General features: G+C 67.3%; 50 protein-coding genes and 2 pseudogenes (2 of these 52 running past the window's edge). 25 read left to right on the top strand and 27 right to left on the bottom strand.

What is annotated here, in order from left to right:
- From CP958_RS09460 to CP958_RS09425, 8 genes are all read right to left on the bottom strand, one after another.
- Positions 1-856 carry the beginning of a flagellar hook-basal body complex protein gene (locus CP958_RS09460; RefSeq protein ID WP_096701697.1) on the bottom strand. Its footprint begins 1652 nt before the window's first position, so only the first 856 of its 2508 coding nucleotides appear in the window; its start codon is at positions 854-856; its stop codon lies beyond the left edge, outside the window.
- Positions 857-878: 22 nt separating this feature from the next.
- Positions 879-1688 (bottom strand): flagellar hook assembly protein FlgD, encoded by an 810-nt coding sequence (locus tag CP958_RS09455; RefSeq protein ID WP_096701696.1) that lies wholly within the window; start codon positions 1686-1688, stop codon positions 879-881.
- An 11-nt stretch (positions 1689-1699) separates the two neighbouring features.
- A complete protein-coding gene (locus CP958_RS09450) occupies positions 1700-3472 on the bottom strand; it encodes a flagellar hook-length control protein FliK (protein WP_096701695.1) in 1773 nt (590 codons plus the stop codon).
- A gap of 193 nt (positions 3473-3665) precedes the next feature.
- The gene (locus tag CP958_RS09445) at positions 3666-3926 is read right to left on the bottom strand and encodes a hypothetical protein (RefSeq protein WP_096701694.1); all 261 of its coding nucleotides are present in this window, start codon (positions 3924-3926) and stop codon (positions 3666-3668) included.
- 4 nt (positions 3927-3930) lie between these two features.
- Entirely contained in the window at positions 3931-4665 is a 735-nt protein-coding gene (locus CP958_RS09440) for a molybdopterin-binding protein (protein ID WP_096701693.1), read from the bottom strand.
- Positions 4666-4692: 27 nt separating this feature from the next.
- On the bottom strand, positions 4693-5676 hold the full coding sequence (locus CP958_RS09435) for a bifunctional GNAT family N-acetyltransferase/(deoxy)nucleoside triphosphate pyrophosphohydrolase (protein ID WP_096701692.1): 984 nt from the start codon (positions 5674-5676) through the stop codon (positions 4693-4695).
- Positions 5677-5694: 18 nt separating this feature from the next.
- Positions 5695-6924: a bifunctional glutamate N-acetyltransferase/amino-acid acetyltransferase ArgJ gene (argJ, locus tag CP958_RS09430; protein WP_096701691.1), complete on the bottom strand. Its 1230-nt coding sequence runs from the start codon at positions 6922-6924 to the stop codon at positions 5695-5697.
- Positions 6925-7001: 77 nt separating this feature from the next.
- On the bottom strand, positions 7002-7874 hold the full coding sequence (locus CP958_RS09425; RefSeq protein WP_242442817.1) for a peptidylprolyl isomerase: 873 nt from the start codon (positions 7872-7874) through the stop codon (positions 7002-7004).
- A 258-nt stretch (positions 7875-8132) separates the two neighbouring features.
- Here CP958_RS09425 and gap point away from each other — a divergent pair, with 258 nt between their 5' ends.
- The 9 genes from gap to CP958_RS09380 all read left to right on the top strand — a co-directional run bounded on the left by gap (position 8133) and on the right by CP958_RS09380 (position 16656).
- The gene (gene gap / locus CP958_RS09420) at positions 8133-9131 is read left to right on the top strand and encodes a type I glyceraldehyde-3-phosphate dehydrogenase (protein WP_096701736.1); all 999 of its coding nucleotides are present in this window, start codon (positions 8133-8135) and stop codon (positions 9129-9131) included.
- 71 nt (positions 9132-9202) lie between these two features.
- A complete protein-coding gene (locus tag CP958_RS09415; protein WP_096701690.1) occupies positions 9203-10450 on the top strand; it encodes a phosphoglycerate kinase in 1248 nt (415 codons plus the stop codon).
- Between the two features lie 100 nt (positions 10451-10550).
- Complete coding sequence (gene cobM, locus CP958_RS09410; RefSeq protein ID WP_096701689.1) at positions 10551-11312, top strand: precorrin-4 C(11)-methyltransferase; 762 nt, start codon at positions 10551-10553, stop codon at positions 11310-11312.
- Positions 11313-11349: 37 nt separating this feature from the next.
- Positions 11350-12129: a uroporphyrinogen-III C-methyltransferase gene (gene cobA / locus CP958_RS09405; RefSeq protein ID WP_096701688.1), complete on the top strand. Its 780-nt coding sequence runs from the start codon at positions 11350-11352 to the stop codon at positions 12127-12129.
- On the top strand, positions 12126-12884 hold the full coding sequence (locus CP958_RS09400; RefSeq protein WP_242442816.1) for a sulfite exporter TauE/SafE family protein: 759 nt from the start codon (positions 12126-12128) through the stop codon (positions 12882-12884). The genes cobA and CP958_RS09400 overlap by 4 nt, the downstream gene beginning before the upstream one ends.
- Before the next feature lie 16 nt (positions 12885-12900).
- Positions 12901-13503 carry an SCO family protein gene (locus tag CP958_RS09395; RefSeq protein ID WP_096701686.1) on the top strand — a complete coding sequence of 201 codons (603 nt, stop codon included), beginning with the start codon at positions 12901-12903 and terminating at the stop codon, positions 13501-13503.
- The gene (locus CP958_RS09390; RefSeq protein WP_096701685.1) at positions 13496-14842 is read left to right on the top strand and encodes a cobyrinate a,c-diamide synthase; all 1347 of its coding nucleotides are present in this window, start codon (positions 13496-13498) and stop codon (positions 14840-14842) included. The genes CP958_RS09395 and CP958_RS09390 overlap by 8 nt, the downstream gene beginning before the upstream one ends.
- 142 nt (positions 14843-14984) lie before the next feature.
- A complete protein-coding gene (gene phaZ, locus CP958_RS09385) occupies positions 14985-16211 on the top strand; it encodes a polyhydroxyalkanoate depolymerase (RefSeq protein WP_096701684.1) in 1227 nt (408 codons plus the stop codon).
- Positions 16174-16656 carry a YcgN family cysteine cluster protein gene (locus CP958_RS09380; protein ID WP_096701683.1) on the top strand — a complete coding sequence of 161 codons (483 nt, stop codon included), beginning with the start codon at positions 16174-16176 and terminating at the stop codon, positions 16654-16656. The genes phaZ and CP958_RS09380 overlap by 38 nt, the downstream gene beginning before the upstream one ends.
- Before the next feature lie 105 nt (positions 16657-16761).
- Here CP958_RS09380 and CP958_RS09375 read toward each other — a convergent pair whose 3' ends face one another.
- On the bottom strand, positions 16762-17727 hold the full coding sequence (locus tag CP958_RS09375) for an IS481 family transposase (protein WP_096701735.1): 966 nt from the start codon (positions 17725-17727) through the stop codon (positions 16762-16764).
- 129 nt (positions 17728-17856) lie between these two features.
- On the opposite strand from CP958_RS09375, the gene CP958_RS09370 reads away from it, so the two are divergent.
- A protein-coding gene (locus CP958_RS09370) for an IS5 family transposase (protein ID WP_096701682.1) occupies positions 17857-18620 on the top strand; the annotation gives its coding sequence in 2 pieces (ribosomal slippage) (positions 17857-18187 and positions 18187-18620; 765 coding nt in all).
- A gap of 32 nt (positions 18621-18652) precedes the next feature.
- On the opposite strand, the gene CP958_RS26320 is transcribed toward CP958_RS09370, so the two are convergent.
- Positions 18653-18865, bottom strand: coding sequence for a hypothetical protein (locus CP958_RS26320; RefSeq protein ID WP_170958914.1), 213 nt, complete (start codon positions 18863-18865; stop codon positions 18653-18655).
- Between CP958_RS26320 and CP958_RS09365 the strand changes: the two are divergent.
- Positions 18766-19533 (top strand): annotated as a pseudogene (locus tag CP958_RS09365) (IS3 family transposase); the annotation flags it as partial. The gene CP958_RS26320 and the pseudogene CP958_RS09365 overlap by 100 nt on opposite strands.
- Positions 19534-19571: 38 nt before the next feature.
- On the opposite strand, the pseudogene CP958_RS09360 reads toward CP958_RS09365, so the two are convergent.
- Positions 19572-20119, bottom strand: a pseudogene (locus tag CP958_RS09360) (transposase); the annotation flags it as partial.
- Positions 20120-20195: 76 nt separating this feature from the next.
- The gene (locus CP958_RS09355; RefSeq protein WP_096701681.1) at positions 20196-20987 is read right to left on the bottom strand and encodes a 16S rRNA (uracil(1498)-N(3))-methyltransferase; all 792 of its coding nucleotides are present in this window, start codon (positions 20985-20987) and stop codon (positions 20196-20198) included.
- Between the two features lie 101 nt (positions 20988-21088).
- On the opposite strand from CP958_RS09355, the gene def reads away from it, so the two are divergent.
- The 3 genes from def to truA are packed head-to-tail and all read left to right on the top strand — an operon-like array spanning position 21089 to position 23258.
- On the top strand, positions 21089-21601 hold the full coding sequence (gene def, locus CP958_RS09350) for a peptide deformylase (RefSeq protein ID WP_096701734.1): 513 nt from the start codon (positions 21089-21091) through the stop codon (positions 21599-21601).
- Positions 21598-22515: a methionyl-tRNA formyltransferase gene (gene fmt / locus CP958_RS09345; protein ID WP_096701680.1), complete on the top strand. Its 918-nt coding sequence runs from the start codon at positions 21598-21600 to the stop codon at positions 22513-22515. The genes def and fmt overlap by 4 nt, the downstream gene beginning before the upstream one ends.
- Positions 22515-23258, top strand: coding sequence for a tRNA pseudouridine(38-40) synthase TruA (truA, locus tag CP958_RS09340; RefSeq protein ID WP_096701679.1), 744 nt, complete (start codon positions 22515-22517; stop codon positions 23256-23258). The genes fmt and truA overlap by 1 nt, the downstream gene beginning before the upstream one ends.
- Here truA and CP958_RS09335 read toward each other — a convergent pair.
- Both CP958_RS09335 and CP958_RS09330 read right to left on the bottom strand, forming a co-directional pair.
- The gene (locus CP958_RS09335; protein ID WP_242442815.1) at positions 23242-24708 is read right to left on the bottom strand and encodes a glycosyltransferase family 39 protein; all 1467 of its coding nucleotides are present in this window, start codon (positions 24706-24708) and stop codon (positions 23242-23244) included. The genes truA and CP958_RS09335 overlap by 17 nt on opposite strands.
- Before the next feature lie 81 nt (positions 24709-24789).
- Complete coding sequence (locus CP958_RS09330; protein ID WP_096701677.1) at positions 24790-28254, bottom strand: pyruvate carboxylase; 3465 nt, start codon at positions 28252-28254, stop codon at positions 24790-24792.
- Positions 28255-28401: 147 nt separating this feature from the next.
- On the opposite strand from CP958_RS09330, the gene CP958_RS09325 reads away from it, so the two are divergent.
- The 4 genes from CP958_RS09325 to CP958_RS09310 all read left to right on the top strand — a co-directional run bounded on the left by CP958_RS09325 (position 28402) and on the right by CP958_RS09310 (position 34442).
- Entirely contained in the window at positions 28402-29178 is a 777-nt protein-coding gene (locus CP958_RS09325) for an FCD domain-containing protein (protein WP_096701676.1), read from the top strand.
- Positions 29179-29195: 17 nt separating this feature from the next.
- Entirely contained in the window at positions 29196-29621 is a 426-nt protein-coding gene (locus CP958_RS09320) for a nucleoside deaminase (RefSeq protein WP_096701733.1), read from the top strand.
- A gap of 85 nt (positions 29622-29706) precedes the next feature.
- A complete protein-coding gene (gene ilvA, locus CP958_RS09315) occupies positions 29707-31221 on the top strand; it encodes a threonine ammonia-lyase, biosynthetic (protein WP_096701675.1) in 1515 nt (504 codons plus the stop codon).
- Between the two features lie 101 nt (positions 31222-31322).
- Positions 31323-34442 (top strand): MASE3 domain-containing protein, encoded by a 3120-nt coding sequence (locus CP958_RS09310; RefSeq protein WP_096701674.1) that lies wholly within the window; start codon positions 31323-31325, stop codon positions 34440-34442.
- Here CP958_RS09310 and CP958_RS09305 read toward each other — a convergent pair.
- Positions 34439-37972, bottom strand: a complete 3534-nt coding sequence (locus CP958_RS09305) for a PAS domain S-box protein (protein WP_170958913.1) — start codon at positions 37970-37972, stop codon at positions 34439-34441. The two genes, CP958_RS09310 and CP958_RS09305, sit on opposite strands and share 4 nt — an antisense overlap.
- A 247-nt stretch (positions 37973-38219) precedes the next feature.
- Here CP958_RS09305 and CP958_RS09300 point away from each other — a divergent pair, with 247 nt between their 5' ends.
- The 5 genes from CP958_RS09300 (at position 38220) to CP958_RS09280 (ending at position 42222) form a co-directional block, all read left to right on the top strand.
- Positions 38220-38861 carry a response regulator transcription factor gene (locus CP958_RS09300; RefSeq protein ID WP_096701672.1) on the top strand — a complete coding sequence of 214 codons (642 nt, stop codon included), beginning with the start codon at positions 38220-38222 and terminating at the stop codon, positions 38859-38861.
- Positions 38862-38998: 137 nt separating this feature from the next.
- Positions 38999-39313 (top strand): hypothetical protein, encoded by a 315-nt coding sequence (locus CP958_RS09295; RefSeq protein ID WP_096701671.1) that lies wholly within the window; start codon positions 38999-39001, stop codon positions 39311-39313.
- An 11-nt stretch (positions 39314-39324) separates the two neighbouring features.
- A complete protein-coding gene (locus tag CP958_RS09290; protein ID WP_170958912.1) occupies positions 39325-39708 on the top strand; it encodes a response regulator in 384 nt (127 codons plus the stop codon).
- 130 nt (positions 39709-39838) lie between these two features.
- Entirely contained in the window at positions 39839-41860 is a 2022-nt protein-coding gene (locus CP958_RS09285) for a HAMP domain-containing methyl-accepting chemotaxis protein (RefSeq protein WP_096701669.1), read from the top strand.
- 32 nt (positions 41861-41892) lie between these two features.
- A complete protein-coding gene (locus tag CP958_RS09280) occupies positions 41893-42222 on the top strand; it encodes a hypothetical protein (RefSeq protein WP_096701668.1) in 330 nt (109 codons plus the stop codon).
- Here CP958_RS09280 and CP958_RS09275 read toward each other — a convergent pair.
- The 11 genes from CP958_RS09275 to CP958_RS09225 all read right to left on the bottom strand — a co-directional run bounded on the left by CP958_RS09275 (position 42198) and on the right by CP958_RS09225 (position 55772).
- Positions 42198-44702, bottom strand: coding sequence for an FIST N-terminal domain-containing protein (locus CP958_RS09275; protein ID WP_170958911.1), 2505 nt, complete (start codon positions 44700-44702; stop codon positions 42198-42200). The two genes, CP958_RS09280 and CP958_RS09275, sit on opposite strands and share 25 nt — an antisense overlap.
- Before the next feature lie 87 nt (positions 44703-44789).
- Positions 44790-45794: a U32 family peptidase gene (locus CP958_RS09270; protein WP_096701666.1), complete on the bottom strand. Its 1005-nt coding sequence runs from the start codon at positions 45792-45794 to the stop codon at positions 44790-44792.
- Positions 45772-46662, bottom strand: a complete 891-nt coding sequence (locus tag CP958_RS09265; protein ID WP_096701665.1) for a hypothetical protein — start codon at positions 46660-46662, stop codon at positions 45772-45774. Before CP958_RS09265 ends, CP958_RS09270 begins: the two co-directional genes overlap by 23 nt.
- On the bottom strand, positions 46652-47329 hold the full coding sequence (locus tag CP958_RS09260; protein WP_096701664.1) for a S8 family serine peptidase: 678 nt from the start codon (positions 47327-47329) through the stop codon (positions 46652-46654). Before CP958_RS09260 ends, CP958_RS09265 begins: the two co-directional genes overlap by 11 nt.
- On the bottom strand, positions 47326-48993 hold the full coding sequence (locus CP958_RS09255) for an ABC transporter ATP-binding protein (protein WP_096701663.1): 1668 nt from the start codon (positions 48991-48993) through the stop codon (positions 47326-47328). Before CP958_RS09255 ends, CP958_RS09260 begins: the two co-directional genes overlap by 4 nt.
- Positions 48990-50087, bottom strand: a complete 1098-nt coding sequence (gene peaD / locus CP958_RS09250; RefSeq protein ID WP_096701662.1) for a quinohemoprotein amine dehydrogenase subunit beta — start codon at positions 50085-50087, stop codon at positions 48990-48992. The genes CP958_RS09255 and peaD overlap by 4 nt, the downstream gene beginning before the upstream one ends.
- Before the next feature lie 14 nt (positions 50088-50101).
- Positions 50102-50422 (bottom strand): quinohemoprotein amine dehydrogenase subunit gamma, encoded by a 321-nt coding sequence (gene qhpC, locus CP958_RS09245; protein WP_096701661.1) that lies wholly within the window; start codon positions 50420-50422, stop codon positions 50102-50104.
- Complete coding sequence (gene peaB / locus CP958_RS09240; protein WP_096701660.1) at positions 50419-51831, bottom strand: quinohemoprotein amine dehydrogenase maturation protein; 1413 nt, start codon at positions 51829-51831, stop codon at positions 50419-50421. Before peaB ends, qhpC begins: the two co-directional genes overlap by 4 nt.
- Positions 51832-51842: 11 nt before the next feature.
- Complete coding sequence (gene peaA, locus CP958_RS09235) at positions 51843-53408, bottom strand: quinohemoprotein amine dehydrogenase subunit alpha (RefSeq protein WP_096701659.1); 1566 nt, start codon at positions 53406-53408, stop codon at positions 51843-51845.
- Positions 53409-53537: 129 nt separating this feature from the next.
- On the bottom strand, positions 53538-54347 hold the full coding sequence (locus tag CP958_RS09230; protein WP_096701658.1) for a DUF4440 domain-containing protein: 810 nt from the start codon (positions 54345-54347) through the stop codon (positions 53538-53540).
- A 12-nt stretch (positions 54348-54359) separates the two neighbouring features.
- Entirely contained in the window at positions 54360-55772 is a 1413-nt protein-coding gene (locus CP958_RS09225; protein WP_170958910.1) for an NAD(P)/FAD-dependent oxidoreductase, read from the bottom strand.
- Between the two features lie 102 nt (positions 55773-55874).
- Here CP958_RS09225 and CP958_RS09220 point away from each other — a divergent pair, with 102 nt between their 5' ends.
- A complete protein-coding gene (locus tag CP958_RS09220) occupies positions 55875-56537 on the top strand; it encodes a TetR/AcrR family transcriptional regulator (protein WP_096701656.1) in 663 nt (220 codons plus the stop codon).
- A gap of 9 nt (positions 56538-56546) precedes the next feature.
- On the opposite strand, the gene CP958_RS09215 is transcribed toward CP958_RS09220, so the two are convergent.
- Positions 56547-57167 carry a response regulator transcription factor gene (locus tag CP958_RS09215; RefSeq protein WP_096701655.1) on the bottom strand — a complete coding sequence of 207 codons (621 nt, stop codon included), beginning with the start codon at positions 57165-57167 and terminating at the stop codon, positions 56547-56549.
- Positions 57168-57490: 323 nt separating this feature from the next.
- Here CP958_RS09215 and CP958_RS09210 point away from each other — a divergent pair, with 323 nt between their 5' ends.
- A protein-coding gene (locus CP958_RS09210) for a DUF1329 domain-containing protein (protein WP_096701654.1) crosses the window boundary here: on the top strand, positions 57491-57671 show its 5' end (the start). 1142 nt of this gene lie beyond the right edge of the window; 181 of the gene's 1323 nt are visible here — the first part of the coding sequence; the start codon lies at positions 57491-57493; the stop codon falls past the right edge of the window.

The raw sequence follows: 57671 nt of genomic DNA, 5'->3' as shown, positions 1-57671 counted from the left end.
CGGCGGCGCCGCCGTAGAGCTTCAGTGCCGCGGTGTTGTTGGCGGCCGCGTCGGTCAGGGTGGTGGAAACCGAGTAGAAGTTGCTCTTGGTTTCCACGTCCCACTGGTTGGAGTTGGTCTTGGTCCAGTTGACGTTGAAATTGTGAGTGTCGCCGAGCGAGTCGTAGATCAGCACGCTGGTCTGGTGGTAGCCCGACGATGAGGTGCTGGCCGGGTCGTAGATGGTGTCGCCCGACGGCAGGTTGGCGCCCATCTTGATCTGAGTGGTCTGATCGGCGGTGCCGCCGATGGTCTTCAGATTGAGGGACTTGGTTTCCTGCGGATTGATGATGTTCTGGTTGACGTAGTGGAACGTGCCGTCCGACTGCTTGTACGCCTTCATATAGGTGTTGCCGTCGATGGTCGTCTCGGTCGGCTTGGCCAGAACGTTGTTGTTGGTCGGCTGCAGCGGCCAGCCCTGGAGGTAGAAGCCCGACACGTTCTGCAGGTAGCCTTCCTTGTCCACCTTGAACGACCCGGCGCGGGTGTAGGCGAACATGCCGTTGCCCGACGTGGCCGGATCGGGGTCGGTGTTGACCACGAACATGCCCTGGCCCGAGAGCGCCATGTCGGTGGATTCGGAGGTGGCCTGCAGCAGGCCCTGGCTGTCGATGGCCGCCCGGGGCTTGGACTGGACGCCGCCCGGCGAGTAGGAGGTCAGGGAGACCTGCTTGGTCACCAGGGTCTGGAAGTTGACCTTGGCTCCCTTGTAGCCGGTGGTGTTCACGTTGGTGATGTTGTCCGAGATGGCTCCCATGGCGCTGGACTGAGAAGCCAGACCGGAGACACCCGAGAACAATGCGCCATACAAGCTCATGATATCCTCCTGATCCTAAATTCTACTGGCCGCTCGAGCCGGTGTTTGTGGTGCTGGCCGATTTCTGCAGCGCCTGAAGCTGCGCCATGGCGGCCTGATATTGGGCGTTGGCGGCGGCCAGTTGGGCGTTGTTGACGCCGGTCGCGCTGTCGTTGACGCTGACCACCTTGTCCATGGTCAGCGTGATGTCGTTGCCCTTGGTTCCGGCACCCATCACCAGGGTGGCGCCGTTGGTGGCGTCGTTGGTCACCTTGGTGATCCGGCCGAAGCTGGTGCTGGTGGTGGTAATGGCCGTACCGTCGGAGGCGGTGGCCACCACCTGGAAGGAATAGCGGCCGTCGTCCAATTGGGTGCCCGACGAGTCCTTGCCGTTCCAGGTGATGTCGTGGCGGCCCGATGCGGTCTCGCCCGAGATGGAATTGACCTGTTTGCCCGACGAGTCCTTGATCACGATCTTCACGTCGCGGGCTTCCTTGGGCAGGGTGTAGGACAGCGAGGCCGAACTGTCTTGCAGCGGCAGGTCGGTGCCCGCCACCTCGACGGTCTGGCCGAGATAGGTGATGCCCTGCGAGGTCTGAGCGGTCTGCTGCAGCTTGATCAGCTTTTCCAGGTTGGAATTGGCGTTGATCTGCTGCTCGACGCTGGAGAACTGCACCAGCTGGTTGGTGAACTGGGTCGAGTCCATGGGCGACAACGGGTCCTGATGCTTCAGCTGAGTGGTCAGCATGGTCAGGAAGGTGTTGAAGTTGCTGCCGAGCGTCGCCTTGCCGGCCGCCGAGCCGGTGGCGGTGGCGGCCGTATTGGCTGTGTTGGTGGTATCGACGGTGCTCATGGAACCTGCTCCTACACCGAGATGTCGACGCCGGAGCGTCCGCCGAGGCTGCGGCCACGGGCGGCCTGCGCCGCGCCGGTACCAGCCAGCTGACCGTCCTCGCCGTTGGCGTTGCCGCGATTGCGGCCGCGGCGAGAGCGGGTGTTGTTGTTGTTGCGATCAGCGTTCTGCTGCTCCTCGCCGCCCTTCAGGCTGAAGGTGGTGGCGGCGCTGTCGGGCTTGAGACCCGCGTCCTCCAGGGCCTTCTCCAGGCCCTTGGCGTCCTTTTGCAGCATGGCCAGGGTCTCGGGCTTGTCGGCGGTGACGGTGGCCGAGACATGGCCGTCGGAGCTGACTTCCAGCTTGATCTCGATCTTGCCCAGTTCGTAGGGCTTCAACTGGATCTTGATGGTGTCCGAGCCGTCCTTGACCTGCTTGTCGATCTGGACGGTCACCTGTTCCATCACCTGGGCCTGCAACGGGGTGCGGGGGGTCCGCGCGGCGGATTGGGCGGCTTGGCCGGCCGACGACTTGTCGGCGGCCTGGGCGGCGCCCACTCCGGCCAGGCCGATGACGTTGCGCTGCTCGGGGGCGGCTTCCTCGGCGGTGGAGGCCTCGGCCTGGGCGGCCAGTATGGCGGCGAAGGGGCGTGCCTCGGCTTCGGCCACCGTATCCGTGCCCGCTTCCTGGGTGGGCGTGACCGCCGCCGGCGCGACGGTTGGGGCGGTGTCCTGGTTCGAGGCGAAGCCCTGGCCGGCCTGCGGGTCCTGGTTGTTGCCCTGGGCGGCTGCCTGGGTGGCGAGGTCGAGCTGGGACAGCGTTTCGACCACCGTGGCGGCGGTCTGGGTCACCGGAGTGGTGTCGGCGGTCTTGGTCTGGACCTTGATGTCGAGATGGACGTTGGAGCCCGACAGCATGGCCGCCAGATCGCGGGCCTGATCGTCGGCAAGGCTGCTGGTCTGGTCGGCGGTGGCGGCCTCGGCGGTGGCCTTGTGCTGGCTGACCTTGGCGATCATCTGGTTGACCAGTTCGGTGGCGGCGTCCAGGGCATCGTCCATCTTGCCGTCCTGAACATCGTTGACCAGACGGCTTTCCAGATCGGTGATGCGCTGGCGGTCCTCGGCGGACAGGCCCGCCATGGGGTCTTCCTGGGTCTTGGTGTCGTCGGTGCCGTTCAGTTGGGCCTTCACGGTCTGGGCCAGGGCCGCCAGATCCAGGTTGGAGGCGTTGCCGGCGGTGTTGTTATCCACCTGCACGACCTGCATGGTCTCGGTGACGGTCACGTCGATGGCGACGATGAGTTCCTCGTCGTCCTGGGCCTTGGCCTCGGCCGGGGCCGCGGCGGCGGTATCGTCCTGGGCGGAGACGTCGTCGTCCGAGGCCTTGGCGTCGGCGGTCTGGACCGTGGCGGTGTCGTCGTCGTTCTTGGCCTGGGCGGGAGCCGCCTGGGTGTCGTCGTTCTTGCGGGCTGCGCTGCTGCCGGCGGCGCGGCCTTTGTCGGCCTTATCGGCTTTGGCGGTGGCGGGGCGAGCGTCCTTGGCGGCCGGCTGGTCATCCTCGCGGGTGTCCTTGCGGGCGTCGACCTTCACTTCCATGTGCAGGCGGGTGATGTGTTCGGACAGGACCTTGTCGCCGGAGACCATGCCGCTCAGATTGCCGGTCTTGCCGGCGAAGCGCTGGGTGGTCTGCTGCAGCAGCGAGAGGAAGGCGTCTTCCGCCGACAGGCTGGTCTGCTGCTTGTCCTGGCTGACCGCAGTCATGTTGGCTTCGGGTACCACACGCTTGTCGATGGATTGCACGGTCATGGTCTTGTCCCCGCAGAATGGGCTCGTGAACGGTTTTTCGCGTCCATTCCTGAGCAAGCGGCGGGCCAAGTGGTGCCACCCGGCTTAGTTGGTTGATTTTATTGAGAGAAATTTTTTACCGTCATGGGGGCATATGCCGTGGGGACGGCGCAGGACGGAAAAAAATGCCGGGTGCGGGGAAAAGCCTGCCGGTTCAGTAGATGTCCCGGTCGCCCTCGTCGTCCTTGGCGAGGCTCATGATTCCCACCCCCATGGCCACCGAGCCGAAGGTGACGAACAGGCCGAGGAACATCAGGAGCAGCACGGGAACGGGATTGGGGGAGTCCATGGCCAGGGTGCGGATATGGCCGAGATCGGTGGCCAGCACCAGGGCACCGAAGGTCCCCCCGGCGGCGAGGCCGTAGCACAGGTGCTGGGCCAGGAATTTCAGCGGCTCGCGTTCCTTGGGCGTCATGGGCTCAGGCCTCGGCCGATGCGGCGCCCAGTTCGGCCGCCAGGACGCGGGTTTCGGCCATGACGCTGTCCAGCCGCCCGGCATCGGTGCCGCGCGCCACGATGGTCACCAGCGAGCGGCCCTCGGTGAACGAGGGGTAGGACCCCACTTCCACCTCGGGGTGGCGGTCCTGGATGCGGGTCAGCCCCTCGGCCAGATCGCCTTCCCGCACGGCCAGGGTGACGGAGCGCGATATCTGGGGCGGGCCTTCGGCCAGGGTGTGGCGAATTCCTTCGAACATGGCCCGCAGGATGGAGGGAACTCCGGCCATGACGAAGACGTTGCCCATGCGAAAGCCCGGGGCTTGGCTGATGGGGTTGTCGACCAACTGGGCGCCGACCGGGATTTCCGCCATCTTCAGCCGGGCGGCGTTGAGCTCGCCGTCGCCGTAGCGGCTTTGCAGGCGGCGGACGGCTTCGGGGTTGCGCTCCAGCGGTACGCCGAACGCCCTGGCGATGGCGGCCGAGGTGATGTCGTCATGGGTGGGGCCGATGCCGCCGCTGGTGAAGACGTAGGTGTGGGAAGCCCTGAGTGCGTCCAGGGCGGCGACGATCGCCGGCTGGTCATCGCGGACGATGCGCACTTCCGCCAGGGTGATGCCGCGTGCCGCCAGCTCCTTGCCCAGATAGGCGACGTTGGCATCCTGGGTGCGACCCGACAGGATTTCATTGCCGATCACCAGGATTGCCGCGTTGGCCATGACCGTCTCCCGTATGAGGGAGGTGTATTATACCCACTCCCGGAGGATGGCGACCAGGGGGATGTCGGCGGGCGGCATGGGCAGGTCGCCCAGGCGGGCGGCGCGCACCCAGCGCAGTTCCTGGCCCTCGCGGGAGGCGGGGTTGCCCTTCCACACCCGCACCAGGTAGAGCGGCATCAGCAGGTGAAAGGTGTCGTAGTCGTGGGAGGCGAAGGCGACGGGAGCCAGGCAGCTTTCCCGCACGTCGATGCCCAGTTCCTCCTCCAGTTCGCGGACCAGGGCGGTTTCCGGGGTTTCACCCTCGTGAATCTTGCCGCCGGGAAACTCCCACAGTCCGGCCATGGTCTTGCCGGCGGGACGGGACGCCATCAGCACGCGGCCATCGCCGTCCACCAGGGCGGCGGCCACCACCAGCAGGGTGGGGCGGAGCGAGCGGGCCATCTGCCAGTCCGCCTTCTTCAGCCTGAAGACCGGGGCGACGACGCTTTCGCCCCGCGCCGGCATGGGGCAGGTGTCGACGCGCAGGAAGGTGAGGCCCACCTTCTCCAGCACCCGCTGGGAGGCGGTGTTGTCGGGATGGAAATGAGCCCACACCCGGTCGAAGCCCAGGGTATCGAACAGATGGCGGATCAGGCGGTGCGCCGCCTCGGTGGCGTAGCCCAGGCCCCAGAAATCCTTGCCGACCCAGTACCCCAGTTCCGGCGAGCCGTCCCGCTCGAGCCCGAAGCCGATCACGCCGACCAGTGCGCCGTCGACGGTGCGCTCCATGGCCAGCGCCACGCCCTTGCCCTCGGCGCGGCGGGTTTCCTGCAAGATGACGAAGGCCTTGGCGTCGTCAAGGCTGTAGGGGTGGGGAATGGCGGCGGTCAGCCGCACCACGTCCCAGTCGCCGAGCAGGGCGACCAGCCCGTCCAGGTCCCTGCCGTCGACCGGCCGCAAGCGCAGCCGGGCGGTGAGCAGCGGATGCCCCGCCCAGACAGTGCCGGGCTCCCGGCAACCCCGTTCCGCCATGACGCGATCTCCGTTCCGTCAGGTCCGATAGGACCCGTTGATGTCGATGTATGCGTGGGTCAGGTCGCAAGTATAGACGGTCGATCTTCCCTTGCCCACGCCCACGTCCACCTCGATGACGATGTCCTGGCCCTTGAAGTGGGCGGTCACCGGCGCCTCGTCGTAGCCGGCGGCGATCTCGCCCTTGTCGGCGACCAGCACGCCGCCCATGCGGATGGAGAGCCGGTCGCGGTTGGCCTTTTCGCCCGCCTTGCCCACCGCCATCACGACGCGGCCCCAATTGGCGTCCTCGCCGGCGATGGCGGTCTTGACCAGCGGCGAGTTGGCGATGGCCATGCCGATGGTGCGCGCCGCCCGCTTGCCGGCGGCGCCGGTCACGTGGATGGTGACGAACTTGGTGGCGCCCTCGCCGTCCTTGACCACCTGCAGCGCCAGATCGAGCAGCAGGTCGAACAGCTTGGCCTTGAAGTCGGCCAGGCGCTTGTCCTTGGCGTCCTTGATCACCGTGTTGCCCGCTTTGCCCGTGGCGAACAGCATCAGGGTGTCGCTGGTCGAGGTGTCGGAATCCACGGTGATGGCGTTGAACGAGCGGTCGACGCCCTTCCCCAGCAGATCCTGCAGCACGCCGGACGGCAGGGCCGCGTCGGTGAAGACGTAGGACAGCATGGTCGCCATGTCCGGCGCGATCATGCCGGCGCCCTTGGCGATGCCGTTGATGATCACCGTGGTGCCGTCGATCACGGCGGTGCGGGTGGCGCCCTTGGGATAGGTGTCGGTGGTCATGATGGCCTGGGCGGCGTCTCGCCAGTTGCCGGGCTGGAGCTTGGCGCGCACGTCGGCCAGGGCCGCCGTGATCTTCTCGTCGGGCAGACGCACGCCGATGGTGCCGGTGGACGCGATGTAGACCTCGGAATCCTTGCAGCCCATCAGGGCGGAGGCGGACTCCACCGTACGGCGCACCGAGGCGACGCCCACCGAGCCGGTGAAGGCGTTGGCGTTGCCGGAATTGACCACCAGGGCTCGGGCCGAGCCCTTGGCCACGGCGGTGCGGCACCATTCCACCGGCGCCGAGGCGGTCAGCGAACGGGTGAAGACGCCGGCGGCCGAGGTGCCCTTGTCCATCTCGACCAGCAGCAGGTCGGTGCGCCCGGCGTAGCGCACGCCGCAGGCGTGGCTGGCCAGCCGGATGCCGGCGATCACGGGCATGTCGGGGAAGCTCTTGGGCGCGAGGGGGGAGATGGCGGTCATGGCGTCGGGTCTCGTCTTGAAGGGAGTTCCTAAGGAGAAAGGCCCGGCCGTTTGTGGCGGCCGGGCCCATCAGGCTTTTACTTCTTGGCCGCTTCCAGCGGCGTGCCGTCGGGCTTGAACCGCTTGATCTTGGCCTTCTCGCGCAGATCGATCACCATCTTTTCCTGGAGTTCATCGGCGATCTGGCGGGCGATGACCGGCTTGGCCTGGTCGAAGGGCGGGATGGAGGCCATCCGCTTGTCCTCGACCTTGATGATGTGATAGCCGAACTGGCTCTTCACCGGGGTCTTGGACACCTCGCCCGGACGCATGGCGAAGGCGGCGGTGGCGAATTCCGGCACCATGGCGCTCTGGACGAAATAGCCGAGATCGCCACCCATGGCGCCCGAGCCCTTGTCGGTGGAACGGCTCTTGGCCAGTTCGCCGAAATCCGAGCCGCGATTCAGGTCGGCGATGATCGAGCGGGCGCCTTCCTCGGTTTCCACCAGGATGTGACGGGCGTGCACTTCTTCCTGGGGGGTGAAATTCTTCACCGCCTGGTCGTAGCGGGCCTTGATGGCTTCTTCGGTGACGGCGCCGCGGACCTTCTTCTGCATCATGGCCTGGGCCATCAGCTGGACCTCGACCCGCTTCAGGGCCGCCTTGACGTCGGGATCGGCGTCCAGCTTCTCGCGCTTGGCCTGTTCGTAGACCAGCTGGTTGTTGATGGCGACCTCGAGCACCGCTTCGTAGGGGGCCTGCGGACCCATCTGGCGGCCGAATTCGGCCAACTGCGACATCTTGATGTCGGAGCCGTTGACGTTGGCCACAACGGTATCGGCGGCAAACGCCGGGCTGGCGGCCAGCCCGGCCGCCAGGGAAAGGGCGAGCATGGGGCGGCGCGCAAACAGCATCTTCATGAGCGATCGTTCCTTCTCGTCGATGGTCTGGGCGCCAGGGGCGGCGTCCACGGCCGAGACATCAGTGCCTGCGGTTGAAGCATAACCGGACGGGCGGCACAAGAGGCCGATTGGTATCACCCAGGAATGCGGCGAAGTCATGGCCGAATTCCGCTCCCTACGAGCACTGGATTCGGAACGCACTCTGTGCAATATGGTTGCCCGACTTCGCAGGCCAGGGCGCGCACCCATCGCGCGCCGGCGCCACCCAATCAGCCCCCGGCCAGGGCGTGCCTGTAAGACGTCGTGTCGGACCAAGTGGAGGATATTATGACTGTTCGCGTTGGCATCAACGGCTTCGGCCGCATCGGTCGCATGGTGTTCCGCGCCGTGGCGAAGGAATTCCCCGAGATCGAGATCGTCGGCATCAACGACCTCCTCGAGCCCGATTACCTCGCTTACATGCTGAAGTACGATTCGGTGCACGGCCGCTTCAACGGTGACGTCACGGTCGAAGGCTCGAACCTGATCGTCAACGGCAAGAAGGTTCGCCTCACCGCCGTCAAGGACCCGGCCGAGCTGAAGTGGGACGAGGTCAAGGCCGACATCGTCATCGAGTCCACCGGCCTGTTCCTGTCGGCCGACGTGGCCGAGAAGCACTTGAAGGCCGGCGCCAAGAAGGTGCTGATGTCCGCTCCCTCCAAGGACGACACCCCCATGTTCGTCTATGGCGTGAACCACGAGAAGTATGCCGGCGAGAAGATCGTCTCGGCCGCGTCGTGCACCACCAACTGCCTGGCTCCCGTCGCCAAGGTGCTGAACGACAACTGGGGCATCAAGCGCGGCCTGATGACCACCGTGCACGCCGCCACCGCCACCCAGAAGACCGTCGACGGTCCGTCGTCCAAGGATTGGCGCGGTGGCCGCGGCATTCTGGAAAACATCATCCCGTCGTCCACCGGTGCCGCCAAGGCGGTGGGCAAGGTGCTGCCCGAGCTGAACAAGAAGCTGACCGGCATGGCCTTCCGCGTTCCCACCTCGGACGTCTCGGTGGTCGACCTGACCGTCGAGCTGAACAAGGACGCGTCGTACGAGGACATCTGCAAGGCCATGAAGGCGGCGTCTGAGGGCGCGCTCAAGGGCGTGCTGGGCTACACCGAGGACAAGGTGGTCGCCACCGACTTCGTCGGCTGCAACATGCCGTCCATCTTCGACGCCGACGCCGGCATCGCGCTGGACAGCACCTTCGTCAAGGTCGTCACCTGGTACGACAACGAGTACGGCTATACCTGCAACATGCTGCGCTTCCTGAAGCACATCGCCAAGTAAGCCGCTTGGTACCGATCCGGGCGGAAGGGTCTCCCTTCCGCCCGAATTCCTTCCAGACATAAGGAGCTTCCATGTTCCGGACCATCGACAAGCTGGACGTCAAGGGCAAGCGGGTGCTGGTGCGCGCCGACCTCAACGTGCCGGCCAAGGACGGCAAGGTCACCGACACCACCCGTATCGACCGCTCGGCCGCCACGCTGATCCAACTGGCGGAAAAGGGTGCCAAGGTCATCGTGCTGACCCATTTCGGCCGCCCCAAGGGGCGCGAGGACAAGTACTCGCAGAAGCTGCTGGTCGAGCCGCTTGCGCGTGCGGTGGGCAAGCCGGTGGCCTGGGCCGACGATTGCATCGGACCGGACGCCGAGAAGCTGATCGCCTCCATGAAGGACGGCGACATCGCCCTGCTGGAAAACGTCCGCTTCCATCCCGAGGAAGAGAAGAACGATCCCGCCTTCGCCAAGGCCCTGGCCGCGCTGGGCGACGCCTATGTCAACGACGCCTTCTCCACCGCGCATCGGGCGCACGCCTCCACCGAGGGCCTGGCGCATCTGCTGCCGGCCGCCGCCGGCCGCCTGATGCAGGCCGAGCTGGAGGCGCTGGGGCGTGCGCTGGAAGCCCCCGAGAAGCCGGTGGCCGCCATCGTCGGCGGCGCCAAGGTTTCGACCAAGCTGGACCTGCTGGGCAATCTGGTTTCCAAGGTGGACTACCTGATCATCGGCGGCGGCATGGCCAACACCTTCCTGTTCGCCCAGGGCAAGGCGGTGGGCAAGTCGCTGTGCGAGAAGGATCTGGCCGACACCGCCCGCGAGATCATCAAGAAGGCCGAGGCCGCCAAGTGCCGCATCGTGCTGCCCACCGACGCGGTGGTGGCCGGCGAGTTCGCCGAGAACGCCGCCAATTCCGTGGTGAGCGTGGATGCCGTCCCCGAGGACAAGATGATCCTCGACGCCGGCCCGGCTTCGGCCGAGACGGTGGTCAAGCTGCTGGAAAGCTGCAAGACCCTGGTGTGGAACGGCCCGCTGGGCGCCTTCGAGATCGCCCCCTTCGACAAGGCCACCAATGCCGTGGCCCAGGCGGCGGCGGCTCTTACCGCCAAGGGCAAGCTGCTGACCGTGGGCGGCGGCGGCGATACCGTCTCGGCCCTGGCCAAGGCGGGGGTGGAGGATAAGTTCTCCTACATCTCCACCGCCGGCGGCGCCTTCCTGGAATGGCTGGAAGGCAAGGAGCTGCCCGGCGTGGCCGCCCTGCACGTCCAGCCCGATCAGGTGCGCGGCACCGGCTGCGGCTGTGGCGCCGGTGGCGTCGGCGGCTGCGGCTGAGATTGAAACCTGCCATTCTTCATCGTCACCCCCGGGCCTGGCCCGGGGGTCCATGGATGGCCGGGTCAAGCCCGGCCATGACGATTTTTAGAGGTACTCCATGACCGTCCATTTCATCGGCGCCGGCCCCGGCGCTCCCGACCTCATCACGGTCCGGGGGCTGAATCTGATCCGCCGCTGCCCGGTGGTGCTGTATGCCGGTTCGCTGGTGCCGCCCGAGATCGTCGCCGAGGCCACGCCCTCGGCCCAGGTGGTCGACACCGCGCCGCTCAATCTGGACGAGATCATCGCCGAGATGGAGGCGGCTCACGCCAAGGGTCACGACGTGGCCCGCGTCCATTCCGGCGATCCCTCCATCTATGGCGCCATCGCCGAGCAGATGCGCCGCCTGGACGCCTTGGGCATTCCCTATGACGTGACCCCCGGCGTTCCCGCCTTCGCGGCGGCGGCGGCCGCGCTCGCCACCGAGTTGACCCTGCCCGACGTCAGCCAGACGGTGATCCTGACCCGGACCTCTGTGCGCTCGTCGGCCATGCCCAACAACGAGGATCTGGCGACGCTGGGTCGCAGCGGCGCGACGCTGGCCATCCATCTGTCGGTGAGCAACCTGGCCCATGTGGTCAAGGAATTGTCGCCGCTCTACGGTGCCGATTGCCCGGTGGTGGTGGCCTTCCGGGTGGGTTGGCCCGACCAGAGCTTCATCCGGGGAACCCTGGCCGACATCCGCGACAAGGTGAAGGCGGCGGGGCTGACCCGCACCGCCCTGATCCTGGTGGGCCGTGTGCTGGGCGGTGCCGAGTTCACCGATTCCCGCCTCTATGCCGAGGACCATACCCACGTCTTGCGTCCCGGCAAGGAGTGAGACTCCCGGGCCGCATGCCCTTATAGTACGGGCCACCATGCTCGATCTGCCTTTCGATCTTCCCGATTTCGCTTCCGGTTCGGTCTGGCTGGCCGGTGCCGGCCCCGGCGATCCCGGCCTGCTGACCCTGCTGGCGCTGCATGCGTTGCGCAGCGCCGACGTGGTCGTCCACGACGCCCTGGTGGATCGGCGCATCCTCGCCCTGATCCCGTCCTCGGCCACGGTCGAATCCATGGGCAAGCGGGGCGGCGAAGCCTCGGCGCGGCAGGCGGACATCACCGCGCGGCTGATCGAACTGGCGCGGGCCGGCAAGAAGGTGTTGCGCCTCAAGGGCGGCGATCCCTTCGTCTTCGGGCGCGGGCCGGAGGAAGCCCTGGCCCTGGTGGCGGCCGGCATTCCCTTCCGCATCGTGCCGGGCATCACGGCGGGGATCGGCGGGCTGGCCTATGCCGGTATCCCGGTGACCGCCAAGGAGACCAATTCGGCGGTGGCCTTCGTCACCGGCCACGGCCCCGACGGCGACATTCCCGATGAATTCGACTGGGATTGCCTGGCGCGCGGCGCTCCCGTCCTGGTGTTCTACATGGGGCTGAAGCATCTGGACCGCCTGACCGCCCGTCTGATGGCGGCGGGCCGCAGGGCGGACGAGGCGGTGGCCGTAATCTGCAATGCCGCCACGCCGCGCCAGAGCGTGCTGGAAACCACCCTGGCCGAGGCGGCGGGGGCGGTGGAGCGGGCCGGGCTGAAGCCACCGGCCCTGCTGGTGGTCGGGCCGGTCGTCGAGTTACGCCGCCGGCTGGATTGGTGGGCGCCGTGATCGAGGTGCTGACCGATCTGGCCCATGCCGGTATCGGCATCTGCCGCGTCGGCATCGACGGCCGCGAGAACCTGATTCTCGGCCTGTTCGTCACCGGGCTGGTGGGCAGCCTGACCCATTGCGTCGGCATGTGCGGCCCCTTCGCGCTGTCCCAGGTGGCCGCAAGGCTGGAGGCCATCCCCCTGGAACGCATGACCGAGATGCGGCGGCTGGCGGGGGCGGCCCTGCTGCCCTATCATCTGGGCCGCGCCACCACCTACGGGGCGCTGGGCGCCGTGGCGGCGGGGTTCGGTGGCATCCTGGGCGGGGCGGGATCGTTCCGCCTGCTGGCCGCCGTGCTGCTGGGCATGGCGGCGCTGCTGCTGCTGGGCATGGCCTTGCCCGGGATCAAGGCGCTGGGCGGAGCCGGCGGCGAAAGTCGCTGGTCGCGCGCGGTGGGGCGTATGGCCGGGCCGTTGTTCGCGCGCCCCTTCGGGCTGCGCGGCTGGATGCTCGGGGTGATGCTGGGGTTTATTCCCTGCGGCCTGCTTTACGCCGCCCTGGCGGCGGCGGCGGCGGGCGGCAATCCGGTGGCCGGTGCCTTCGGCATGCTGGCCTTCTGGGCCGGAACGGTGCCCATGCTGGTGCTGGTGGCGGCGGTGGGGCAGGCGGCGGTATCCCATTGGCGGGCTCCGCTGTTGCGGGCGGCACCCGCCTTGTTGGTTCTGAACGCGGGAATGTTGGGCCTCATGGCCTGGCAATTGCTCGCCTCGTGAATGTGGAGAGGCCTGGATGAAGTTTTCACGCAGCCTGCTGGCCCTGATGGCGGTGATCGTCGTCGCCCTGGTGGTGGTCGGTGTCCGCCTGGTGATCTGGAGCGGCCAGAGTTCCGAGGGCGCCAAGTCCATTCCCGCCATTGGCGGCCCCTTCCAACTGACCGACCATAACGGCAAGCAGGTCAGCGACCGCGATTTCCGCAATCGCTATATGCTGATCTTCTTCGGCTACACCTTCTGCCCCGACGTCTGCCCGACCACCCTGTCGACGGTGACGGCGACCCTGGAGAAGCTGGGACCCAGCTATGCCAGGAAGGTGGTGCCCATCTTCATCACCATCGATCCCGAGCGCGACAGCGTGGCGGTGATGAAGGAATACGTCGGCGCCTTTTCCCCCGATATCGTCGGCCTGACCGGCACGCCGGAGGAAGTGGCCAAGGTGGCCAAGGAGTTCAAGGTCTATGCCGCCAAGGTCAAGGGCGACCGGCCCGAGCACTATACCGTCGACCACTCGGCCATCCTTTACCTGATGGGTCCCGACGGCAAGTTCGTCGCCCACTTCACCCACGGCATTTCCGCCGACGATCTGGCGGCGGGGCTGAAGAAGCACATTGGCTAGGACAAGGGGGGCTGACGCCAAGGGCCTCATCATCGCCGCGCCCGCCTCGGGCAGCGGCAAGACCACCCTGACGCTGGGCCTGCTGCGCTTGCTGGCCCGGCGCGGCGTGGCGGTGGGCTCGGCCAAGGTGGGGCCGGACTACATCGATCCCGCCTTCCATGCGAGCGCCTCGGGGCGGCCCTGCTACAACCTGGATTCCTGGGCCATGCGCCCCATTACCCTGGACGCCCTGGCGGCCAAGGCGGCGGACGGCGCCGACCTGCTGGTCTGCGAAGGGGTGATGGGCCTGTTCGACGGCGCCTTCGTGCCGGCCGGCCAGGCCGACGGCAGCACCGCCGACCTGGCCGCCGCCACCGGATGGCCGGTGGTGCTGGTCGTCGACGGGCGCGGCATGACCGGCTCGGCGGCGGCGGTACTGGCCGGCTTCGCCAATCTCAGGCCCGAGGTGCGCATCCGGGGCGTCATCTTCAACCGGGTGGTGGGGGAAAAACACAAGGCGGCCATCGCCGCCGCCTGTTCCATCGCCTGCCCGGACGTGCGCCTGCTGGGCTTCCTGCCGCCCTCTCCGGGACTGGAAACGCCGTCCCGCCATCTGGGGCTGGTCCAGGCCGCCGAGCGCGCCGACCTCCAGGCCTTCCTCGACGGCGCAGCCGCCCTGGTGGCCGAGCACCTGGATGTCGAGGCCCTGATCGCCCTGGCCGAGCCCTCGCGTCTTGCCGCCAAGGGCTCGGCGTCCGTGATCGCGCCCCTGGGCAACCACATCGCCGTGGCGCGCGATACCGCCTTCGCCTTCGCCTATCCCGCGCTGCTGGAGGGCTGGCGGGGTGCCGGGGCGGAGTTGTCGTTCTTCTCCCCCCTGGCCGACCAGGGGCCGGATCAATCCGCCGATGCCGTCTACCTGCCGGGCGGCTATCCCGAGCTGCATGCCGGCCTCCTGGCGGGCAATGCCGGGTTCCTGGGCGGCCTTCGCCGGGCGGCGGCGCGCGGCGCCGTGCTGTACGGCGAGTGCGGCGGCTACATGGTGCTGGGCCGGGGCATGGAGGATGCCCAGGGTGTCCGCCACGCCATGGCCGGGCTATTGGGGTTGGAAACCTCGTTCGCCAGGCGGAAGCTGCATCTGGGCTACCGCCGTGCGCGGCTTTCCGCCGACGGGGCGTTGGGCCGGGCGGGAGCGACCTTTCGCGGCCATGAATTCCACTATGCGTCCATCCTGGCGGAGGAAGGCCTGCCGCTGTTCGCCATCGCCGACGCTCCGGGGACGCCGCTGGGGTCCGCCGGGCTGACGGAAGGCCGGGTGATGGGCTCGTTCGTCCATCTCATCGATGGCGCCACCCCTTGAACTTGCTGCGACGCAGCATGAAATGAAACCCGGGTCAATGCGTATTCTGCACTATGGTGCCGAATAATTTTGTTGCGGGAATTGTCATCAGCCTGTAACAAAAATCCACGCCACCGTTCCAATCAGCCTGGGGTCGACGGACATGCTCTATCATCTGCACGAAATGCAGCACCACGCTTTCGCCCCCATGCGCATGCTGGCCGAGGCCATGCAGACCATGTACAGCCACCCCTGGGTGCCCATGGCCTATACCAGGTTCGGCCGCACGGTGGCGGCGACGGCGGAACTGGTGGAGCGCACCACGCGGCGTTATCCCAAGCCGCCCTTCAACCTGCCCACCACCACGGTGGACGGCGAGACGGTGAATGTGGTCGAGCAGGTGGTTCATCACACCCCGTTCTGCAACCTGCTGCATTTCAAGCGCAGCGTCGAAGGGCGCAAGGACCCCAAGGTTCTGTTGCTGGCTCCCATGTCCGGGCACTTCGCCACTCTGCTGCGCGGCACGGTCGAGACCATGCTGCACGAGCATGACGTCTACATCACCGACTGGCTTGATGCCCGCGACGTTCCGCTGGCCCGGGGCGACTTCTCCCTGGACGACTACATCGACCTGCTGGTCGAATTCATCGAGTTCCTCGGCCCCGACACCCACATCATGGCGGTGTGCCAGCCGTCGGTGCCCATGCTGGCGGCGGTGTCGCTGATGGCCGCCCAGAATAATCCCAACCAGCCGCGCTCCATGCTGATGATGGGCGGTCCCATCGACACCCGCATCAACCCCACCAAGGTCAACGACGTCGCCACCCACAAGCCCCATTCGTGGTTCGAGCGCACGGTGATCCACTCGGTGCCCATGACCTATGCCGGCCACGGCCGCAAGGTCTATCCCGGTTTCCTGCAACTGCACGGCTTCATGAGCATGAACCTGGAGCGCCACGTGGGCGAGCACGTCAAGCTGTTCCAGAACATGGTCAAGGGCGACGGCGATTCCGCCTCCCAGCACCGTGAGTTCTACGACGAGTACCTGTCGGTGATGGACCTGCCGGCCGACTACTACCTGGAAACCATCCGCAAGGTGTTCCAGGAGCATCACCTGCCGCGCGGCATCATGGTGTCGCGTGGCCGCAAGGTCGATCCCGGCGCCATCCGCCACACCGCCCTGATGACCATCGAGGGCGAGAAGGACGACATCACCGGCGTCGGCCAGACCAAGGCGGCCCACGATCTGTGCGTCAATCTGGCTCCCGAGAAGCAGCGCTACCACTTGCAGCCCAAGGTGGGCCATTATGGCGTCTTCAACGGCCGCCGCTGGCGTGAAGAGGTCTACCCCAATGTCCGCGAATTCATCCGCCAACACGACCAGGGCTGATAAGGACGCGGAAGGTCCGCCGTTCTGGCGGACCACGCCGCTGTCGGCCATGACGCGCGAGCAGTGGGAATCCCTGTGCGACGGCTGCGGCCGCTGCTGCCTGCACAAGCTGGAAGACGCCGACACCGGCGAGATCCACTACACCAACGTGGCCTGTCGGCTGCTCAACCTGCACACCTGCGGGTGCAAGAGCTATGCGAAGCGCTGGGATTCGGTGCCGGACTGCGTCGAACTGAGCCCGGTGGTGCTGCCCACCCTCAAATGGCTGCCGTCCACCTGCGCCTACCGGGTGCTGTCCGAGGGCAAGGTGCTGCAGTGGTGGCATCCGCTGGTCTCGGGCGACCCGGAGACGGTGCACCGGGCCGGCATCTCGGTACGCGGCAAGGTCATCGCCGAGTCCCGCGCCGACCTGCTCGACTATCACGTGGTGACATGGCCGGAATAGCAAGGGCGCCTCTGCCTAAGCGCGCACCTTCGCGGGCTTAGGCCGCCGCCTCGACGGCGGCTGGTCGCACCGTGCGCCGGATTTGGCGCCCGATGCCCTAGGTGTTTAGGTGTTTAGTCCCGGCATTTGATGGATCGGATCGAGCTTGAAGCGTTCAGGCTCGGTTGTCCAGATTTTGCAGATGTATTCGTAGGGGGTGAGGCCCTTGAGGGTTTTGAGGCGCCGCCCGAAATTGTAGGCGCTGACGAAGTTTTCAAGGTGCGCCTCGAACTCCTGAAGGCTGTCGTAGTGGTATCGTTTGACGGTGGCTTCCTTGATGGTGCGGTTCATACGCTCCACCTGCCCGTTGGTCCACGGATGCTTGATCTTGGTCAGCCGGTGGTCGATACCGTGCTCTTGGCAGCGCATGTCGAACATGTGGGTCACGTACCGTGCGGTGGGACCGTCGGCGTAGCGGGGCGAAAAGGTGAACTGGATGCCGTTATCGGTCAACACCGTGTGGATCTTATAGGGGACAGCCTCGATAAGGGCCTCCAGGAAGGCGGAGGCAGAGGTGCGGCCTGTTTTGCGGGCCGACCGTACAAAGGCGAATTTGCTGGTGCGGTCGATGGCGACATAAAGGTAGAGCTTGCCTTCAGCGGTCCGTACCTCGGCAATGTCGATGTGGAAATAGCCGATGGGATAGCTTTTGAACCGCTTCTTGGCGGGCTTGTCGCCCTCCGTTTCCGGCAGACGGCTGATCCCGTGGCGCTGCAAGCAACGATGCAAGGCAGAGCGTGTCAGGTGCGGGATCGTCGCCTGCAAGGCGCACAGGCAATCGTCCAGCGGCAGCAGCGTGTGACGGCGGAAGGCCACGATGATGGCCTCCTCTTCAACGGTCAGAACCGTCGATTTCGCCTCCTTTGGTCCCATCGGCAGATCGCTGACCGATGGGCGCTTCTTCCACTTGGCAACGGTCTTCGGGTTGATCCCGTACCGCTTGGCAAGGGTTCTCAGGCTCTCTTGACTATCCTGTATTGCTCGACGGATTGCCTCTGTCGTTGTGGCACACCCGTGTAGAACCTGGCCCATAGTGCTTCCCTCCATTCTGCCGAATAGAGTGCGCCATCAAATGCCAGGACTAGGCCGTAAACTCATAAACAGGCTTCCCTCTCGTGCCGCGCCGTGATTCAACGATTCCTCCTGGCATGGAGGGCGTTGATGGCGCGGCGACGGTACGAGTTGACGGATCACGAATGGTCGATCATTGAGCCCTTGCTGCCGAACAAGCCCCGAGGCGTGCCCCGTGTTGATGACCATCGGGTCCTGAACGGCATCCTGTGGCGCTTCCGCACGGGTTCGCCTTGGGCCGAGGTTCCCGAGCGCTACGGCCCATCGACCACCTGCTACAACCGGTTCGTCCGTTGGCGCAAGGCGGGCGTCTGGGACCAGCTTCTGGAGGAAATCTCCAAGGCTTACGATGGTGACATCATCATGATCGACTCGACCTGTGTCCGCGTTCACCAGCACGGGGGCACGGGAAAAAAGGGGCTCTCGACAATGGCGGCATGGGACGTTCCCGTGGGGGCCTCACCAGCAAGATCCACGCGCTCGTCGATGCGGAAGGTCGTCCCGTCACCTTGCGTCTGACCGCAGGCCAAGTCCACGACAGCGTCGAGGCAGAGGCATTGCTTGATGGAGCCTTGAGCGATGGCTCCACCCTGCTGGCCGACAAGGGTTATGACAGCAACGCCATCCGAGCCTTGGCCGAGAAGAACAAGACCTGGGCCAACATCCCGGTCAGGTCCAACCGCAAGGACGCCTTCGCCTTTTCCGCCTGGGTCTATCGCCAGCGCAATCTGGTCGAACGCTTCTTCAACAGGATCAAGCAGTTCCGGGGGATCGCCACCCGCTATGACAAAGACCCCCGGAATTTCCTCGCCGCCGTTAAACTCGTCGCCCTGCGCATCTGGTGCGCCGCGTAATGAGTCTACGGCCTAGCAGGCTGTTGAAGAAGTTACTCGCGGGGGGCGGTGAGGACGGCGTCGTCGCCGTTGTCGAAGGACAGTTGGATTTCCAGGGTGCCATCGTCGGCGAGTTCTGCCGATCCCGAGCCGGTGACCTCGTCGCCTTCGTCGGAGTCCGCCCAGCCGGCGGTCCCGGCAAGATACCGAGATTTCCGCCTCGGCCTTGGCGAGCTTTCTATCCAGTGACCGCACCTATGGCGCACGCCGGGTATGGCGCGATGTCTTGGCCGACGGCTTTGCCTGTGGCCTGCATCGGGTCGAGTGGCTGATGCGGCAAAATGCCCTGCGGGCCCGTCCGCGCCGGCGCGGTTTGCCCAAGGATGGCGGCGAGCGCAAGTCCGCGGCCATTGCATGCAATGTGTTGGGTCGGCAATTCAGCGCCGATGCTCCCAATCGCAAATGGGTGGCCGACGTCACCTATATCTGGACGGCAGAGGGCTGGCTGTACGTGGCGGCGGTGATCGACCTGTTCTCGCGCCGCGTCGTGGGCTGGTCCATGAACGCCGCCATGACCTCCCAACTGGTGGTCGATGCTCTGATGATGGCGGTGTGGCGGCGCGGCAGGCCCGACGCAGTGCTTCACCACTCCGATCGCGGCAGCCAGTATACCAGCGACCAGTTCCAGCGCCTGCTGGCCGATCAGGGCATTCAATGCTCCATGAGCCGCGCCGGTAACGTCTGGGACAATGCCGCCATGGAAAGCTTCTTCTCGTCGCTCAAGACCGAACGGACCGCCAGGAAGGTCTACCGCACCCGCGATCACGCCAGGGCCGATGTCTTCGACTACATCGAGCGTTTCTATAACCCCAAACGGCGGCATTCCACCCTGGGATATCTCAGCCCCATGGAGTACGAAATGAAGGTGTCATAAGCTAAACAATCCGTCCACCGAACCGGCAGCAGGCCACCTAGGCGCGAGGATTGGCCGTTGGCCTTGCGGTACAGCTTAGCCTGCGGATCAGTGGTCGAGGCGCGGGCCCGGTTCGAGCGCTTCTCGCCACGAAAATCGCGCTCCGAGTTGCGGCCCGGTCCCGGCGGATCGTTGTCCCCCTCCTTGGGCCTGAGGCTCTTCACCGAGACCCAGGCGTCGACCAGCGTGCCGTCCACCGAGAAATGCTCGTCCGACGGCAGATCGCGGCCCTGCGCCTGCCCCACCACCGCCGCCAGGAACTTGGCCGCCACATCGCCCGCCAACAGCCGCTCGCGGCTTTTTGGTGAACACCGTTACGTCCCACACGGCGGCATCCATCGCCGGGCCGACGAACCTGCGGAACAGCAGGTTGTAGCCCATCTGCTCCATCAACTGGCGCTCGGAGCGGATCGAAGTCCGCAGACAATACCTCCAGAGCCTCGTCGCAGATCGCCCGGATCGGCCGCAGGAAATGATTCCAGAGCACCCCGGCCTCGCAACTCACATACGAGAACAACCCTTCCGTCCGATCATCGCCACCACGCATCGCGCGCCCCCTGAATACCTCAGGGGAATCGAATCACGACCTATCGTCAGAGGGAAGGGTTGTTTCGCAGCCTGTTTTAAGGTGGTTTCATCGAATTGGACGTTTCCGGGGCACGGCTAGGCGGGCTTCGCCAATCGCCCTTCAACGCCTGCACCACCGCCAGGGCGGCGATGGCGGCAGTTTCAGCCCTGAGGATGCGCGGCCCCAGGCCCACGGCGCGGGCGAAGGGCTTGGCGGCGATCAGCCGGCGTTCCTCCGCGTCGAAACCGCCTTCCGGCCCGACCAGCAGGGCGAGGGGGCCGGGCGGCAATCCGTTCAGCACCTCGGCCAGCGGCGGCCCGCCGCCGCCTTCGTCGAGGAACAGCAGCACCCGCTCGGCCGGCCACTCGGCCAGCACCTTGTCCAGGGCGGCGGGCTCGGCCAGTTGGGGCACGGTCAGGCGCTCGCACTGCTCGGCGGCTTCCATCAGATGGGCGCGCAGTCGGTCGGTATTGACCCGCCCGGCATTAGTGCGCCGGGTGAACACCGGCCAGAGGCGCGAGACGCCCAGCTCGGCCGCCTTTTCCACCACCAGATCGGTGCGGTCCTTCTTCAAGGGCGCGGCCAGCAGCCAAAGGTCGGGCTCGGACGCCTGGGGCCGAGTTTGCCGCTCCGGCACCAGGGCCGCCCCGGCCTTGGCCAACGCGGCGATGCGGGCCAGCCACTCGCCGTCGGTTCCGTTGAACAGCAGGACCATTTCACCGATGTCGGCCCGCATCACCGAGGTGAGGTAATGGGTCTGATCGCGGTTCAGCACCACGGCGGTTCCGGCGGCAAGCGGCGCCTCGACGAACAGGCGGAAACGGGGGCGGGGTGCGGTATCGGTCATGGTTTCCTTCTACGCCGGAAGACGCTCGTGGGGAAGCGTGCTTGACCTCGCCCGCGACCGGGCCTATGTCGGACGGGAGAGATATCGTCGAAGGTTTCATCATGGCCTTGCTGCCCATTCTGACCGCGCCCGATCCGGTGCTGAAGTCCAAGTCCAAGCCCGTCGCCGCCGTGGATGATCGCATCCGCGCCCTGCTGGCCGACATGCTGGACACCATGTACCACGCGCCGGGCATCGGGCTGGCCGCTCCCCAGGTCGGCGTGCTGGAGCGGGTGATCGTCATGGATATCGGCCGCAAGGAAGAGGACCGCGACCCCATCAGCATGATCAATCCCGAGATCGTCTGGGCGTCGGACGAGGACAACACCTACGAGGAGGGCTGCCTGTCGGTGCCCGAGCACTACTCCAACGTGGTGCGCCCCAAGGAGATCAAGGTCCGCTATCTCGACGAGAACGGCGCCAAACAGGAAATCCACGCCGATGGCCTGCTGGCCACCGTGGTCCAGCACGAGATGGACCATCTGGACGGCATCTTGTTCATCGACCACCTGTCGTCCTTGAAGCGCAACATGATCCTGCGCAAGCTGCTCAAGGCCCGGAAGGACGCGGAATGAAACTGGTGTTCATGGGGACGCCCGACTTCTCGGTCCCCATCCTGGACTCGCTGGTCGAGGCCGGGCATCAGGTGGTCTGCGTCTACTCCCAGCCGCCGCGGCCCGCCGGGCGCGGCCACAAGGAGCAGCTGACTCCCGTCCATGCGTTCGCCCATCAGCGGGGCATCCCGGTCCGCACCCCGAAAAGCCTGAAATCGCCCGAGGCCCAGGCCGAGTTCGCCGCGCTGGACGCCGACGTGGCGGTGGTCGCCGCCTACGGCCTGATCCTGCCCCAGGCGGTGCTGGACGCGCCGCGCCTCGGCTGCCTCAACGTCCATGCCTCGCTGCTGCCGCGCTGGCGCGGCGCGGCTCCCATCCAGCGGGCCATCCTGGCCGGCGACCCCGAGACGGGCGTCACCATCATGCAGATGGATGCCGGGCTGGATACCGGGGCCATGCTGCTGAAGGAGAGCATCCTGCTGCTGCCCGACGCCACCGCTTCCTGGCTGCACGACATGCTGGCCGCCATGGGGGCGCGCATGATCGTCGAGGCCCTGGGCAAGCTGGAGGACGAAGACCCCCTGCCCGCCACGCCCCAGCCGGCCGAGGGCGTGACCTACGCCCACAAGCTGGCCAAGGAGGAAGGGCTGCTGGACTGGCGCCAGACGGCGGTGGAACTGGACCGCAAGGTGCGCGCGCTCAATCCCTGGCCCGGCGTGTGGTTCGAGATGGCGGGCGAACGCATCAAGGTCATCGAGGCGGCGGTGATGCCCGGTTCCGGCGTGCCGGGAACCGTGCTCGACGATCAGCTCAGTGTGGCCTGCGGCAAGTTCGCCCTGCGGCCGCTCAAGGTCCAGCGGGCCGGCAAGGCGGCCATGACAGCCACGGAAATGCTGCGCGGCCATTCCATTCCCAAGGGCACGGTGCTGGGCTGATGCCCCGCTACCGCCTCCTCGTCGAATACGACGGCTCCCCCTTCATCGGCTGGCAACGCCAGGACAAAGGCCTGTCGGTCCAGGGCGTGCTGGAGACGGCGGCGGAAAAGCTTTGCGGCGGCCCCTGCACCGTCTTCGCGGCGGGACGGACCGATACCGGCGTCCACGCCACCGGTCAGGTGGCCCACGTGGACCTGGCCCGCGATTATCCCGCCGACACGGTGCGCGACGCGCTCAACTACCATATGAAGCCCAGGCCGGTGGCGGTAATCGCCGCCGAAAAGGTGGGCGACGACTTTCACGCCCGCTTCTCGGCCATCGGCCGGGCCTATCTTTACCGCATCGTCAACCGGCGGGCGCCGCTGGCGCTCGACCAGCGCCGAGCCTGGTGGGTGCCGGTGGCGCTCGATGCCGATTCCATGGCCGAGGGCGCCAGGCGCCTGCTCGGCCATCACGACTTCACCACCTTCCGCGCCTCGGAATGCCAGGCGAAAAGCCCCATGAAGACCCTGGACGTGCTGGACGTGACGCGGCTGGGCGAGGAGATTCGCATCGTCGCCGAGGCCCGCTCGTTCCTGCACCATCAGGTGCGCAACATGGTCGGCACCTTGAAGCTGGTGGGCCAAGGCAAGTGGAGCCCCGACGACATGGCCAAGGCGCTGGAGGCCCGCGACCGCACCAAGGGCGGCCCGACCGCGCCGTCGGCCGGGCTTTGCCTCACCGGGGTCAAGTATCCCCTTTAGGGCGGTAGAAGCGGCCCGACAGGCTGACCCGGTCCAGCACGTATTCCTCGCGCAGCACGGTGAACACCTCGTCCTGGAAATCCATCCAGCGGGGCGGCGGCACCAGGGCGCCGGGATTGTCGTCCTCGGCATGCTTGGGCGGATCGATCAGTTCCACCACGGCGATCTCGTGACGGCGCAGCATGCCGGTCAGGGTGTCGGCGGGCAGCCGGCCCATGATCATGGCCTGCAGGGCGTTGATGGGATCATAGAAAGCCGGCTTGCCGGCCCGCAGGCACAACAGATGCGATTGGCACAGCGCCGTGCCCTCGATCCCCTTCAGATAGGCGATGTCATCGTGGAACATGGCCTCGCGGCCGGCCATCTCGCCCAGCATCTCCACCCCGAACCGCCCCAGGGCGGCCGGAGCGTAGAACAGCACGCCGGCATTGACGACCAGCGCCATCACCGGCCGCGCCATGGGGAAGGGAGCCAGGTACAGCACCAGCCCGGCGCCGATGGCCAGGGCGATGTAGGCGTCAAAATAGACGTTGACGTCCACCCCCGCCCCGCCGGAGAACACGGCGCCCAGGGCCAGGGCCACGGCCAGATAGGCCAGGATCAAACCGGCCGGCCGGGTGCGCCGCGCCGCCAGCAGGCCCAGCCCGACCACCGCCAGGGGGGCCTGGAACTGGCTGAGGATTTCGGTGGTGAACAGGAAGGCCCGCGTGATGTCCCAGGTGCGCGACGCCAGCAACTGGGTGAAGAACCCCGGACCGCTCAGCAGCCACAGCAAGCCGCCGCTGACCGCCGCCACGGCGATGCCGGTCGCTACATAAGCCAGCCGGACACGGGCCGGACCGCGCACCAGAACGTCCACCGCCACCAGCAGGGGCAGGCAGATCAGGTTGTGCTTGACCAGCACGCCGGCCGAGAACAGCAGGGCGGCCAGGGCGGCGCGCCGGGCGTCGGCCTCGCCCCTCAGATACACGGCCAGACCGCTCAGCACGAAGGCATGGGCCAGCAATTGCGGATTGTTCTTGCCCACATGATCGGCCAGCAGGCAGCCGAAGAACAGGGCGCAGGTGACGGCGGCGAACCATCCGTCCAGCCGCGACGCCCCCGCCGAGCGGACGACGGAGCGCACCGCCAGGCAGACGACCATCATGGCCGCGAGGGAGACCAGTCGGCCGGCCAGATTGACGTCGCCCACCACCTTGGACAGGGCGCCGACCAGATAGAACGACAGCGGCGGGTAGTTGTTGAAGAAATAGGGTGACCCGGTGTCGTAGAGCGGCAATCCGGCGATGGCGCGCACCTGAAGGAACGCGTTCCAGCCCTCGGTATTGTCGATCTCGAAATCCCAGAAGATGCGGGCCAGCGGATAGGCCAGCAGCACCACCGCCAGCCCCGCCAGGGCGCGAACCGTCAACCGGTAGGACCGCTCCGCGTCCCCGTCCAGATCACTCACCCGCAAATCGCTCCCCCGCTCCCAACGGATTCGCCCTCGGAAGCCGGAGTGCCACATCCGTGGGGACATGGCAAGGTCAAGCTAACCCTCCAGGACCACCAGCAGGTCCTTGGCCTCCACCTGGGTGCCGGGAGTGACCGCCACCGAGGCGATGGTTCCCGCCCGCTCGGCACGCACCGCCGTCTCCATCTTCATGGCCTCGATGGAAACCAGCAGGTCCCCCTTCTCCACCGTCTGCCCGGCATGGATCGCGACGCTGACCACCAGACCCGGCATGGGGGCGCCCACATGGTCGGCATTGCCGGCCTCCGCCTTGGGCCGCGCCACGCGGGCCGGGGCCACCTTGCGGTCGAAGACCTTGACGGTGCGCGGCTGGCCGTTCAACTCGAAGAACACCTTGCGGCTGCCGTCCTCCTCGGGCTCGGCGGTGGCGAGGTAGCGGACGATCAGGCTTTTGCCCTTCTCCAGGTCAATGGCGATCTCCTGGCCGGGCTGCATGCCCCAGAAGAACACTTCGGTGGGCAGGGTCGAAACATCGCCGTACTGCCGCTGATGGGCGGCGAAGTCCGAGAACACCTTGGGATACATCAGGTAGGAGGCCAGTTCCGCCTCGGAGAGCTTGCGGCCGGCCTTCTTCTCCGCCTCGTCCCGCACGGCGACGAGGTCGGCGGGCGGCAGGACGGCGCCGGGACGCACGGTAATGGGCTGGACGCCGCCCAACACCTTCTTTTGCAGCGCGGCGGGGAAGCCGCCCGCCGGCTGGCCCAGGTCGCCCTTGAAGAACGACACCACCGATTCGGGGAAGGCGATTTCCTTGTCGGGGTCCAGAACGTCGTCGGGGGTCAGGTTGCTGGTCACCATCATCAGGGCCATGTCGCCCACCACCTTGCTGGTGGGGGTGACCTTGACCACGTCGCCGAACATGGCATTCACGTCGGCATAGGCCTTGGCCACCCAGTCCCAGTGCTGTTCGACGCCGAGCGAGCGGGCCTGGGCGCGCAGATTGGTGTACTGGCCGCCCGGCATCTCGTGCCCGTAGACCTCGGCCGTCCCCGAGCGGATGTCGGCCTCGAAAGGGGCGTAAAGGGCGCGCACGCCTTCCCAGTAGCGGGACAGGGCGTTGAGCGCCCCCTGGTCGAGGCCGGGGTCGCGCTCGTGCCCGGCCAGTGCCGCGCAGATGGAGCCCAGCGGCGGCTGGCTGGTCAGGCCGCTCATGGAATCCATGGCGGCATCCACCGCATCCACCCCGGCATCCACCGCCGCCAGCACCGAGGCGGCCGACAGGCCCGAGGTGTCGTGGGTGTGGAAGTGGATGGGCAGGCCCACCTCCTGCTTCAGCGCCTTGACCAGGGCGGCGATGGCGCGCGGACGGGCCAGACCGGCCATGTCCTTGATGCCCAGGATGTGGGCGCCGGCCTTTTCCAGGGCCTTGGCCATGCTCACGTAGTATTTGAGGTCGTATTTGGGCCGGGCGGCGTCGAAGATGTCGCCGGTGTAGCAGATGGCCGCCTCGCAGACCTTGCCCGAATCGCGCACCGCGTCGATGGCCACGTGCATGTTGTCGACCCAGTTGAGCGAGTCGAAGACGCGGAACAGGTCGACCCCGTTTTCCGCCGCCTGGGCGACGAAATGCCGGACCACGTTGTCGGGGTAATTGGTGTAGCCCACCGCGTTGGCCGAGCGCAGCAGCATCTGCAGCAGCACATTGGGCATGGCGGCGCGGAAGGCGCGCAGACGCTCCCACGGGTCTTCCTTGAGGAAGCGCATGGCCACGTCGAAGGTGGCGCCGCCCCAGCATTCGGCCGAGAACAGACCGGGCAGCAGGCGGGCATAGGCCGGGGCCGCCGCCAGCAGGTCGTACGAGCGCATGCGGGTGGCGATCAGCGACTGGTGGGCGTCGCGGAAGGTGGTGTCGGTGACCAGAACCCGTTTCTGCTCAAGCATCCACTGGGCCAGTCCCCCGGCCCCCAGCCGGTCCAGCAATTGCCTGGACCCGGAGGGCGGCTCGGTGGCGGAAAAGGGCGGCAGGTCCGGCAGGTGGCCGATGGCCGGGCGCTTCATGCCCGCCACTTCCGGATTGCCGTTGACCATGACGTCGCCCACGAAGGACAGCACCTTGGTGGCGCGGTCGCGGCGGTCCTGACGGGCGAACAGCTCGGGCGTCTCGTCGATGAAACGGGTGGTGTAGGCGCAGCCCACGAACTTGGGATGCTCGATCACCGCTTCCAGGAAGGTCAGGTTGGTGGCGACGCCACGGATGCGGAACTCGCGCAGCGCCCGATCCATGCGGGCGATGGCCTCCTCGGGCGTCGGCGCCCAGGCGGTGACCTTCTCCAGCAGCGAATCGTAATGCCGCGTGATCAGCGCCCCGGAAAAGGCGGTGCCGCCGTCCAGGCGGATACCGAAGCCGTTGGCGCCGCGATAGGCGGTGATGCGGCCGTAATCGGGGATGAAGTTGTTGGCCGGGTCCTCGGTGGTGATGCGGCATTGAATGGCATGGCCGTTGAGCGGGATATCGGCCTGCCTGGGCACGTCGGACCCCGGACCGCCGATGGGCGCCCCGCCGGCGATGCGGATCTGCGCCTTGACGATGTCGATGCCGGTGACCACCTCGGTCACCGTATGCTCCACCTGGACACGCGGGTTGACCTCGATGAAGTAGAAAGACCCCGTCTCCATGTCCATCAGGAACTCGACGGTGCCTGCGTTCTCGTAGGCGGCGGCGCGGGCCAGCCGCACGGCCGTCTCGCACAATTCCAGGCGGCTCCGGCCATCGAGATAAGGGGCGGGGGCGCGTTCCACCACCTTCTGGTTCCGGCGCTGCACCGAGCAGTCGCGCTCGTACAGATGCACCAGATTGCCCTGGGAATCGCCCAGGATCTGCACCTCCACGTGGCGCGCCCGGCGCACCAGCTTTTCCAGGTAGACCTCGTCGTTGCCGAAGGCGGCCTTGGCTTCGCGCCGCGCCACCGCCAGGAGTTCCTCCAGTTCGGTCTCGGCCTCGATCACCCGCATGCCGCGACCGCCGCCGCCCCAGCTGGCCTTCAGCATCAGGGGGTAGCCGACCGCCGCCGCCAGCCGCTTGCTCTCGGCCAGATCGGCGGGCAGCGGCCCCGTGGCCGGCATCACCGGCACCCCGGCCTTTTCCGCCAGGGCGCGCGCCGCCACCTTATTGCCCAGCAGGCGCATGACGTCGGACGAGGGGCCGACGAAGGCCATGCCCGCCGCCCGCACCGCATCGGCGAAATCCGGATTCTCGGACAGGAAGCCGTAGCCGGGATGCACGGCGTCGCAGCCGGCCTCACGACCCACCCGGATCATCTCGTCGATGGACAGATAGGCCTCGATCGGCCCGCTTCCCTTGCCGATCAGATAGCTCTCATCCGCCTTGAAGCGATGCAGGGCGAAGCGATCCTCGGTGGAATACACCGCCACGGTGCCCAGCCCCAGTTCGGTGGCGGCGCGGCAGATGCGGATGGCGATCTCGCCGCGATTGGCGACCAGCAGCTTGCGAAAAGGGGGCTTGCCCGAGGCGGAGGATGTCATGGCTCACCATGTTGATCGTTGATGGGGCGGTGGATAAAACTTTTTACCACTGTTGTAAACAGGAGCTTTGAGCTTACCATCAGACAGAGGCGGCTTTACATGAGCGAAAGGTGCGGGTAGACAAAGCCCGCACAAAGAGGGCAGCACATGACGGAACCGATCAGGCCGGCCAAGCTGGCCGACACCATCGCCGACCACCTGGAGCAGCTTATCCTTGAAGGGAGTTTGCGGCCAGGAGAACGCCTGCTGGCCGAACGCGAGCTGGCCCAGCGCTTCGACGTCTCCCGCCCGTCCCTGCGCGAGGCGCTGGAGAAGCTGGAAAAGCGCGGCCTGCTGAAATCGGGACGCGGCGGCGCCACCTTCGTCGCCCCCATGCTGGGCGAGGGCTTCACCGAGCCGCTGTACACCGCCCTGGCGTCGCGGCCCGAGACCACCTTCGACTATCTGGAATTCCGCCGCTTCGTCGAGGGCTCGGCCGCCTATTTCGCGGCGCTGCGCGGCACCGACGTGGACCGCGACCTGATCCGCGAATGCTTCGAGAAGATGGAAATCGCCCACCAGAAGGACGATTCCAGCGACGAGGCCGAGACCGACGCCGATTTCCATCTGGCGGTCTACGAGGCGTCGCACAATCTGGTGATGCTGCACATCATGCGCTCGCTGTCGGATATGCTGCGCAAGGATGTGTTCTACAACCGCGCCAAGCTCTATCAGCGCCAGGGCGTGCGCGAATTGCTGCTCGAGCAGCACCGCGCCGTCTACCAGACGGTGATGGCCGGCGACCCCGACGCCGCCAAGGCCGCCGCCGAGGCCCATATCGACTTCACCCGCGACGCCCTGATGGAGATCGCCAAGGCCGACGCCCGGCTGGAGGTTTCGTTGCGCCGCATCGCCAAGACCGATCTGGTGGCGGCCAGGCGATAGTGGCCGGCTCCGGCTTCATGGCCCTCGCCCTGGCCGAGGCCGAGGCGGCGAGCGCCCGCGGCGAGGTGCCGGTGGGCGCGGTGATCGTCAGGGACGGCGCCGTCATCGCCACGGCCGGCAACCGGGTGGAGGAACTGGGCGATCCCACGGCCCACGCCGAGATGCTGGCCATCCGTCAGGCGGCGGCGCTCGGCGACAAGCGGCTCGAGGGCTGCGACCTCTACGTCACCCTGGAACCCTGCCCCATGTGCGCGGCGGCCATCTCCCTGGCCCGCATCCGCCGGCTGTATTTCGGCGCCTACGACCCCAAGGGCGGTGGCGTCGAGCACGGCGCCAAGGTCTTCGACCATGCCACCTGCCATCACCGCCCCGAGGTCTATGGCGGGCTGGAGGAAAGCCGCTCGGCGGAGATGCTCAGGGCCTTCTTCGAAAAGCGGCGCTGATAGCGGCGGCGATAGTTCTTTAGCCGCCCAACTGTCCTAGAATGGCGCCCACCGCCCCTCGGGCCGATATCGCGACAGGTGCCATGTGATTGATTATGTTCGCAAGATCCTGAATGCCCGTGTCTATGACGTGGCGCTTCAGACGCCGCTGGACCCCATGGTCCGGCTGGCGCGCCGGCTGGACGGCCCGGTTTTTCTCAAGCGCGAGGATCTGCAGCCGATTTTCTCGTTCAAGATCCGGGGGGCCCATAACCGCATCGCCCAGTTGTCCGACGAGGCGAGGGCCGCCGGCGTGATCTGCGCATCGGCGGGCAACCATGCCCAGGGCGTGGCGCTGTCCGCCAACCGGCTGGGCATCGAGGCCACCATCGTGATGCCGGTAACGACCCCGGCCATCAAGGTCGAGGCCGTGCGGTACTGGGGAGGCAACGCCGTCCTGTACGGCGACACATTCGACGAGGCCCATGCCCATGCCCGGCAGTTGGAGCGGGAACGCGGCCTGATCTTCGTCCACCCCTACGACGATCCCGACGTGATCGCCGGCCAGGGGACCGTCGGCGTCGAGATTCTTCACCAGCACCCCGATCCCATCGAGGCGATCTTCGTGCCGGTGGGCGGCGGCGGCCTGGCGGCCGGCATCGCCTCCTACGTCAAGTTCCTGCGGCCGGAAACCAAGGTGATCGGCGTCGAGCCGACCGATGCCGCCTCGATGAAGGCCGCCCTGGAGGCCGACGAGAGGGTGGTGCTCGATCGGGTCGGCCTGTTCGCCGACGGCGTCGCCGTCCGTCAGGCGGGCGAGGAGACCTTCCGGCTTTGCCGGCAATTGCTCGACGGCGTCATGGTCGCCGACACCGACGCCATCTGCGCCGGGATCAAGGACATCTTCGAGGACGTGCGGGTCCTGGCCGAACCGGCCGGCGCCCTTTCGCTGGCCGGTCTGAAGGCCTATGCCCAGGCCAATCCCCGCCGTTCGGGCTCGCTGATCGCCATCAGCAGCGGCGCCAACATGAATTTCGACCGCCTGCGCCATGTGGCCGAGCGGGCCGAGGTCGGCGAGGCGCGCGAAATCCTGCTGGCGGTCACCATTCCCGAGGTGCCCGGCAGCTACCGGCGCTTCATTCAGGTGCTCGGCAATCGGGCGATCACCGAATTCAACTACCGCTACGCCGGCAGCAGCGACGCCCATGTTTTCGTCGGCCTGAAGCTTGGCGACGCGACGCGCGAGAAGGCGGAACTGGTCGCGCAGCTTGAACGCCTGAGCTACGGCGTGATCGATATCAGCGCCGATGAAACCGCCAAGCTGCATGTCCGCTACATGGTCGGCGGACGCGCCCCCACCCTCGACGACGAAATAATCCTGCGGTGCGAATTTCCGGAACGGCCCGGAGCGCTGCTTGGATTTCTCGACGGCATCGGAACCGACTGGAACATCACCTTGTTCCATTACCGCAATCATGGCGCCGATTACGGGCGCGTCCTGGTGGGTGTCCAGGTTCCCCAGGGCGATCGCGCCAAGTTCGACGCGCGGCTCGTGGCGCTGGGCTACCCGCACGAGGACGAGACGGATAACCCCGCCTACCGGCTGTTCTTGCGCGGATAGGACATCCCCACGGCCCAACCTCGACCGGCACCAACGCTGTTCCTGAAATCGCCGCTTCAAAGTAGAATGCGGTCCTGGGGACGGGACAGCAGGGGTTGACCATGCCGGAAGACGGGGGCGCGAGGCAGCGGTCGCAGACCGATGGCGACACCGCCGAGGGGCGGGTCGCCCTTTGGGTCGCGGCGGGGTTCAGCGTGCTGTTCGCCATCGCCCCCCTGATTCCCTTTCACAATCTGTTCGACGAGCGCGACGTCTTCCTGGCCTTCCATCAGGTCACCGAAGGGTTCTCGACGGTGGTCGCGGTGCTGGTCTTCGCCGTCGGATGGCATACCCATGACCGCGAGCGCCCCCGCAACCTGTCGATCCTGGCCGCCGCCTTCCTCGGCGTCGCGCTGTTCGACATGCTTCACACCCTGTCCTATGACGGGATGCCCGACTTCATCACCCCCAGCGACGTGCAGAAGGGGCTGATCTTCTGGCTGGCGGCGCGGCTGCTGGCCGCCGGAACGATGCTGACCATCGCCATCCTGCCCTGGCGGCCCTTCGCCAGCCGCTGGTCCCGGCCGCTGCTGCTGGGCATGATCCTGGTCATGGTAGGGGTGGTCGCATGGGCGGCCCTCTACCATCTCGACGCCCTGCCCGCCACCTACGTCAGGGGCCAGGGCCTCACCCCCTTCAAGATCGGCATCGAGTGGAGCGTCATCGCCATGCTGGCGGCGGCCATTCCCCTGCTGTGGCGCAACCGTGGCCTGACCAACCGCTACTGGCTGGTGGGTGCCGCCTGGGTGATGGTGCTGTCCGAGCTGTATTTCACCGCCTGGCAGCGGACCACCGACATCTTCAACGTCATGGGACACAGCTACAAGGTCGTGGCCTTCTACCTGCTGTACCAGGGGCTGTTCGTCGCCATGGTGCGGGCGCCCTATCGCCGTCTCGACCGCTCCCGCGCCCAGTTGGCGGAGAGCGAGGCCAAGCTGCGGGCCATCATCCAGGGCTCCATGGATGCCTTCGTCGCGGTGGGAACCGACCGCGCGGTGGTGGCGTTCAATCCCGCCGCCGAGGACATGCTGGCCGTCCCGGCCGCCCAGGTGATCAACCATCGCCTGGAGGACACCCTGCTGCCGCCGCCGCTGTGCAAGCGTCTGGCGGCCGGGCTGGACGACGGGCTGGCCGCGGCGGGAGAACGAAGGGATATCGCCACCGATCGGGGCAACGGCCGCCCGCTGCTGGCCGAGGCCAACCTGTTCGCGGCAGGCGACGGCGACGAGCGCCTTTCGGTCATCAGCCTGCGCGACGTCACCGAACTGCGCAAGGCCGAGGCGCAGGAGCGCCAGCGCACCGCCGAGATCGCCATTCTCCATCACCTCGCCCAGACCATGGGCGCCACCGTCGCCCTCGACGATCTGGTGGAGATCACCGTCCAGGAAACCCTGCCGGTGGTGGGTGCCGACGTGGCCATGCTGTTCCTGCGCCACGGCGACGGCGAGCCGGTGTTGCGGGCCATAAGCTGGCGCGACGCGGACGCCGACAAGCGGCCGATCTGCACCGAGGCCGACCGCTGCCTGTGCCACCGCGCCTTCACCGTCGGCGAGACCGTCTATTCCAGCGCGCTGGCCGAGGAATACGACGCCGGGCTGATGCGCTGCGCCGAAGCCGGCCTGGGCTCGCTGGCCGCCCTGCCGCTGGGGCGCGGCGACCAGATTTTCGGCGTTCTCGCCTTCGGCACCGCGTCCGCCGACAGCGACCTGAACCGCCGGCTGGGTTTCATGGAGACGCTGGCCAACGAAGTCTCAGGCTTCCTGCAGAACGGCATCCTCTATGCCGAACTGCAAAGCCGGGGCGAGGAGCTGACCCGCATCAACGCCACCCTGGCGGCCGAGGTCACCGAGCGCAAGCATGCCGAGGCGCAGTTGACCGCCGCCCGCGACGAGTTGGAGGCCAGGGTCCGCGAGCGCACCGCCAGCCTGCAGCAGGAAATCAACGAGCGCCAATACGCCGAGGAATCGCTGCGCAACGCCCTGTCCAACCTGGAACGCCATCAGCAGGAATTGCGGGGCGCCAAGGAAGCCGCCGACAGCGCCAATCAGGCCAAGTCCGACTTCCTGTCCTCCATGAGCCACGAACTGCGGACGCCGCTCAACGCCATCCTCGGCTTCGCGCAATTGCTGGAAGGCAGCCGGGCCAATCCGCTGACGGAAAAGCAGCGCGGACAGGCCCAGTGCATCATCAAGGGCGGCCAGCATCTGCTGCAGCTGATCAACGAGGTGCTCGACCTCGCCCGGATCGAGGCCGGCAAGCTGGTCCTGTCGGTGGAGGAGGTCGAGGCCCGGCCGCTGTTCGACGAGGTGATCGAGCTGACCCGCGCCTATGCCGCCGGCAAGGCCATCATCGTCGACGCCAGCACCCCGGGAACGACGGCCAGCCATCTGCGGGCGGACTATACCCGCTTCAAGCAGGTGCTGCTGAACCTGACCTCCAACGCCGTGAAGTACGGCGCCCCCGGCGGCACGGTGACCCTGACCATGGAACCGGGAGCGGCGGAAACCGTCCGCTTCGTGGTCTCCGACCAGGGGCCGGGCATCGCCCCGGAAAAGCAGGTGCTGCTGTTCCAGCCCTTCAACCGCCTGGGGGCGGAAGCCACCGAGATCGAGGGGACCGGCATCGGCCTCACCATTTCCAAGCAACTGATCGAAGCCATGGGCGGGCGCATCGGCTTCGAGACCGCCAGCGGTCGGGGCACCACGTTCTGGGTCGAGATTCCCGCCGCCACCGGCCTGCTGGCCTCGGCCGCCCGGCACGAGACCAGCGGGCTCGCCGCCATCGGCGCCAGGGCGGAAGGCGGCCGCACCATTCTCTATGTGGAGGACAATCCCGCCAACGTGCAGTTGATGCGGGAACTGGTGGCGGAGCTGTCCGACTTCACCCTGCTGACCAGCCCCACCGCCGAGATCGGCCTGGAAATCGCCGCCGTCGCCCGCCCGGACCTGATCCTGCTGGACATCAACCTGCCGGGTTTGAGCGGGATCGAGGCGTTGCGCCGCCTCAAGGCGGTCCCCGAAACCAGCGCCATTCCGGTGGTCGCCCTGTCCGCCGACGTCACCGCCGGCACCATTCGCCAGGCCACCGAAGCGGGATGCGTGCGCTATCTCGCCAAACCGCTGGATGTCGGCGCCCTGTTCGCCCTGATCCGGGAAATCCTGCCGTCGCCGGAAACGGCCTAACTCCCCGCCAGAGCCCGGCCCAGCAGGGCGAAGTAATGGGGGAAGTCCACCGGCTTGTGCAGCAGCGCGAACACACCGGCGGCGGCCAGGGTTCCTTCGTCGAGGGCCTCGGGGTAGCCGGTGCAGATCAGGCAGGGAAGGTTGGGCCGGATCGCCTTGACCGCCTTCACCAGATCGATGCCACGCATCCCCGGCATGGTCTGGTCGGTCACCATGACGTCCCAGGCGTCGGGCTGCTCGCGCAGAACGTCGAGGGCGTCCAGCGGTGACGACACCACCGCCGCCTCGATGCCGCGATGCTCGAGCATGGCGAGGATCATATCGCCGAAATCCAGATCGTCGTCGACCACCAGCACCCGCGTTCCCGGTGGCAGCCCCATCCCGGTCCCGGTGGCGACGCTCTCGGCGGCGGCCTCGCCCCGGCCGGTGGGCAGAACGATATCGAAGCGGCAACCCCGCCCAGGATGGCTGCGTACCACGATGGCCCCGTGGTGAGCCAGCACGATGCTGTGAACCACCGCCAGCCCCAGGCCGGTGCCCTGGCGGGCCGATTTTGTGGTGAAGAACGGGTCGAAGGCGTGCTCGATCACCGCTTCGGGAATGCCCGGCCCGCTGTCGGCGATGCTGAGCGCCACGTGGGGACGGTCGGGGTCGAAGCTGCCGGTCACGGCAATGATGCCGCCGTCGGCGGCGGTCTCCACCTCGACGGCCAGGGCCAGTTCGGGCCGGGTCCGCCCGACCAGACGGCCAAGCTCCGGCATGTCCCCGGCGGGAGCCAGGGCAAGGCGGATGTCGCCCGGCGCCCCGTCCAGGGCGTCGTTGGCATTGATCACCAGATTGAGGATAACCTGGCTGAGCTGGTCGCGGTCGCCCTCGACCACGGCGGCGGCCGCGCCGGCGTCCAGGCTGAAGCCCAGACCGGTGGTGGCCGGGATGCTGGCCCGCAGCAATCCCAGACACTCTTCCGCCAGCCGACCCAGGTCGACGCTGCTGCGCGACACCTCGCTGCGGCGGGAGAAGGCCAGGATCTGGCGGACCACGCCCTTGGCCCGGTCGCTGGCGGTCAGGATGCGGCGCACATAGCGCTCGCCCGGCGATCCCGCCGGCACCTCGTCCACCAGAAGATCGGCAAAGCCGCGAATGGCGCCGAGGATGTTGTTGAAATCATGGGCCACGCCGCCGGCCAGCTGGCCCAGGGCTTCCAGCTTGCGGGCCTGCTGCAGTTGCTGCTCCAGGTGGCGCTGTTCCTCTTCCCGCCGCCGCCGCTCGGTGACGTCGCGTACCACCGCCACCAGATAGGGCCGTCCCCGGCGCGGCACGCAGGTCAGCGTCACGTCCAGGTTGACCAGGGAGCCGTCCCGGTGGCGGCCCAGCCATTCATAGGCCTGGGGATTGCCGCTCAGCGCCTTGGACAGCAACCCCGCCGCCGCCACCTGGGACTCGCGGCCGTCGGGCTGGCGGGGTGGCGCGAAATCGTGCAGCCCGTGACCTTGCAGCTCGCCGCGGGGATAGCCGAACACCGCCTCCGCCCGGGGATTGCAGTCGATGATGCTGGCGCCTTCCATCAGGAAGATGGCGTCGCCGGCCGTTTCGAACAGGGCGCGGTAGCGCTCCTGGTTCTCGCGCAGTTGCTCGTCGGCCAGCTTGCGCGCCCCGATATCGGTCAGCACCGCGATGAAGCCGTCCTGGGGCAGGCGGGCGAAGCGGGTGTCGAGGAAGGTGGTGCCCTCTTCGCGGCTCAGCGCCAGTTCGCCGCTCCAGGCCCCCCGGCTGGCCAGCGAGGATTCGATGATGTCGAGGAAGGGAGCCCGCGACGATCCGGTCAGCCCCAGCTCCCGCCAGGGCCGCCCGCGCAGGGCGGCGGCGGCCTCGAAGCCGAGCAGACGGGCGGCGGCGGCGTTGGCGTAGGTGACATGGCCCTCGGCATTGCTGACGACCACCGCCTCGCGGACCAGGTCGAGGGCGGCCAGCACCCGGGCGATTTCCTCTTCCCGCTGGTGCAGCATCTGCTCGGCCGCCTTGCGCCGGTCGATACGGCGGATGCACAGGCGCAGACCGGCGGGCTGCCCGTCGGCGGTCACCGGCTGGATGGACAGCGAGCACCAGCCGGCCTCGCCCCAGCGGCGGCGAATGCGGATGTCCACGTCGGCCACCATGGAACCGGCCTGGGCGGCGGCCACGGCGTTGTCGAAGACGCCCTGGTCCTCGTCGCAGACCAGGGAGCGCGGATAGTCAGGAAAATGCTGGCATTCCGCCACGGTATAGCCCGTGACCTTCTCGACGCCGGGGCTGATCCAGCGCAGGCGTCCGGTCTCGTCCAGCCAGCTTTCCCAGTCGGGGGCATAGTCCACCACCGTCTTCAAGTCACGGACCCGGCGGGTCAACTCGTCCTGCGTCTCGATGTCCGGACCGCAGTCGCGAATCAGCCCTTCGATGACCAGATCGGCCCCGTCGCGCTCGACCAGTCTCTCGTTCGCCTGCACCCAGACCACCCGTCCGTCCGGCCGAATCAGACGCCACCGCAACTCGGCGGTGCCGTCGCGGCCAAGCGATGCGATGGTGTCGGCAAGGGAACGCTCGCGGTCGTCGGGATGGCGCAATTCAAGCAGGCGATCCGACGACCAGCGGCAGAGTTCGGCTGGGCTTACCCCGATCAGCCGCTCGACGCCCTGGCTGGCATACAGCATGCGGCGGCGGCCGTCGGGGGACATGCGGGCGCGATACGCCACGCCCGGCATGTTGTCGAGCAGCGAGGTCAGCCGTTTCACCGAATGCGACAGGCGGCGTTCCGCCAGGGCGACGCGGAGCTCGGGCCCGATCCGCTGGATCGCGGCGGCCAGAATGGCCTCGATGCGGGGCGGATGGTCGAAGGCCTTCGTTCCCAGGGCGACCAGCACCGCCGAGGGGGTGGCGTGGCCCTCGAACAGCGGTGCGCCGGCATAGGCGGTGATCCCCAGGCGACGGAACCGCCCGAGCGGAGGATAGCGGTCGCCCAGACGGTCGGCGACCACCAGGGGGCGGCCGGTGGCCAGCACGTCGCCGCAGGCGGTACCGGCACTGCGATAGGGATAGCCGGCCAGATCGCCGCTGCCCGCCGGATTGGCGGCGACGAATTCAGGCACCAGGGTGCCGTCGCGCTCGCGCCGGGCGATGAAGACGTGCTCGGCGGGGATTGCCGCCGCCACCTGATCGAGCACGGCCTGGACCAGATCACCGCCATGCCGGCCATCGACGGCGATATCGCCACCCCAGGGATCGTCCCGCACCAGGGCGGCACCACTCCAGCCGCCATCGCGGTATCGGCCAGAGAGCTCCAGGCATGTCCCGGTCAGCGGCCCCAGGCGAATGCGGGCCCGCAGCCCGGCAAAAGGCCGCCCGGCCCTCAGACTGACCGCCAGCTCCCGCCGGTCGCGGCGCCCCAGATGGACGGCCCGCCACCACGCCAGCGGTAACCTCACTCCGGTCGGAGCGGACAGGATGGTCAATCGACCCCGGCCATCCACGCTCCACAGCAGGTCGGTGGCGGCCACGACCGGTGAATCGCCGGCCGCCGGGGCGGCCGGCGTGGAATCATCCTGCCAGGGAAACCTCCACCGGCGAGATCGGGGCAAGCGGGAATCCACGTCGTCCATACGTAGGAATCTACCCTCGACACCCCCTGAAAGCGGAGCACTAATGGCCGAGGCCGGACTGGCATCGGTACAGCGCTCGCTAGACTTCCGTCTAGTGGAGGGTGTAGAACACTTCCAGTTGAGTTCGCATGGGGGGAGGGCCGCAATGCGAATCGTCATCGCCGACGATCATCCGCTCTATCTGGAAGCGGTCCTGGGGCAATTGGAACGGGCCTTTCCCGCCAGCCAGTTTCATACCGCCCGCAATCTGGACGATACGCTGGCCCTGCTCGAGCGGGAGACGGTGGATCTGGTCATGCTCGACTATTCCATGCCCGGCATGAACGGCGTCGACGGCATTCCCGCCGCCATCACCGCCGCCAAGGGTACCCCGGTGGTCGTCATGTCGGGGGTGGCGGACGACGACGCGGTGCGCGCCTGCATCGCGGCGGGAGCCAAGGGCTTTCTGCCCAAAACGCTGGAAAGCCGGGTGTTCATCCACGCCATCAGTCTGGTGGAAGCGGGCGGCACCTATGTGCCGGCCGAATTCGTGGCGCAGCCGTCCAAGGCCGCCGTCACGTGCGGTCCGAGCCTGGACCCGTCCCAGTTCACCGTGCGCGAGATGGAGGTCCTGACCCTGATCGTCGCCGGCGCCTCCAACAAGGAGATCGCCCGACGCCTGGATCTGCAGGAAGTCACCATCAAGCTGCACCTGACCCGTATCTTCCAAAAGCTGGGAGTGAAGAACCGTTCCCACGCCGCCGTCACCGCCGTGCGCGGCGGCCTGGTTCCCGAAGGCACCGCGTAAGGCTGCCACCCTATACCCCGCTAGACCTTCGCCACCCGCCGGAATACGTCTGCCGGAATGCGGACGGCGCCGGTTCGCCCCATGCTGCCCCTGCCTGGCAAAGCGATCCGCCGGGAACGCCTTTTGGGGAGCCAGCCATGACCGTCGACACTCGCATGCTCACCTGCCGGGACAGCCTGGCCCGCAGCATTGAATCCATGAAGCGCTCTTTTACCGAGATCGACGCCGCCTATCGCTCCATCACCGCAGAGAACCGCAGGCTGGCCCACAACACCGCCGCCCTGGACGCCACGGTCAAGCGCATCGAGACCAATCTGTTGCGCTACGAGCACGAACTGACCGGCATCAAGACCGGCATCGGCGAGTTGGGCGACAAATCCCGCCGCCTCGCCGCCATCATGGACGACTACCTAAGCGGCCGCACCCCGCGGCGCCCGGCACGCGCGGCCTGAGGATGAGCGCCATGATCCGCATCGCCGTCGCCGATGACGATTCCCTTCATCGCGAGGTGGTGGCCACCATGCTGGAACGGCAAGGCCACTGGGTGGAGGTCGCCGCCAATTGGCGCGAATGCCTCGACCTCGTGGACAGCGGCACCATCGATCTGGTGGTCACCGACGTCTTCATGCCCGGCGGCGACGGCCTGTCGCTGTTGGCCGCCATCCGGGACCGGCAGCCCCGATTGCCGGTGATCGCCATGACCGGCGGACTGGGCGGGCTGTCGCATCGCCGTTTCGACGCCATGCGGGCCTTGGGCGCGCAGGCGGTGCTGGCCAAGCCGTTCACCCGCCAGGAACTGGCCGAGACCACCACGCAGGTTCTGGCCGAAGCCCGCCCCGGTCGATAGACGGAGGTCTAGCGCTTCTTCGCCGCCGCCATACCTCCGTCACCCGCGAGAATACGTCTGCCGGAATGGTAAAAGCCGCCTCCTGCCGCATCCTGAGTTCAACCACCCCCATCAAAGGGAGTCTCAGGACATGACCACCAAGCCCACCCTGCTCGACCGCTTCTCCATCCGGACCCGCATCTACTCCCTGGCGGGAGGGCTGTGCGCCCTGGCCGCCGCCCTGGCGATCCTCGGATACATCTCCCTCCAGACCGTGATGGCCGACCTCGGCGAGGTGAACCGCATCTCGGCCAATGCCCAGCGCGTCGTCGAGATCGACCGGGACATCGCGGCGGCGCGGCGCAATGTCCTGGGCTTCGCCAATTCCGGCGACATCCGCATGCGCGACCGGGCCGGCCAATTGCTGGCCTCCCTGGTGAGCAGCCTGGACGAGGCGGTGTCGACCCACCGCAACGCCGAGCGCCGGGCCATCCTGATGGAGATGCGCGATCTGGCCACCAGCTATCGCGGGCTGTTCGAGCAGGTGGTCGCCGCCCGCCAGCGCCGCGACGAGTCCATCAAGCTGCAGCAGGGCTCGGCGGAAAAGGCCACCCAGACCCTGAGCCGGGTCCTCGCCGACGCCCTGGCCGCCGGCCGCGTCGACTTCGTCGCCCACGCCGCCGTGGCCCAGGAGAAGCTCTCCCTGGCCCGTCTCAACGTCTCCCGCTTCATCTCCATGGGTGATCCCGCCTTCATCGAGCGGGGCGAGAGCCTTCTGAATGCCTTCGACACCACGGCCGCCGGCCTTGATGCCCACACCACCAGTGCCGCCGACCGCGAGGGGCTGGTCGAGACCCGGGCCGCCGTCACCGCCTTCCGCGAGGCCATGCGCCAGACCGCCGCGACCATCACCAGCAGCCGCCGCGTGGTCGAGGTCGACATGCCGGCCACCGGCGAGAAATTCGCCGCCCTGGCCGCCGCCGCCCGCAACCTGCAGAAGGCCGCCGCCACCGAAATCAGCCGGAACAGCGACCGGCGCGCCGCGACCTTCACCATGGCTCTGGTCCTGGCCTCCCTGGCGGCCATGGCCGGCGGCATGCTGTTCTCGGTCGTCCTGGCCCGTGGCGTGGTGGTTCCCCTCACCGGCATGACCGACGCCATGTCCCATCTGGCCGGCGGCGACCACGCGGTCACCATCCCCGGCATCGGGCGCCGGGACGAGATCGGCGCCATGGCCGGCGCGGTCGAGGTCTTCCGCGACGGCATGATCCGTGCCGAGACCCTGGCGACCGAGCAGGAGCGCGCCCGCCTCGCCCAGTTGGCCCGGGCCGGCAATATCGAGAATTCGGCCCGCCAGTTCGAGGCCAATGTCCTGAAGGTGGTCGGCGACCTCGGCCAGGCGGTGGGGCGGCTGGACAGCACCTCGACCTCCATGGCCGGCATCGCCACCAAGACCTCCGAGCGGGCCGCCGCCGTGGCCGCCGCCTCGACCCAGGCCACCTGCAACGTGCAGACGGTCGCCGCCGCCGCCGAGGAGCTGTCCGCCTCGGTCACCGAGATCGGCCGCCGCGTCGCCGATTCCACCCGCATCGCCGGGCAAGCCGTCGAGATGGCGCGGCGCACCAACTCCCTGGTGGGCGGCCTGACCAGCAGCACCGACCGCATCGGTCAGGCGGTGGGGCTGATCACCGACATCGCCGCCCAGACCAGCCTGCTGGCCATGAACGCCACCGTCGAGGCGGCCCGCGCCGGCGACAGCGGCAAGGGCTTCGCCGTGGTCGCCAGCGAAGTGAAGAAGCTGGCCCAGCAGACCGCCAAGGCCACCGGCGAAATCGCCACCTATGTGTCCGAAGTCCAAGGCGCCGGTGCCCATACCGCCGGAGCGCTGCAGGAGATCACCGGGATCATCGGCCGCATGGACGAAATCAGCAGCGCCATCGCCGCCGCGGTGGAACAGCAGAGCGCAGCCACCTCGGAAATCGCCCGCAACGCCAATCAGGCGGCCGGGGGCACCGAGGAGGTCAACCGCCACATCCACGGCGTGACCGAGGAAGCCAGCCAGACCGGCAGCGCCTCGGGCCGGGTTCGCGGCGAGGCCGAAAGCCTGACCCGCCACGCCGCCGCCATCCACGCCGAGGTCGAGACGTTCCTCTCCAACGTGCGCTGCGCCTGATGCCCCGCGACACCTTACGACAGGAGGCCCCCATGCACGTCACCACCCGAATGGCCGTCATCCGGACCAGGGCGCAGGAGACCATCGCCCGCCTTGACCGCGCCTTTGCCGAGATCGACCGGAACTGCAAGGAAATCGCCGCCAACAGCCGGCAACTGGCCCGCAACGCCGGGCAGATCGGCGAGATCATGACCCGTATCGAAAACGGTCTGGTCCGCTACGACGCCGAACTGGTCTCCATCGACGCCAAGGCCCGCGACATCGGCAGAAAGTCGCGGGAACTGGCGGGCATCATGGACGATTACCTGACCGGCCGAGAGCATCGGGCCGCGCCGGTTCACCTTGGCGGATTGAGGAGGTAGCTGACGGCCGGGCGCAGCCGGGCCGGATTGATGGGCTTGGCCAGAAATTCGTAACCGCAGTTGCGGATATGATCGATGATCGATGGCGACGAATTGGCGGATACGATCAGGACGGGCGGCCGGCCTCGGGGATTGGGCCACAAGGTATTGATGGCATCGAGGCCGGTCAGATTTTCACCAAGATGATAATCGATGATCGCCAGATTGGGGCGGGACGAGCGCAGCAGCGCGGCCTCCGCGACATTGGCGGCGGCAAGCGGGGCGCACCCCCAGGTGCGCAGGACGGCGGCGAGGCCGTCTCGGGACGACCGGTCGTCGTCGATGATCAGGATGGTCGTGCCGGCCAGCATGGAGAATCCGGCCGGCGGGGTGGGGGAACTGTCCGCGCGCTGGCCGCGCGCCACGTCGATGCTGAAGACGGTGCCCTTGCCCTCGACCGATTTGACGGAAAGGGTATGCCCCAGCATCTCCGCCATGTTCTGCGCGATGGTCAGGCCCAGGCCGGAGCCTGATTCCCCCGTGGCGTTCGCCCGGTGGAACGGCTTGAAGACCTCGTCTATCTGCGCCGCCGGAATTCCGATGCCGGTATCCCAGACCTCGATCCGCAGTTTGCCGGCCCGGTAGCGGCAGCCGATCAGAATGCTGCCGCGTTCGGTATAGCGGATGGAATTGGCCAGGAGGTTGCGCAAGATCCGCTGGAACAGGTGGCTGTCGGTCATGATCGTCGCCGGCGATCGCCGCACCCGCAGACGGAGGCCCCGCCGCTTGGCCTGGGGGCCGTACTCCGCCTCCAGTTGGGTCAGCAACGGCACGAGGTCGACATCGGTCACGCGCGGGGTGATGCCGCCGCCTTCCAGCCGGGCCACGTCGAGAAAGTCGCCCAGCATTTCCTCGGCGGCTTCCAGCGCCCCCTCGATACGGTCAAGCAGCCCCTTGCCGGAACTGGACAGACGTTCCTGGGTAAAGGCGCCCAGCAGCAGCCGCGCGGCGTTCAAGGGCTGCTGCAGGTCGTGGCTGATGGCCGCCAGGAAGGTGGTCTTGCTGCGGCTGGCCTCTTCCGCCACCTGCTTGGCGGCCAGCAGGGCCACCTCCATCTCGCGGCGCGCCACCAGTTCCGAGTTGAGCTGCCGGTTGAGTTCGGCAAGCTCCTCGGTCCGCCGCTTGATGGTGGTTTCCAGCAGAACATTGTTCTGGAACAGGGAGAACGTGTCGCTCGGCACGTTCATGCTGCGCTCGAGCCGCTGCAGCAGGACGCGGACCGTCTTGCGCAGCTTGGCGTTCTCGCCCTCGAGGCGCTCCACCTCGCCCCAGTTTTCCTGGGCTCCGTGGATGACCTGCTCGGGCGTGGGGGCGGGCACCTTGGAGAAGGCCACTCCCGTGAAGGTGTGATTGAGGTGCAGGCCGTTGAATTGCTCGCCGAACACCGAGCATCCGATGACGTTGCCGTCGGCGAAGGCGCGGGCCATGTCGTCCTGCAGCCCCGAGGACTGGACCTCGATCCGCCGCATGATGCAATCGAACCCCAGAATGGCGGCGGGGGGGCCGATGGACCGGTTCACCTCCTGCAGGGTTTGCCGCAGGTTGTTCAGCATTCCGGCGTTCCGCCCCACCGACAGCGGCACCCCTTCGTCGATGGCGCAGGCGAGGTGGAGGCTGTTGTCGGGGGTGATGCGCTCGATGCTGCGCGCATACCATGCCCCGCCGATCCGCACCATCAGGGGCGGCAGCATGCTGTCGAACGCCCGCAGATCCTCGACGTTGCGATCCAGCAGCCGGGCATATTCCAGGGCGGCGCATTCGCCGTTCAGCTCGGTGACGATGCGGTTGTCGGGATCGGCGCCGGTAACGATCACCTGCTCGCCGGTTCCGACGAAATGCTGGGCGGAAAAGACCTTGAACGGCAGGCTGGTGTTGACCAGGGCGATGACCGCCGCATCGGCATGGAAGCGGCCCTGATGGATGACGGCGCCGGGTCCCGACCGGCCCCGGCCCGACGGCGCGGAACCGCCGAAGACCTGCAACCCGCCCAGGACGGCGTTGATGGCGCCGATCACCTGTTCTTCCATCCGGTGCTCGCCGCTGATCAGCAGCAGGCCGAAGGTGGTGTGCTGCGCCGGTATGATGCCCCGGCTCTCCATGTCCTCGACCAGGGATTCGGCCGCGGCACGGAAATCGCCCTGATCGCGCCGGGAAACACCGGTAAGGAGGACCGAGGACACGACGCAGGCCTGATCGCCGAGGGCCAGGCTGGTCAAGGCTCCGCTGATGTAGCCGTCGCTCGAGATTTCCCCGTCGGTGGAGCAGCCGATCACCGGGACATCCCCGAAGACCTCGTCGAAAGCCTGTTCCAGGCGGGACTGCTCGTAGCGGCTGGAGGCGAAGACCAGGACCAGCCCGGGGGACGGCATGCCGAGCGCCGAATGCAGCGCCCTGACGGCATGATCCGGATCGCCGGCGGACGAGACAGCCTTGCTGACCATCGGCCTTTCCGCGGTATTTTCCTTACCTGCTTCCATGCCAGTTCCGACGACAAGCCGTTAAGTGGGGCGATTTTCGCAAAAGGGTGCTTACCAGACCCTGGCAGGCATGGTTTCGCGATAATAGCACATGAACCCGGTTTCGCAGAGGTCGGGGCGCCCCCGCAGGTCCCTGGCGAATCGCCGGAGCCCGGCCGCATCATTCAGGCGGTCGAGGGCGGCCTTGACCATGGCGACGCTGTTGACCTTGCGCTCCAGGTTTCCCTCGCGCCCGGCGATCTTGATGGCCGACACGCCCGCCGCCGCCAGATCCGGGATGGCGCACAGGCCGCAGGGACCGAAGGGATAGCCGTCCTGCGAGACCGAGAAGCCGCAGCTGAAGCGATACCAGAGCCATTCCGCGTGGGCGGCGTCATTGGCCGCGAACCCCGCCGCCTCGTCGTCGCGCAGCGGGCGTCCGTCCACCCGCCGATGCTCGGCGTCATAGCGATCAAGGCAGATCGGCCCGCCGAGACGGCCGGGCAAGTGGATGGTGTGGCAGTTTCCCTCCTCGAAGACGCAGCCGTCATTGAGAATGAAGGCCTCGAATTCCAGTGGCCGGTTGGCCCCGGCGACGGCTTTCATCTCGGCCAGGGTGAGGTCGCGGGGAAACACCACCCGGCAGGCCCCCAGGTCGCCCAGGAACCCGGCCGCCTCGCCGTTGCGGCAGGCCAGCAGGGAACTGGCGTGCAGGCGCAGCCCGGTTTCCGCCCGACCCAGCCGCGACAGCAGGCCCACATCGCCGACGATCAGCGACCGCCCGCCCAGTTCGGCGAAGCGCCCGGCCATGTCGAGCAGGGCCTCGGTCTGGGCCTCGCCATAGTGCTGGGCGTTCATCACCAGGGAGACCGCGACCTCGTGCCGGTCGGCCAGATCGATGACGGCGGCAAGATCGTCGTAGGAGGAAAGATTGCCGAAGGCCCGGCGATTGGCCCCCGAACTGCGGAAGCGTTCGGTCCATTCGGGAGGGACGATGCCGCAGTAAATCTCCGCCGCCCCGGCTTTGGCCAGGGGCTCCACCTCCTCGACGCGGCTAATGGGAGCGACGATTTTCATTCCAGTCTCCCATCAGGATCAGGCGGTCGACCCACCCCTCGTCGACGGCCTCGCCCACCGCCGCGATCATGGCGGGAGAATGGGCGTAGAACAGCGTATTGCCGCGTTGAAAGGCGTGCAGTTCGTCCGGACCGGCCGCCGGGCGGGCCAGGGAATCCACATAGGCGAGGCATTCCCGGCGGCAGGACTGGCCGCTGGTGAACTTGTCCTCCGGGGCCTGCCCCAGCGACCCGGTGCGGCAGGCGCGGCCCTTGACCGAGAAGCCGGCCCCGGCGTGAACCCCGACACGGAGAGAGCCCGCCCGGAAATCGGCGGGCCGCGCGAAGGGCGGGGCATCCATCTCGATCCGCCCGATTCCAAGGTGCTCCAGGACGGCGGCAAAGGAAGCCGAATTGATCCCATGGGGGTAAAGGCGCCCCCACTCCTCGCTGGGAAGACGCGGGTCCTTGATCATCTTGCACAGCAGCCGGCCGGCGCTCAGGCCGAGGTCGGGGCGCTCCCGCCGGGCCAGCCGGGCGGAACCCCAGTCGTTGACCACCAGTTCCGCCCCCGTCGGCAACAGATCGAGAAGGGGGGACAAAGCCGAAATGCCCCGATCCGACAGGGTCGAGGCCGTTACCGCCAGCCCCAACCCGTGCTGCTCGCAGAGGTCGCGGGCGTGCCGAAGCTGAGGCGCGGCGGGAATCAGGGTTTCGCAGAATTCCGAACCGAGGTGGATCCGCCCGATGACGGCCTCTCCCCTCGGCATGCCGGCGGGCCAGCCGAGAATCCGGACGCAGACGTCCAGGCTGGGCCGCCCCTGGGCCAGAAGGGCATCCAGATGGCGGGATTCTATCAGCCCCAGGGCCAGGGTGGCTTCAGCGGGCATCGAGATGTTCCGTCTGCGGCCCACGGTGACGGGCCGCCGCCCGCAGCCGGGCCAGGACGGCCGCATTGCCCAGCGCGGGCTCCTGGCAAAGAATGGCGGCGAGTTCGGCGGTGATCCTGGCGGTGGCCACGCTGGCCCCAGCAATCATCCGGCCGGTGGGCAACCTCGGATTGGCGCCGAAATCGGCTCTTTCGCCGTCCAGGACGGCAACCTCGCGGAAGTCGCAGCGGGCATCGCCGGTCACCTTGATCACGCCGGGATAGGATGCCGGAAAGATCGGGTCCCCCATGGCCGGAGTCGACGCCACCAGTATCGCCCCGGCGGCAATGGCTTCGGCGCAGGCCTCGGCCAGGACGCCGCGATTCTCGCGCAGTCCAAAGCTCATGTTGATAACCCGCACGCCGGCCTCCAGCAGCCAGCGGATGCCGCACGCCACCAGCAGGGGCGAGGCGACGCCGCGCTGGTCGAACACCTGGGCGCAGACCAGGTCGCATCCGGGGACGCGATCGCGGATCAGTTCCGCCAGGACGGTTCCATGACCCATGGCGTCGGGCAGCGACGGCCCGCTGGCCGCCGCCCCGTCGGAGGCAAGCCAGAACCGCCGGGCGGAGACCGCCGGTCCGTTGACTCCGGTGTCGATCAGGCCGATGGCCGGCGATGATGTCATGCGGCGGGCTCCGACGCGTGGGGCACCAGCCCTTGGCCGCTCAGTTCGAGGACGATATCCGCGCCTGACAGGGTTTCGGGATGATGGGAGATGACGATTCGGGTCCGGTCTCCGAACAGGGTATCGATCGTCGCGGCGATCCGGCGGCTGGCCCCCAGATCGAGGGCGGATGTCGCCTCGTCGAGAATCAGGACCAGGGGACGGCGAAGCAGGGCGCGGGCGATGGACACCCGCTGCCGCTCGCCGCCGGACAGGGAAATCCCGCCCTCGCCGATGATGCGGGTAAGGCCGAGGCCTTCCAGCCCGGCCAGCCGGGCGGCCTCGGCAATGGCTGCGTCCGAGGCATCGGGCGAGGCGAGGCGGATATTGTCGGCAACCGACCCCGAAACCAGCATGGTGTCCTGGTCCACCACCGCGATGCTCTGGCGCAGCACCGCCGTGTCCAGGTCGCGCAGATCGATGCCGTCCAGGAGGATGGACCCGTCGCAGGGGTCGTAATGGCGGTGAAGCAGGTCGATCAGCGTGCTTTTACCCACCCCGGAGGCACCGACGATCCCGATCTTGGAACCGGCCCTGAACTCCGCCGAAACATTGTTCAGGACCGGCTTTCCACCGGGATAGCCGAACCCGATGCGGCAAAGGCTGATTTCCCCCTTGGCGTCGGAGGGCAGCGGCCGGGGCCGGGCGGGCGGCTCGACGCCCGGCGGCTGATCGAGGATTTCCGCCACCCGCTGCAGGCTGACCCGCGCCCGGCGCTGAGCCAGGATCAGGCCGGTCAGCGTGTTGACCGGCCCGGCCGCCCGGCCGAGATAGAGGCTGAAGGCCAGCAATGCGCCGAGGCTGAGGGAGCCCTCCAGAATCATCCGCCCGCCCAGCAGAAAGACGGCGGCGGCGGCCAGTCCGTTGAACAGGGCCGGCAGTCCGCCCGCCGTTTGGGCGAACAGCTCGGTCCGGCGAAGTTCGTTCAGATAGCTCCGGTTAAGGCCGGCGAAGCGGGCCTGATCCCGCTCGGCGCCCCCCATGACCGAAATCAGCTTGAGGGTCCGCAACGTCTCCACCAGATACCTGGAAATCTCGCCGTTGCTTTCGCGCAGCTTGCGGGTCATGGCCTCGACGCGCGGCCGCAACCGGCGGGCCGCGACAATCTGCAGCGGCAGCAGCACCAGGGCCGGCACCATGAGAAGCGGACTGATGGCCGCCATCACGGTCAGCAATCCGATCAGGACCAGGGTGGCATTGACGGCGGCCAACAGGCTGTCGACGGTGAAGCGCTGAATTTCCGCCACGTCCCCGTCGATGCGCGACAGGATGTCGCCCGTTCCGCGCCGGGCGACGAAGTCGGGGGGAAGCCGGCGGAGATGGGCCAGCACCTGTTCCCGCAGCGCGAACAGAATCTCGCCCGACAGGCTGAGATAGTGCCAGCGGTTACCCGCCGACACCGCCATGGAGACCAGGGAGGTTCCCAGCATCAGGGCGCAATAGAGGCCGACCAGGTCCATGCGCCGGCCGATCAGTCCGTCATCGACCAGGAGCTTGGCCAGCCAGGGCGGGGCCAGGGCCAGGGCCGACGCGAGCAGCGACAGGCCCAGCACCGCGGCGAGACGCCAGCGACGGGCGGCCAGCAGGCCGATCATGCGGGTGTTGAGCGTGCCGCCGTGACTCATGGATCGCGCTTCACCATCCGCATCCAGGTGCCGCCCATGTCGTTGCCGCCGGGCAGGTCAATCTGCCCGATCCGCTCCAGGGTTTCGGTCGAGTAGATTCCGATGTCGTTCATGGTGCCGCCGACATAAATCTCGCGCCCGTCGGCCGAGACGTTCAGGCAGTAATAGGTATGGGGAAGCTTGACCCGCTTCACCAGCGTGTTGGTGTCGAGATCGGTCTTGGTCAGGGTGTTGTAGACTGAAAAGGTCTCGTTGCGCCGCGCCGGATTGATCACCGTCGAGAACATGATGGCCTCGGTGTTCTCGAACTCGGCCATGGTCAACGCGCCGGTGGTGAGATCAAGGGTCATCATGCCGGTGCGCGACGCGTTCGGGTCCTTGGGGTCCAGATCGGGCCGCGTGGTGTAGTACGGGCCGGCATAGACGCCCGTCTGCTCGTGCTGCAGCCAGTTGCCGAACACGTCGGGCGGCGTGCGGTCGGTGCGGTCCCAGTTGATCACCTTGTCCACCTTGAGGACCCGGCCGTCGGCGGGGTCGAGGGTATAGAGGTCCCAGCTCAGCGCCCACAGGCGGCTGCCGTCCTTGGACATGAAAAGGCTGGTGGTGCGGCGCGGCACGGGAAGGATGCGGGCCGGCCTGGCGTCCAGGCCGGCATCGGCGCGATAGACGGCGATGTGGGAGTCCAGAACCTCGTATTCGCCCTGGCCGAGGCGGGCGGCGGACAGCATGACGAACAGTTCCTTGCCGTCGGGGCTGATTTCCAGGCCGAAGGTGTTGCGGGACCGGATGTCGCCCTGGCTGAATCCGGCGCGGAACACCTCCTTGCCGCTGTCGAGATCGATGCCGACCAGACTGCCCCAGTGATTGGTGGTCATGTAGGCGACCTTGCCGTCGGGCGAGACCACCATGCCCAGCGGCGATCCCTCGCCCGGAATGACATAGGAACGCTCCACCTTGCGGGCGGCCACGTCGACCAGATGCAAGGTGTTGGGCTTGGTGGTGGTCAGCAGATAGTCCCGCGCCTGGGCCGACGCGGCGATCATGGCGGACAGGCACAGCGAGGACAGGATGGCGATCAGGGAGCGGCTCTTCATGGCGGGACTCTCTGCTATTTCTTGCGATGAATGGGCTGCAGGCTGCGCCAGTCGCGCAGTCCCGACGGCGCGGCATCGGCCCAGTTCGGTGCGGTGTTCTGGGTATCGGGGACCTGGGCCGGCCACCAGCAGGGGTCGGCGCAGCCATAAAGGTCGGCCTCCACCGGCTGGCAGAGCGCGGCGATGCCGCCGAACGGGTCCACCTCCCAGCCGGGATCGAGAGTCGAGGTGCAGCCGTTGACGACCTGCATGACCCGGACTTCCTCGGACCGGCCGTCCTCCGCCGCCTGCTCGAGGCGCTCCGCCTTGCGGTTGATGGGCTTAAGGTGCTTCATGAGCTGGTCTCCGAGGGGCCGTGGCGACGGGTCAGGAAGGACGGGTTGCCCGCCATGATCTCGCCGTAGATGGTGATGCCGAGATCGATCCAGTCGCGCATCAGGTCGCAGTAATGGTCGGTGGGACGGAACATGTCGCCGTGGCGGACATGGGATTCGTGGTAGCAGCCGCCGGCGCACAGATGGCGGGCATGGCAGTCGCCGCAATTGGCGGCGGCGCGGTCGAGGGCTCCGGAGATCACCTGGCCGGCCGCCTGACGGTCGATGCCGTGCCGCACGTGCCCCATCTTCGGGATCTCGCTGCCGATGAAGCGATGGCAGAGCGCCAGGGAGCCGTCGGTCTCCACCGCCAGCAGCGACAGGCCGGCCCCGCACGGGATCAGCTTCGACACCCCTTCATGCAGATTGCCGACCATCTGGGCGATATTGGAGAATCCCATATCACGCCCCTCGAGGGCGGCATCGCGCCACCGGGCGGCAAGGGAAGCCATGCCGGCGAACAGGTCGGGGGTGAGCATTCCGGCCGGCAGTCCCGCCGTGACCGGCGCGAAGCCGACCTCGGCAAAGCCGATCTCGTTCTTCAGGTGATGATGGATGGCCGCGATATCATCGCCGCCGGTCAGGGTGACCCGCGCCCCCACCGGCCGGGCGGTATGGCGCCCGATCAGCCGCCGGGCCCGGTCGGCGACCACGTCATAGGTTCCCTTGCCGCCGACGGTGCGACGGTTCCGGTCGTGGATCGCGGCGGGGCCGTCCATGCTGACGGTGACGGCGACGTTATGGGCCACCAGGAAATCAATGGCGTGGTCGTCGAGCAGCGTGGCGTTGGTGGTGATGGAGAAGTCCACCCGCTTGCCCGACGCGGCGGCGCGCTCCTCGGCATGGGCCACGGTCTCGCGGATGGTCGGCAGGGCGGTCAGGGGCTCGCCGCCGAAAAAGGTGATGTTGATGCGCGGCCGCTCGCCCGATTCGCGGATCAGCAGGTCCACCGCGGCCCTCGCGTCGTCGGCGGACATCCGCTGGGCATCGGCCGGGCGCCGCAAATCCTCCTTGTAGCAATAGGAGCAGGCCAGATTGCAGCCGTTGGTCAGGCCGAGAACCAGGGTGGTCAGCGCATTGTCCGGCACGCGGGGCGGCTCTCGTCCCGAGGAATTGCCGCCGGGAGCCGTGATCACCCCCAGGGCACCGAGATCGCTCAGCGCCTCGCTCACGGCCTGACGGCTGAAGGCGCCGGCCAGCCGGCCCATCAGCGCCTCGGTGGACAGGCTGCCTTCGCCGATGAACTGGTCCATGACGGCGGCCGCCGTCTCGTCGATTTCGAACAGGCTGGTGGTGGGAACGTGGAACAGCAATCGCCGTTCGCCGATCCGATACTCACGCAGACTGCCGCCGGCCAGACATAGGGTCATCGAAGCCACCTTCAGCGGATGGGGGAATCGTTCCAGCGTTGCGGGGCGATGATCAAGTGGGCCTTGCCCTCGACTTGGCGCGGCCCGTCCGTCACCTCGGCGACGACGTACAGGTTGGCGTTGTTGTTGCCGCCGCCCCGCTTCGGGTTGGGTCCGGCGTCGCCGGGCGTGAACAACCCGTCGGCCGACAGCGTGCCGCCGAACTCCACGTCCTTGTCGTGCAGGGCGGTGTCGTCGAACGGCCTGGCCGACCAGCGGGCGGGCACCACGCCGATCCGCTGGCCGTCGCCGGTATAGGCCACCGCCTCGAACTGGGCCAGGGTGGTCGGCACCGGACCGCCGTTGCCGCCGTTGCGGGCCACCATGTCGGCGGGCTCGACCTTGACCGAGGCGATGGCGCCGTAGATGGCAAGCCCATCCTTGAGCCCGGCGCGTCCGACGGCGACGGCGCGCGGACCTTCGGGGGCGTTCCTGGCGGCCTCGGCCAGAACCGTGACCGATTCGGGGCTCGACGAGATGACCTTGGAAATCTTGACGCCCCGGCCAAGGGACGGCGTTCCGGCCAGACCGCTTCCGGCGATGGTGATCCGCGTGGGAATCCCCCGCTTCAGGTAAGCGGGAGTGACGGAGGCGATCATGTCGGAACCGCGAACCGCCGTCATGTCGCCGCCGACACCCTCCTGCCCCTTGACGAACCAGCGCCCGGCGATGCGGTTGCCGCCCGGCTCGACGGTCAGGACCTCGTCCCGGCGTTCACCGCCCAGCGTGGTGGAGCCCCGCCATTCGTAGCCGGTATAGACCACCGAACTGCCCTGTCCGGTTTCCTCCGAGCCGTCCGCCCAGACCAGGCGGTAGGTCATGGCATAGTGGTCGCGATCCGCCGCCCGGACATCCATGCGGCCGGTATAGCCGCCCTTGCCGGGGCGATGGCCGGAAACCGTCCAGACGCCGGACAGATCGGGAGACGTCTTCGTCTTCCAGCGATCCCAGGCGGCGGAGGACAGCGGCCACTTGGCCGCCAGCTTGGCCGGCAGTTGGGTGGAAACGATTTCCCACCATTTCCGGTCGCGGGAAAAAGCGTGGTACTCGATGGTCGGCCACTGGGCCAGATGCATGTGGATCAGCCGCCGCCACTCGTCCTCGGTCCGGCGCTGCAGGGCGGGGCGGGCGTAGGAATGGCAACGGGCGCACAGCACGGCCGTATCGGCATCGTCGGGCGCCTCGACCAGGGTGCGGCGCTCCAGCGCATAGCGGTAGGGAGCGGCCTCCTCGGGAGCGAGTCCACGGGTATCGGCCAGATACTTGATCAGGCTCCGCTCCTCGTCGTCGCTGACCTGAAGCCCGTGCCACTGGCGCATGCGCCACAGCGTCATGCTCCAGCCTTCCGGGGTCTTGCGGATATGGTCGATGCGGAACAGGCCATCCCCGGCGGACCGGACATGGCACGACGAGCACTTGGCGTCCAGAAGGGCCTCGCCCTCGGAGGACGGCGGAGCCGCCGTGGCGACGGCACTTCCCAACAGGGCAAACGCGAACACACTCGCCGCTCCGATGGAGCGCGCAACCAGAGACGTCATCCTCAAACCTCCCGTATCGGCTCCGCCTTATTGGTCGGGGAGTCCATGCAACGGCACGGTCCGAGACTACATCAATCATGCCCGGCCGAGGCGATAACCTATTGTGGTTATCGCCTCGGCCGGTCCCCGTCAGCGTGACCGCAGATCGGGAAGGTCGCCAACGGAATACATATCCGCAGCGATCTTCCAGCGTTCCGCCGATTTTCTCCAGACCATCAGGGAGCGCATGGTGAAGGGGGAACCCTGGGCCGCGTCGCGGGGGGTGACCAGCCACGTCATCCACATCAGCGCGGCGCCCTGGCCCAGGCTTTGGGTGGCGCGGCTGGTCAGGCGCACCTCTCCGCTGTCCTTGACCAGGGTGACGAGCAGCGCCTCGATGCCGGCGGTTCCCTGGACCGCCTGGGGCATTCCCTCGCCGGCGATGACGGCATCGGCGGTATAGAGCGACGAGGCCATGGCGCGGGCGTCGCCATCCCGCCACAGCCGTTCGATGTCGCGCAGCCGGCCGTCCAGTTCCCGCTCGAGCGGCGATCGCGTCCCGGCCGCGCCGTCCCCGGCCCCGGCCCCGGCCAGGAAGCAGGCGATATCCGCCCGGTCCTCGGCGGATTTCAGCCCGGCGAAGGCCATGGAGGTTCCCGGATAGAGCTTGTTGGGGTCGGTCAGCCACGCCTCGATCCGTTCCGCCGTCCACTTGGCCCTGACCCCGGCGAGGGCCAGCGAATAGCCGAAGCCCTTGGCGGCAGCGACCGGGCGGCCGACCACCGCATGGAGATTGGGGCCGATATTGTGCTCACCCGACGGCGTGTTCGGGTGGCACAGGGCGCATTTGCTTTCGTACAGCCGGCGACCCGCTTCGGGAGAACATCCCCCCGCCTTCGCTCCGGCGGCGGCAAGCAAGGTCATGACGGCGGCCAGGAAACCGATCTTCTTCCACATCATCGAGCCCTTTCCTCAAACATCGAGATGGTTGCGGGCCTGACGGCCGGCGCTCAGGCCGCTTTCGATGGCCCCGTCGATGAATCCCCTCCAGCCGCTGGCGTGATCGGCGGAGGCGAAGAACAATCCGCCGGTCGGCGCCTGAAGGTCCCGGAGGGAACGGGTGAACATTCCGGGCCGGTACCAGCACCACGTTCCCCGCGAGAACGGGTCGTTCTCCCACTGGTAGCCGTAGACGGCCTTGACCTCGGCGTCGGGGATAAGGGTGCGCAGCACCGTCTGGACCTCCCTCTCGTTGGTGATGTCCATGGCCTTGGGAGGTCCGAAGGCGACCAGCAGGGTGCCGTCCTCGGCATCCTCCTCCGTCCAGGCCAGACTGATGGGATGGGGAAACGGCGCCTGACCGAGCCAGTTGCCGATCCGTCGTGCCAGCTTGATGTAGCATTTGGTTCCACCGCCGGTGTGGCCCTGCCGGGCGGCAGCCATCTTCGCGTCCGGAAGGGCGGGGGAGAACTCGATGGAGGCCAGCACGTTCAGGGGCACCGCCACCACTACGGAGCGGGCCGTGAACACCTCGCCCCGCGTCGTGGTGATGGCGAAGATGCCTCCGGTCCGCGTCACCGACTTGACGGGGGAGGACAGCCGCACCTCGGCCTTGCCGTCCTCGACGATCGCCCTGGCAAGGGCGCCGGTGCCCTCGGCGATCTTGTAGACGGCCAGTTTGTTGAAATAGCGCTCCATCTCATAGTCGCCGAGGGACCACCATTTCACCTGATCCAGCAATCCGCCCCGGCGAGGATCGTTGTGGCAGTTGATGGCCAGTTGCGCCGCCACCAGATCGCGCTCGACCGGCGAGAAGTCCAGGGCGTCGAGCCGGTCCTGCAACGACAGGGAATCGTACTTGGCCGGCTCGGGGGAAAAGAACGGGTCGTGGGGACGGGGAAAGACGGTCCGCCCGTCCTGGCCGTCCACATTGCAGAACTTGGCCATGGCCGCGCCCAGGACCGGGAGCATCTCGCCAGCGGGGGACTGGATCAACCGCCCCTCGCTCAAAAGAGCCGTGTGTTCGGGATTGGCGCCGGAACTGGCCGTGATTCCCAGGCCGTAACGGGTCACCTCGGCCCAGACATGGGGTTGGCTCCAATGAATCCAGGTTCCCCCGAACTCGAAGGCGTGTCCCCCCACCTTGGTGGAGAAGGTTCGCCCTCCCACCCGGTTGCGGGCCTCCAGCACAAGCACCCTTTTACCGGCCTTGGCGATTTCACGCGATGCCGTGCACCCGGCGAAACCTCCTCCGATGACGATGGCGTCGTAGGGTGGGTTCCCCGCCGCCGCCTCGACGGGCAGGCCGGCGGCCATCGCCGCCGGTAATACCGCCATGGCGGTGATCGCCCTGCGCCGGCCGGCGCAGATTGGTTCCTTGGACATTGATCCTCTCCCGCGTCTTGGTTTAATTAGGTTACATGACCTATTTTCCCGAAAAATAGGTCGACTGACCTTTTTTGTCAACGTGCCGATGGAGACCGGATCATGCGAGAGGGCGAAGGCGGGGAGAGCGAACCCCCGGACAGCCGCGAATCCGAGGCGTATGCCGACATACTCGGCCGCTATGCCAACACTCCGAAGGGGCGCGGACGCGTCATGCAGGCGCTCGGCCATGCGCTGGACATCATCGCGGAAAAGGGAATCGAGCCCCTGTCGCTGAGAGAGGTGGCCCGGCGCTGCGGGATAACCGTCGGCAACCTTCAGCACTATTTCGATTCGCGCCACAGCCTGCTCGACGCCGTTCTGGCCTATCTGGCCCGTCAATACGACGTCAACTATTCCGGCATCGACCAGAGCGGCGACGCGCGCCAGCGGTTCGAGAACGTCATCCGTTATCTGCTGAAGGATATCCGCTCACCGCGCACCAACGCGGTGTTCTTCGAATTGTGGGCCTTCGCCAACCGCGATCCCGGCGCGGCCGAGATCCTGGCGGGAGCCTATCGCCACCACCTCGCAAACCTGGAAAGGCTGATCCTGGAAATGAGCGGCTCCACCGACCCCGCCGCCGCCGCCCGCAAGGCCATCCTGGTGGCGGCCATGATCGAGGGGCTGATGGTCTTCATGGCCCAGCGCTCCCATCTCGACTTCGATGCCGACGAGATCGAGCGGCTGTGCATGGGGCAGATCATGGCCGTGGCGACGGATTAGGAGGACGTCTCACCGCATCTTGTAGGCCAGCTTGACCGCCTGGGCCCGGCTGGAAACGCCCAGTTTGCGCAAGATCGCCGAGATGTGGATTTTCACCGTTTCCTGGCTGATGTTCAGTTCATAGGCGATCTGCTTGTTGGATTTGGCCTCGCCCAGCAGGCTCAGCACCGTCAGTTGCCTCGGGGTCAGTTGCGATATGTCCGAGCCTTCCCCCCCGGCCGAGGTGCCGCCTCCCTGATCCAGGCTTGTGGGGAAATGGGCGTTCCCCATCAAGATGGAGGTCAGGGCGGTCCGGATCATCTCCGTTCCGCTGGTCTTGACGATATAGCCGCTGACGCCGATCTGCGCGGCGCGGTGGATGACATCGCGATCCTCCACCGCCGAAACCACCACGATGGGGGTGGTCGGAATCATGTTGCGGACGGTCAGGACACCGTTCAACCCGTTGGCCCCCGGCAATCCGAGATCCAGCAGCACCAGGTCGAAGGACGTGTCCTGCCTGAGCGCCGCCGTCGCCTGTTCCAGCGATTCGGCCTGCGCGCTGGTTGACCCCCCTTCCACCTGGGACAGGATGAAGGCCAGGGCCTCGCGGAACAGCGGATGGTCATCAACGATCAATGCCTTAACCATGGAGAATCCGCCGAGTTATTAGGGGTTGGTATGGATTTTGGAATTAGGCCAAAGATATGTGTGCGCCGCAACATGCGGCAATTCTTTCATTCCTGGCTATCATATCAGCCATTACCCCCGAATAACCACATTAGGTTATTTCATGTCTTTCGATCTCCTTGCTATCACAATACCACCCGGCATCCGCATGGCTGAATACTCATCAAGAGAAGCCCGGACCGGAGACTCTGCGCTTTGACTGCAGGCGCGAGTGGGAAGGCTTAACACGTTACAGGGAAGAACCGGCCGAACCCAAGTCGCGCCGGCACCCGGGAGGATCGTCCATGAAGTTGTCCAGTCTGCCCTTTTCCGGGGCCGTCATTGCCATACTCGTCGCTGGCGGGGCGGCGTTGGCTGCCGATGCAATTCCCGAATTTTCCGGCCCGGCGGTTCCCGAGGCGGGTTGGACCTACGGCAAGGTTCGCGGCGAACATTGGAAATATCGCGGCGACAAGCCGCTGTTTT

This window comes from Magnetospirillum sp. 15-1, from assembly GCF_900184795.1.
Lineage (GTDB): Bacteria > Pseudomonadota > Alphaproteobacteria > Rhodospirillales > Magnetospirillaceae > Phaeospirillum.
This window is presented reverse-complemented; position numbering and strand designations above follow the sequence as displayed.

Excerpts from the sequence above, each read along its gene's own strand:
- CP958_RS09450 (WP_096701695.1), bottom strand. The coding sequence starts at position 3,472 with ATGACCGTGCAATCCATCGACAAGCGTGTGGTACCCGAAGCCAACATG.
- CP958_RS09415 (WP_096701690.1), top strand. The coding sequence starts at position 9,203 with ATGTTCCGGACCATCGACAAGCTGGACGTCAAGGGCAAGCGGGTGCTG.
- CP958_RS09260 (WP_096701664.1), bottom strand. The coding sequence starts at position 47,329 with ATGACATCATCGCCGGCCATCGGCCTGATCGACACCGGAGTCAACGGA.
- cobA (WP_096701688.1), top strand. The coding sequence starts at position 11,350 with ATGCTCGATCTGCCTTTCGATCTTCCCGATTTCGCTTCCGGTTCGGTC.
- CP958_RS09355 (WP_096701681.1), bottom strand. The coding sequence starts at position 20,987 with ATGACCGATACCGCACCCCGCCCCCGTTTCCGCCTGTTCGTCGAGGCG.
- CP958_RS09280 (WP_096701668.1), top strand. The coding sequence starts at position 41,893 with ATGCACGTCACCACCCGAATGGCCGTCATCCGGACCAGGGCGCAGGAG.
- CP958_RS09215 (WP_096701655.1), bottom strand. The coding sequence starts at position 57,167 with ATGGTTAAGGCATTGATCGTTGATGACCATCCGCTGTTCCGCGAGGCC.
- peaA (WP_096701659.1), bottom strand. The coding sequence starts at position 53,408 with ATGACGTCTCTGGTTGCGCGCTCCATCGGAGCGGCGAGTGTGTTCGCG.
- peaD (WP_096701662.1), bottom strand. The coding sequence starts at position 50,087 with ATGAAGAGCCGCTCCCTGATCGCCATCCTGTCCTCGCTGTGCCTGTCC.
- CP958_RS09295 (WP_096701671.1), top strand. The coding sequence starts at position 38,999 with ATGACCGTCGACACTCGCATGCTCACCTGCCGGGACAGCCTGGCCCGC.
- CP958_RS09435 (WP_096701692.1), bottom strand. The coding sequence starts at position 5,676 with ATGGCGGAACGGGGTTGCCGGGAGCCCGGCACTGTCTGGGCGGGGCAT.
- CP958_RS09255 (WP_096701663.1), bottom strand. The coding sequence starts at position 48,993 with ATGAGTCACGGCGGCACGCTCAACACCCGCATGATCGGCCTGCTGGCC.
- CP958_RS09325 (WP_096701676.1), top strand. The coding sequence starts at position 28,402 with ATGACGGAACCGATCAGGCCGGCCAAGCTGGCCGACACCATCGCCGAC.
- CP958_RS09230 (WP_096701658.1), bottom strand. The coding sequence starts at position 54,347 with ATGATGTGGAAGAAGATCGGTTTCCTGGCCGCCGTCATGACCTTGCTT.
- CP958_RS09445 (WP_096701694.1), bottom strand. The coding sequence starts at position 3,926 with ATGACGCCCAAGGAACGCGAGCCGCTGAAATTCCTGGCCCAGCACCTG.
- phaZ (WP_096701684.1), top strand. The coding sequence starts at position 14,985 with ATGCTCTATCATCTGCACGAAATGCAGCACCACGCTTTCGCCCCCATG.
- CP958_RS09395 (WP_096701686.1), top strand. The coding sequence starts at position 12,901 with ATGAAGTTTTCACGCAGCCTGCTGGCCCTGATGGCGGTGATCGTCGTC.
- qhpC (WP_096701661.1), bottom strand. The coding sequence starts at position 50,422 with ATGAAGCACCTTAAGCCCATCAACCGCAAGGCGGAGCGCCTCGAGCAG.
- CP958_RS09275 (WP_170958911.1), bottom strand. The coding sequence starts at position 44,702 with ATGGTCAGCAAGGCTGTCTCGTCCGCCGGCGATCCGGATCATGCCGTC.
- CP958_RS09300 (WP_096701672.1), top strand. The coding sequence starts at position 38,220 with ATGCGAATCGTCATCGCCGACGATCATCCGCTCTATCTGGAAGCGGTC.
- CP958_RS09380 (WP_096701683.1), top strand. The coding sequence starts at position 16,174 with ATGTCCGCGAATTCATCCGCCAACACGACCAGGGCTGATAAGGACGCG.
- peaB (WP_096701660.1), bottom strand. The coding sequence starts at position 51,831 with ATGACCCTATGTCTGGCCGGCGGCAGTCTGCGTGAGTATCGGATCGGC.
- CP958_RS09330 (WP_096701677.1), bottom strand. The coding sequence starts at position 28,254 with ATGACATCCTCCGCCTCGGGCAAGCCCCCTTTTCGCAAGCTGCTGGTC.
- CP958_RS09285 (WP_096701669.1), top strand. The coding sequence starts at position 39,839 with ATGACCACCAAGCCCACCCTGCTCGACCGCTTCTCCATCCGGACCCGC.
- CP958_RS09270 (WP_096701666.1), bottom strand. The coding sequence starts at position 45,794 with ATGAAAATCGTCGCTCCCATTAGCCGCGTCGAGGAGGTGGAGCCCCTG.
- cobM (WP_096701689.1), top strand. The coding sequence starts at position 10,551 with ATGACCGTCCATTTCATCGGCGCCGGCCCCGGCGCTCCCGACCTCATC.
- CP958_RS09455 (WP_096701696.1), bottom strand. The coding sequence starts at position 1,688 with ATGAGCACCGTCGATACCACCAACACAGCCAATACGGCCGCCACCGCC.
- argJ (WP_096701691.1), bottom strand. The coding sequence starts at position 6,924 with ATGACCGCCATCTCCCCCCTCGCGCCCAAGAGCTTCCCCGACATGCCC.
- def (WP_096701734.1), top strand. The coding sequence starts at position 21,089 with ATGGCCTTGCTGCCCATTCTGACCGCGCCCGATCCGGTGCTGAAGTCC.
- CP958_RS09265 (WP_096701665.1), bottom strand. The coding sequence starts at position 46,662 with ATGCCCGCTGAAGCCACCCTGGCCCTGGGGCTGATAGAATCCCGCCAT.
- CP958_RS09225 (WP_170958910.1), bottom strand. The coding sequence starts at position 55,772 with ATGTCCAAGGAACCAATCTGCGCCGGCCGGCGCAGGGCGATCACCGCC.
- gap (WP_096701736.1), top strand. The coding sequence starts at position 8,133 with ATGACTGTTCGCGTTGGCATCAACGGCTTCGGCCGCATCGGTCGCATG.
- CP958_RS09320 (WP_096701733.1), top strand. The coding sequence starts at position 29,196 with ATGGCCCTCGCCCTGGCCGAGGCCGAGGCGGCGAGCGCCCGCGGCGAG.
- CP958_RS09310 (WP_096701674.1), top strand. The coding sequence starts at position 31,323 with ATGCCGGAAGACGGGGGCGCGAGGCAGCGGTCGCAGACCGATGGCGAC.
- fmt (WP_096701680.1), top strand. The coding sequence starts at position 21,598 with ATGAAACTGGTGTTCATGGGGACGCCCGACTTCTCGGTCCCCATCCTG.
- CP958_RS09290 (WP_170958912.1), top strand. The coding sequence starts at position 39,325 with ATGATCCGCATCGCCGTCGCCGATGACGATTCCCTTCATCGCGAGGTG.
- CP958_RS09440 (WP_096701693.1), bottom strand. The coding sequence starts at position 4,665 with ATGGCCAACGCGGCAATCCTGGTGATCGGCAATGAAATCCTGTCGGGT.
- truA (WP_096701679.1), top strand. The coding sequence starts at position 22,515 with ATGCCCCGCTACCGCCTCCTCGTCGAATACGACGGCTCCCCCTTCATC.
- CP958_RS09220 (WP_096701656.1), top strand. The coding sequence starts at position 55,875 with ATGCGAGAGGGCGAAGGCGGGGAGAGCGAACCCCCGGACAGCCGCGAA.
- CP958_RS09375 (WP_096701735.1), bottom strand. The coding sequence starts at position 17,727 with ATGGGCCAGGTTCTACACGGGTGTGCCACAACGACAGAGGCAATCCGT.